This window comes from Pampinifervens navoyensis (genome assembly GCF_046159715.1).
Lineage (GTDB): Bacteria > Aquificota > Aquificia > Aquificales > Aquificaceae > Pampinifervens.
Window position 1 is genome coordinate 1 of sequence record NZ_JBJXCT010000012.1, and the last position, 44551, is coordinate 44551.

Annotated in this window: 49 protein-coding genes and 2 tRNA genes; 26 read left to right on the forward strand and 25 right to left on the reverse strand. The window is 46.5% G+C overall.

Annotated features, from left to right (window positions below; genetic code table 11):
* Positions 1 to 108: 108 nt before the first annotated feature.
* Both ACKRDP_RS08540 and ACKRDP_RS08545 read right to left on the reverse strand, forming a co-directional pair.
* Positions 109 to 516, reverse strand: coding sequence for a hypothetical protein (locus tag ACKRDP_RS08540; RefSeq protein WP_409154341.1), 408 nt, complete (start codon positions 514 to 516; stop codon positions 109 to 111).
* Entirely contained in the window at positions 503 to 3778 is a 3276-nt protein-coding gene (locus ACKRDP_RS08545; protein ID WP_409154342.1) for an SNF2-related protein, read from the reverse strand. Before ACKRDP_RS08545 ends, ACKRDP_RS08540 begins: the two co-directional genes overlap by 14 nt.
* Positions 3779 to 3792: 14 nt before the next feature.
* Between ACKRDP_RS08545 and gltA the strand changes: the two genes are divergently transcribed.
* Genes gltA through ACKRDP_RS08560 form a run of 3 tightly spaced genes read left to right on the forward strand, consistent with a single transcriptional unit; the run spans position 3793 to position 6586 of the window.
* On the forward strand, positions 3793 to 5220 hold the full coding sequence (gene gltA / locus ACKRDP_RS08550) for an NADPH-dependent glutamate synthase (RefSeq protein WP_409154343.1): 1428 nt from the start codon (positions 3793 to 3795) through the stop codon (positions 5218 to 5220).
* Positions 5217 to 5645 carry a DUF4878 domain-containing protein gene (locus ACKRDP_RS08555; RefSeq protein ID WP_409154344.1) on the forward strand — a complete coding sequence of 143 codons (429 nt, stop codon included), beginning with the start codon at positions 5217 to 5219 and terminating at the stop codon, positions 5643 to 5645. The genes gltA and ACKRDP_RS08555 overlap by 4 nt, the downstream gene beginning before the upstream one ends.
* A complete protein-coding gene (locus tag ACKRDP_RS08560) occupies positions 5642 to 6586 on the forward strand; it encodes a glycosyltransferase family 9 protein (protein WP_409154345.1) in 945 nt (314 codons plus the stop codon). Before ACKRDP_RS08555 ends, ACKRDP_RS08560 begins: the two co-directional genes overlap by 4 nt.
* On the opposite strand, the gene ACKRDP_RS08565 is transcribed toward ACKRDP_RS08560, so the two are convergent.
* On the reverse strand, positions 6520 to 7611 hold the full coding sequence (locus ACKRDP_RS08565; RefSeq protein WP_409154346.1) for an FtsW/RodA/SpoVE family cell cycle protein: 1092 nt from the start codon (positions 7609 to 7611) through the stop codon (positions 6520 to 6522). The two genes, ACKRDP_RS08560 and ACKRDP_RS08565, sit on opposite strands and share 67 nt — an antisense overlap.
* Positions 7612 to 7716: 105 nt before the next feature.
* Here ACKRDP_RS08565 and ACKRDP_RS08570 point away from each other — a divergent pair.
* The 5 genes from ACKRDP_RS08570 (at position 7717) to ACKRDP_RS08590 (ending at position 10204) form a co-directional block, all read left to right on the forward strand.
* Positions 7717 to 7792, forward strand: a tRNA-Asn gene (locus ACKRDP_RS08570).
* A gap of 8 nt (positions 7793 to 7800) precedes the next feature.
* Entirely contained in the window at positions 7801 to 8376 is a 576-nt protein-coding gene (gene minC, locus ACKRDP_RS08575) for a septum site-determining protein MinC (RefSeq protein ID WP_409154347.1), read from the forward strand.
* The gene (gene minD / locus ACKRDP_RS08580) at positions 8377 to 9165 is read left to right on the forward strand and encodes a septum site-determining protein MinD (protein ID WP_409154348.1); all 789 of its coding nucleotides are present in this window, start codon (positions 8377 to 8379) and stop codon (positions 9163 to 9165) included.
* Between the two features lie 2 nt (positions 9166 to 9167).
* The gene (gene minE, locus ACKRDP_RS08585; RefSeq protein WP_409154349.1) at positions 9168 to 9410 is read left to right on the forward strand and encodes a cell division topological specificity factor MinE; all 243 of its coding nucleotides are present in this window, start codon (positions 9168 to 9170) and stop codon (positions 9408 to 9410) included.
* Positions 9407 to 10204, forward strand: coding sequence for an HAD-IIA family hydrolase (locus ACKRDP_RS08590; RefSeq protein ID WP_409154350.1), 798 nt, complete (start codon positions 9407 to 9409; stop codon positions 10202 to 10204). The genes minE and ACKRDP_RS08590 overlap by 4 nt, the downstream gene beginning before the upstream one ends.
* Here the strand turns inward: ACKRDP_RS08590 and ACKRDP_RS08595 are convergent.
* Entirely contained in the window at positions 10169 to 11011 is an 843-nt protein-coding gene (locus tag ACKRDP_RS08595) for a SurA N-terminal domain-containing protein (RefSeq protein ID WP_409154351.1), read from the reverse strand. The genes ACKRDP_RS08590 and ACKRDP_RS08595 overlap by 36 nt on opposite strands.
* Positions 10954 to 11775 (reverse strand): peptidyl-prolyl cis-trans isomerase, encoded by an 822-nt coding sequence (locus ACKRDP_RS08600; RefSeq protein WP_409154352.1) that lies wholly within the window; start codon positions 11773 to 11775, stop codon positions 10954 to 10956. Before ACKRDP_RS08600 ends, ACKRDP_RS08595 begins: the two co-directional genes overlap by 58 nt.
* A 17-nt stretch (positions 11776 to 11792) precedes the next feature.
* Here ACKRDP_RS08600 and ACKRDP_RS08605 point away from each other — a divergent pair, with 17 nt between their 5' ends.
* The 8 genes from ACKRDP_RS08605 to ACKRDP_RS08640 all read left to right on the forward strand — a co-directional run bounded on the left by ACKRDP_RS08605 (position 11793) and on the right by ACKRDP_RS08640 (position 19037).
* Complete coding sequence (locus ACKRDP_RS08605) at positions 11793 to 12683, forward strand: bile acid:sodium symporter family protein (RefSeq protein WP_409154353.1); 891 nt, start codon at positions 11793 to 11795, stop codon at positions 12681 to 12683.
* Positions 12680 to 13333, forward strand: a complete 654-nt coding sequence (locus ACKRDP_RS08610; RefSeq protein WP_409154354.1) for a septal ring lytic transglycosylase RlpA family protein — start codon at positions 12680 to 12682, stop codon at positions 13331 to 13333. Before ACKRDP_RS08605 ends, ACKRDP_RS08610 begins: the two co-directional genes overlap by 4 nt.
* A gap of 78 nt (positions 13334 to 13411) precedes the next feature.
* Positions 13412 to 14398, forward strand: coding sequence for an XRE family transcriptional regulator (locus ACKRDP_RS08615; RefSeq protein ID WP_409154355.1), 987 nt, complete (start codon positions 13412 to 13414; stop codon positions 14396 to 14398).
* Positions 14395 to 15153: a molybdate ABC transporter substrate-binding protein gene (gene modA / locus ACKRDP_RS08620; RefSeq protein WP_409154356.1), complete on the forward strand. Its 759-nt coding sequence runs from the start codon at positions 14395 to 14397 to the stop codon at positions 15151 to 15153. The genes ACKRDP_RS08615 and modA overlap by 4 nt, the downstream gene beginning before the upstream one ends.
* Positions 15153 to 15821 carry a molybdate ABC transporter permease subunit gene (gene modB, locus ACKRDP_RS08625; RefSeq protein WP_409154357.1) on the forward strand — a complete coding sequence of 223 codons (669 nt, stop codon included), beginning with the start codon at positions 15153 to 15155 and terminating at the stop codon, positions 15819 to 15821. The genes modA and modB overlap by 1 nt, the downstream gene beginning before the upstream one ends.
* Positions 15818 to 16594, forward strand: a complete 777-nt coding sequence (locus ACKRDP_RS08630; protein ID WP_409154358.1) for an ABC transporter ATP-binding protein — start codon at positions 15818 to 15820, stop codon at positions 16592 to 16594. The genes modB and ACKRDP_RS08630 overlap by 4 nt, the downstream gene beginning before the upstream one ends.
* Before the next feature lie 50 nt (positions 16595 to 16644).
* On the forward strand, positions 16645 to 17313 hold the full coding sequence (gene phoU / locus ACKRDP_RS08635; protein WP_409154388.1) for a phosphate signaling complex protein PhoU: 669 nt from the start codon (positions 16645 to 16647) through the stop codon (positions 17311 to 17313).
* Complete coding sequence (locus ACKRDP_RS08640) at positions 17310 to 19037, forward strand: ATP-binding protein (RefSeq protein WP_409154359.1); 1728 nt, start codon at positions 17310 to 17312, stop codon at positions 19035 to 19037. The genes phoU and ACKRDP_RS08640 overlap by 4 nt, the downstream gene beginning before the upstream one ends.
* Here ACKRDP_RS08640 and ACKRDP_RS08645 read toward each other — a convergent pair.
* The 14 genes from ACKRDP_RS08645 to fdnG all read right to left on the reverse strand — a co-directional run bounded on the left by ACKRDP_RS08645 (position 18995) and on the right by fdnG (position 30612).
* Complete coding sequence (locus ACKRDP_RS08645; RefSeq protein WP_409154389.1) at positions 18995 to 19477, reverse strand: hypothetical protein; 483 nt, start codon at positions 19475 to 19477, stop codon at positions 18995 to 18997. The two genes, ACKRDP_RS08640 and ACKRDP_RS08645, sit on opposite strands and share 43 nt — an antisense overlap.
* A gap of 2 nt (positions 19478 to 19479) precedes the next feature.
* Positions 19480 to 20049: a hypothetical protein gene (locus tag ACKRDP_RS08650; protein WP_409154360.1), complete on the reverse strand. Its 570-nt coding sequence runs from the start codon at positions 20047 to 20049 to the stop codon at positions 19480 to 19482.
* Positions 20050 to 20061: 12 nt separating this feature from the next.
* Positions 20062 to 20493, reverse strand: coding sequence for a hypothetical protein (locus tag ACKRDP_RS08655; protein ID WP_409154361.1), 432 nt, complete (start codon positions 20491 to 20493; stop codon positions 20062 to 20064).
* Position 20494: 1 nt separating this feature from the next.
* Positions 20495 to 20908, reverse strand: coding sequence for a molybdopterin-guanine dinucleotide biosynthesis protein B (locus ACKRDP_RS08660; protein ID WP_409154362.1), 414 nt, complete (start codon positions 20906 to 20908; stop codon positions 20495 to 20497).
* A complete protein-coding gene (locus ACKRDP_RS08665; protein ID WP_409154363.1) occupies positions 20874 to 21515 on the reverse strand; it encodes a lysophospholipid acyltransferase family protein in 642 nt (213 codons plus the stop codon). Before ACKRDP_RS08665 ends, ACKRDP_RS08660 begins: the two co-directional genes overlap by 35 nt.
* Positions 21512 to 22300, reverse strand: a complete 789-nt coding sequence (locus tag ACKRDP_RS08670; protein WP_409154364.1) for a universal stress protein — start codon at positions 22298 to 22300, stop codon at positions 21512 to 21514. Before ACKRDP_RS08670 ends, ACKRDP_RS08665 begins: the two co-directional genes overlap by 4 nt.
* Entirely contained in the window at positions 22300 to 24219 is a 1920-nt protein-coding gene (gene thrS, locus ACKRDP_RS08675) for a threonine--tRNA ligase (protein ID WP_409154365.1), read from the reverse strand. The genes ACKRDP_RS08670 and thrS overlap by 1 nt, the downstream gene beginning before the upstream one ends.
* Positions 24220 to 24238: 19 nt before the next feature.
* A complete protein-coding gene (locus tag ACKRDP_RS08680) occupies positions 24239 to 24571 on the reverse strand; it encodes a nicotinate phosphoribosyltransferase (RefSeq protein WP_409154366.1) in 333 nt (110 codons plus the stop codon).
* Positions 24572 to 24586: 15 nt separating this feature from the next.
* Positions 24587 to 24682, reverse strand: a tRNA-Sec gene (locus tag ACKRDP_RS08685).
* On the reverse strand, positions 24682 to 25203 hold the full coding sequence (locus ACKRDP_RS08690) for a biotin/lipoyl attachment domain-containing protein (RefSeq protein ID WP_409154367.1): 522 nt from the start codon (positions 25201 to 25203) through the stop codon (positions 24682 to 24684). The genes ACKRDP_RS08685 and ACKRDP_RS08690 overlap by 1 nt, the downstream gene beginning before the upstream one ends.
* Entirely contained in the window at positions 25200 to 25967 is a 768-nt protein-coding gene (locus tag ACKRDP_RS08695; protein WP_409154368.1) for a formate dehydrogenase accessory protein FdhE, read from the reverse strand. The genes ACKRDP_RS08690 and ACKRDP_RS08695 overlap by 4 nt, the downstream gene beginning before the upstream one ends.
* Before the next feature lie 68 nt (positions 25968 to 26035).
* A complete protein-coding gene (locus ACKRDP_RS08700) occupies positions 26036 to 26671 on the reverse strand; it encodes a formate dehydrogenase subunit gamma (RefSeq protein WP_409154369.1) in 636 nt (211 codons plus the stop codon).
* Between the two features lie 2 nt (positions 26672 to 26673).
* Entirely contained in the window at positions 26674 to 27564 is an 891-nt protein-coding gene (gene fdxH / locus ACKRDP_RS08705; RefSeq protein WP_409154370.1) for a formate dehydrogenase subunit beta, read from the reverse strand.
* Positions 27565 to 27576: 12 nt separating this feature from the next.
* Positions 27577 to 30612, reverse strand: coding sequence for a formate dehydrogenase-N subunit alpha (gene fdnG / locus ACKRDP_RS08710; protein ID WP_409154371.1), 3036 nt, complete (start codon positions 30610 to 30612; stop codon positions 27577 to 27579).
* Between the two features lie 172 nt (positions 30613 to 30784).
* Here fdnG and ACKRDP_RS08715 point away from each other — a divergent pair, with 172 nt between their 5' ends.
* The 8 genes from ACKRDP_RS08715 to ACKRDP_RS08750 are packed head-to-tail and all read left to right on the forward strand — an operon-like array spanning position 30785 to position 37324.
* Positions 30785 to 31882, forward strand: a complete 1098-nt coding sequence (locus tag ACKRDP_RS08715; protein ID WP_409154372.1) for a DEAD/DEAH box helicase — start codon at positions 30785 to 30787, stop codon at positions 31880 to 31882.
* Position 31883: 1 nt separating this feature from the next.
* Positions 31884 to 32405: a KdsC family phosphatase gene (locus tag ACKRDP_RS08720; RefSeq protein WP_409154373.1), complete on the forward strand. Its 522-nt coding sequence runs from the start codon at positions 31884 to 31886 to the stop codon at positions 32403 to 32405.
* Positions 32398 to 32889: an LptA/OstA family protein gene (locus ACKRDP_RS08725; protein ID WP_409154374.1), complete on the forward strand. Its 492-nt coding sequence runs from the start codon at positions 32398 to 32400 to the stop codon at positions 32887 to 32889. The genes ACKRDP_RS08720 and ACKRDP_RS08725 overlap by 8 nt, the downstream gene beginning before the upstream one ends.
* On the forward strand, positions 32886 to 33344 hold the full coding sequence (gene lptA, locus ACKRDP_RS08730; RefSeq protein WP_409154375.1) for a lipopolysaccharide transport periplasmic protein LptA: 459 nt from the start codon (positions 32886 to 32888) through the stop codon (positions 33342 to 33344). Before ACKRDP_RS08725 ends, lptA begins: the two co-directional genes overlap by 4 nt.
* The gene (locus ACKRDP_RS08735) at positions 33313 to 33591 is read left to right on the forward strand and encodes an HU family DNA-binding protein (RefSeq protein ID WP_409154376.1); all 279 of its coding nucleotides are present in this window, start codon (positions 33313 to 33315) and stop codon (positions 33589 to 33591) included. The genes lptA and ACKRDP_RS08735 overlap by 32 nt, the downstream gene beginning before the upstream one ends.
* Positions 33578 to 34618, forward strand: coding sequence for a geranylgeranyl reductase family protein (locus tag ACKRDP_RS08740; RefSeq protein ID WP_409154377.1), 1041 nt, complete (start codon positions 33578 to 33580; stop codon positions 34616 to 34618). The genes ACKRDP_RS08735 and ACKRDP_RS08740 overlap by 14 nt, the downstream gene beginning before the upstream one ends.
* Before the next feature lie 16 nt (positions 34619 to 34634).
* Entirely contained in the window at positions 34635 to 35483 is an 849-nt protein-coding gene (locus tag ACKRDP_RS08745; protein ID WP_409154378.1) for a family 1 encapsulin nanocompartment shell protein, read from the forward strand.
* On the forward strand, positions 35480 to 37324 hold the full coding sequence (locus tag ACKRDP_RS08750) for a vWA domain-containing protein (protein ID WP_409154379.1): 1845 nt from the start codon (positions 35480 to 35482) through the stop codon (positions 37322 to 37324). Before ACKRDP_RS08745 ends, ACKRDP_RS08750 begins: the two co-directional genes overlap by 4 nt.
* On the opposite strand, the gene ACKRDP_RS08755 is transcribed toward ACKRDP_RS08750, so the two are convergent.
* Entirely contained in the window at positions 37275 to 37634 is a 360-nt protein-coding gene (locus tag ACKRDP_RS08755) for a hypothetical protein (protein ID WP_409154380.1), read from the reverse strand. The two genes, ACKRDP_RS08750 and ACKRDP_RS08755, sit on opposite strands and share 50 nt — an antisense overlap.
* Positions 37635 to 37684: 50 nt before the next feature.
* Between ACKRDP_RS08755 and ACKRDP_RS08760 the strand changes: the two genes are divergently transcribed.
* Both ACKRDP_RS08760 and bioB read left to right on the forward strand, forming a co-directional pair.
* On the forward strand, positions 37685 to 37897 hold the full coding sequence (locus tag ACKRDP_RS08760) for a pantothenate kinase (RefSeq protein ID WP_409154381.1): 213 nt from the start codon (positions 37685 to 37687) through the stop codon (positions 37895 to 37897).
* Positions 37898 to 37926: 29 nt separating this feature from the next.
* A complete protein-coding gene (bioB, locus tag ACKRDP_RS08765) occupies positions 37927 to 38943 on the forward strand; it encodes a biotin synthase BioB (RefSeq protein WP_409154382.1) in 1017 nt (338 codons plus the stop codon).
* Between the two features lie 534 nt (positions 38944 to 39477).
* Here bioB and ACKRDP_RS08770 read toward each other — a convergent pair.
* From ACKRDP_RS08770 to ACKRDP_RS08790, 5 genes are read right to left on the reverse strand one after another with little or no spacing between them, the layout of a single operon-like run.
* The gene (locus ACKRDP_RS08770; protein ID WP_409154383.1) at positions 39478 to 41004 is read right to left on the reverse strand and encodes a YifB family Mg chelatase-like AAA ATPase; all 1527 of its coding nucleotides are present in this window, start codon (positions 41002 to 41004) and stop codon (positions 39478 to 39480) included.
* A 44-nt stretch (positions 41005 to 41048) separates the two neighbouring features.
* On the reverse strand, positions 41049 to 41666 hold the full coding sequence (locus tag ACKRDP_RS08775; protein ID WP_409154384.1) for a PDDEXK family nuclease: 618 nt from the start codon (positions 41664 to 41666) through the stop codon (positions 41049 to 41051).
* 28 nt (positions 41667 to 41694) lie between these two features.
* On the reverse strand, positions 41695 to 42774 hold the full coding sequence (mqnC, locus tag ACKRDP_RS08780; RefSeq protein WP_409154385.1) for a cyclic dehypoxanthinyl futalosine synthase: 1080 nt from the start codon (positions 42772 to 42774) through the stop codon (positions 41695 to 41697).
* A gap of 15 nt (positions 42775 to 42789) precedes the next feature.
* Positions 42790 to 44007, reverse strand: coding sequence for a 2,3-bisphosphoglycerate-independent phosphoglycerate mutase (locus ACKRDP_RS08785; RefSeq protein ID WP_409154386.1), 1218 nt, complete (start codon positions 44005 to 44007; stop codon positions 42790 to 42792).
* Between the two features lie 19 nt (positions 44008 to 44026).
* Complete coding sequence (locus ACKRDP_RS08790) at positions 44027 to 44491, reverse strand: hypothetical protein (protein ID WP_409154387.1); 465 nt, start codon at positions 44489 to 44491, stop codon at positions 44027 to 44029.
* Between the last annotated feature and the right edge of the window lie 60 nt (positions 44492 to 44551).

Here is a 44551-nt window from a genome sequence, read left to right on the forward strand (position 1 = left end):
AAGGACGAAGTATGTTACAATTTTCTCTTCTATCATCTTAATCCTCCCTATGGGTTTTCCATGGGGAGCTTTTTTTTTACCATAATTTCTTATAACTTGCAACTCGGGTTAGGTATACCTCTTAAAGGTGCTGAAAGACCGTTTTATCCCCTCGTAAAGGGCATAAACCAGCGAAAGCCTGAAGTTTCTGTTCTCATCGTAGAAGGCAAAAAGACCCACATCAAGGTCCTTCTCTATGAGCAGTCTCCTGGCAAGCTCAAACTGCCTCTTTCTTCCGCTTTTGTGGGATAGCTCACCCTTTACCTCTATGCAAAGGGCTCCGAATTTTTTCTCGTCCTCAAGCCTTCCTTCTGCAAGGAACAGGATTCTCCCAAAGGATTGCTTCTCCTCTTCTGTGGGCTTCAGCTCTTCCCATATGGCGTGCAGGTCGCCCTTCTTTTCCTCAAGAAAGTAAAGAAATGCCTCTTCAGAAAAGGAATTTATCAGCTCCTCTATTCTTTCCTCAATCTCCCGCATGTTGTATGTTTTCTATGGCTATTATAACCTCTTCCGTGGGGTCTTTCCTCTCCTTTATCTTTTTCAGGAAGTCTTTCCCGAGAAGTGCCTTTAGCTCCTCTATCCTCCGCTTCAGGTCTTCAGTCTTCAACCCGTTCCAGCTCTTTATCAGAGAGAGTGTATACTCAGAAAGGGTGCAGTAGGTGCTTATGTCTTCTATCAGGTCTCTAAGAAAGTCATGATGTTCCACAAACTCTTCCCTTCCGATAAGGCTCTTTAAGAGGTTTCTTGCCTGCTCCTCCAGCCTTCCCCTGCATCCACCAGTTCTCCTTTTTCTCATCGCCCTTGAGTAGTGCTCCCAGAAGCTGGAGCTCAGGGGTAGAGACTTCTTCTGCGGGTTATCCTCCCTCACCAGTTCAAGAACCTCCTCAAAACCCACAGAAGCAGGCTCAGGGTTTTCATAATTCACATAACTGACAAATATGTCCTCCCCTCTTTTGATGAACACGATAAGGGAGTTCTCTTCTCCAGCTTTTGCCACCTTTATCCTCTGGGGCATTTTTTCTATTTCTTTTCTTATGTTCGGGCATGCCTTTTCTATTCTCCTCCATTCCTCCCTCAGCCTTGTTATGAGGCTCTCTCCTTCCGTAAGCCTCTCCACATCCTCGTAACTGGCGTTAATACGCCTGTAGAGCCTTGAGGGCTGGGGCTCTTCCTCTGGCGAGAGAAGTTTTGAATCCTCACCAAGAACTCTGTGAATCATAAAGAGCTTTTGCTGGGCTATCTCCCTTGACTTGACAATGTCTGCACCCCTCTCCGTTGGGAAAAAGTTTATTATGTATATTTCTTCATAGACCTTCTTCCCTATCCTGTTTATCCTTCCCACTCTCTGTATTACCCTTACAGGGTTCCACGGTATGTCGTAGTTTATAACAGCTCCTGCCCTGTTCAGGTTAAAGCCTTCTGAAAGCCTGTCGGTGGCAACAAGTATCTTATACTGGTCATCCCAGCTTTCAGCGCTGGCATCAAAGTTCCTGTATATGGTCCGTATTTTCCCCTCAAGGTTTTCATAGCCCTTCAGAACCATACCGGGAAAGAACTTCTCCAGAGCATCGCCCAGATACCTCGCGGTGTCCAGGTATTCGGTAAATATGACAACCTTTCTGTCCTTGAGAAGCTCCTCAAGACCCAGCACAAGCCTTTTGAGCTTTGGGTCATCATCTCCAAGCTCAAGCATGTCAAACTCTTCCATAAGGCTCTCAAAGAGTTCCTTATCTCTCTGAATGTCTTTGAGAAAGTCCTGATTCAGCTCCCCAATCCTGTATATTTTCCTGTAATCCCCGTAGTCCTCTGCAAGCCCTTCCAGCTCCTCCTCACCTTTAAGGAGCTTTTTAAGAAGGCTTCTGTCCAGAACAAACACATGTCTATCTTTTACAAACTCAAGGATTTTTTCATGGGTCTCCCGAAAGTTATCAAGGCTGTCTCTGAAAGCTCTGAAACTGCTTTCAAAACGCTTGACGAGCAACCTTCTCATGAAGTCATACAGGTTTCTCTGGTATAGCCTCTCAAACTCCTCTGGCTTTTCCTTCAGATAGTGGGCGGGATAGTAAAGAGCTCCCGTAAAGGAGCCTCCCTCCTCAAAGCTCTGGAAGGTATTTATAACCTTATCGTAGAATTCCATCTGGCTGTTTGTGAGCTCATAAAACCATTCTATGGGGTCCATCACCCTGGGCATGTCTATCTTTTCCTCGTAGTGTTTGAGGTCAAGCCTGTTTCTTCTTATGACCACAGGCTCAAGGATGCCTCTTATTTCCTTTGCTATGCGTCTGAGCCTGTCTTTGACCCTTTCTGGATTAACATCATCTCCTCCAAACTCCTGCTCGTATAGCCTTTTAGCCCTGACCCTTTTATCTTCCTGAACAGAGCTGTAGTATCTGAGGATGTAGGAGCAGTTTTCAAAGCTCTTCTGATAGGCTTCAAACTTCCCTTTGAGGTCTTTCTCCAGCAAAATGGAGGAATTACCTGGTGGTGTAAAGAGTTTGAGAAGGGCGTATATGTCAGAGGGTCTATTGTTAAAGGGTGTGGCGGTAAGCAGCAGAACTTTCCTGCCTCTACATATTGCCTGAAGATTTTGATGGCTACTTGTTCTTTCGTTCCTGAAGCGGTGGGCCTCGTCCACTATGACAACCTGAACCTCATCCTCATGCTTCCTTACATACTCCAGAGCACCATCAAGGTTGCCGGTCGAGAAAACTTCAAATTCATCCCTCAGGCTGAAGTTTCTCAAGTATTTCGTCCAGCCATAGTTCCCGTTGATGTCTCCAACCAGATGGGGAGGACATATGACAATACCTCTCCCTCCAAGCTTTCTTGCAACTGCGCAGGCAACCACTGTCTTCCCAAGCCCCACCACATCTGCAAGTATTACACCCCCGTGCATCTGACAGGTTTTTACCGCCTGAGAGACAGCTTCCAACTGATAGGAGTAGGGAATGAATCCGCTGGCTTTTATGAGCTCGGCAACTGTTCCATCCTCCTTGCCAGAATAAGAGTTCAGATAAAGGTTGACAAGGTATGCCCACGCCTGAAAGGGTGTCATACTCCTGAAGAAGGTCCTTTCCCTGAAGGTCCTTACAATAACATCCGGGTTCAGGGAGACGGCATTTCTCCACAGCTCGTCAAAGAAGGCCTCTGCCTCCTCAATCCCCCAGTCCTTGAGCTCCACATTAAACTCATGCTGTTCCTCAAGGCCTGCTCTGGTAAGGTTGCTACTGCCAGTTATAAAAAGGGCTGGTAATACATCGTCTTCCCGTTTGAAGATGTAAAGCTTAGAGTGGTTGGGCTTTCGTGTCTTTCTGATAACCAGCTTATTTTCCTCAAGTAATCTTAAAAAGAACTTTACCTGTTCCCATACCTCCGGTCTGTCAAGCTCTTCAGCCACAAAAGCCCTGGCAAGAGACTCACAAAAATCCTCCTCCATATCCTTTCTACTGCTGTGCTCCTGTGCATACTCATAAAGCCCATAGAGACCCTGGTCAACGCCAAGCCCCACAAGCACTTTTATGCTGTTTTCTTTGAGATTACCCTCCCTATCAAGCCTTTCAAGGGCTTTGAAGATAACATCAAGCCCAGAAAAATAAAAAAAGCCCACAAGGAATTTCATCTCTCTTACTTTTGGCATTATCTGCTCAAGCCTTTCCCTCAGGCTCCTCTGCCCGTAGTTGGTAATAAAGGGCATGGAGATTATTATATTTGCTACGATAAAATTTAAAAACCTCTGCATATAATTATTTACTGATGGCAAAGCGTATAAGATACGAGGACAGAAACCCAGAGCCCCTCATGCCCCCTTCGGAGAGGGTGAAGACCTTCAGAGAATACGCCTTTGGCTACTCTGTAAGCCTTGCCCTCGATGAAGCCCAGAGGTGTCTCTTCTGCAAGGATGCAGACCAGAGATGTATAAAGGGATGTCCCATAAATGTGGACATCCCGGGTTTCATAAAGAAGATAACGGAAGGGGACCTTGTGGGTGCCTACAAAAAAATAATAGAAACGGACCCCTTTCCTTCCATATGTGGAAGGATATGCCCACAGGAGAGACAGTGTGAGGGCTCATGCATCCTCTACTACGATACAGTAAGGGACAGGAAGAACAAGGGACTCCCCGTAAGTATAGGGGTCTTGGAGAAGTTTGTGGGAGATTTTATCAGGATTTCTGGGCTGGAGGTTGATGGCGAAAGGGTAAAATCTACCGGCTACAGGGTGGCGATAGTGGGTGCAGGACCGGCAGGGCTTGCCTGTGCTTACGACCTTGCCAGATGGGGACACGAGGTCCATGTTTTTGAAGCCCTTCCAAAGCCCGGCGGTGTTATGAGCTACGGCATACCTCATGCCAGGCTTCCCAGAGATATCATAGAATGGGATATAAAAAGGCTCCAGAGGCTCGGAGTTCAATTCTTCTTCGGTCATGTGGTGGGAAGAACTGTAAAGCTCTCTGAGCTTTTAGAGAGATATCATGCGGTCTTTCTTGGCGTAGGTGCCGGCAGAGGTTCTCTTGGCATAAGAGGAGACCATCTAAAAGGCGTATACTCCGCCATAGAAGTGCTCACAAGGGTTGGCTTAGTGAGATCTGACCTCTTCCCTCAGAGCGGAACGCCCGTTAACCTTGGAAGAAGGACTGCCATAATCGGTGGTGGCTTTACTGCGGTGGACTGTGCCATAACAGCCCTCAGGCTGGGTGTTGAAACCCATGTGGTTTACAGAAGAACAAGGGAAACCTCCTCTGCCCGTCAGGAAGAGTGGGACCACATATCAGAGGAGGGGGCCATAATTCACTGGCTTACCCAGCCTGTGGAAATACTTGGAGATGAGAGTGGGCATGTGATAGGGTTAAAATGTATAAAAATGACCCTTGGTGAGCCAGATGAAAGCGGAAGACCCAGACCGGTGCCAGTGGAAGGCTCAGAGCATGTTATAGAATGCGACTCGGTCATATTTGCCATAGGCCAGAAGGCAAACTCCGTAGCTTACGAGGATATGCCAGGCCTTGAACTCACTAAATGGGGGACTGTAAAGGTAGATGAAGGTTTCAGGACCTCCATAAGGGGCCTCTTTGCCGGCGGAGATGCGGTAAACGGCGGAGACACGGTAGTCAGGGCCCTTGCTGAAGGAAGAAAGGCTGCACATTCAATCCATAAATTTCTCATAGAGGAGGTTAGGTTATGAAAAAGGTTGCCTTAGCAGTGGGAGCTGTGCTCCTGGCCTTTTTTGTTTTTAGAGCCTGTGGGGAAAACCCTGAGAAATCGGCAAGAAACACAGTTAAGGATTTTATCGAGAACATCAGGGATGGGGAAGGAAGGGAAGCAGTGATGCTTCTGTATCCACCCTTCAGGGATGCACTTGTGCAGGATGTGAAGCTCCCTCTTCAATTAACAGAAATGAAACCTTCAGAGGTGCTTGCCTGTCTTCTTTCCTCCATGGGTGAGAACATAAAGAAGGTAAAGGTGCTTGACACAAGCAGAATAGATGACAAGCATGCAGAGGTTATAGTTAAGGTCACAGACAAGGAAGGAGTGGAAAAGATTTTCACCTTTATAGTGATAAAGGACGAAAAGAGGTGGAGGATAGCCAGCATATCGGGCATTAAATGAAGTTTCTCATATGGCAGACAGCCTATCTGGGGGATGTGGTGCTCGCCACTCCCCTTATAAGAACCCTAAGAAAAAATTTCCCATCTTCTCGTATTGCCTTTGTGGGCAGGAGCTTTATAAAGGAGCTTCTGAAGGGTTTTGATTTGGAGCTCATAGCCTTTGACAAGGGCGTATGGGAAAGCTTTGAAATAGTTGAAAAGATAAGAGAATACCAGATAGCCATAAGTCCACATATATCTGCAAGAAGTGCCCTTATACTTTTCATGGCGGGCGTGCCGGTAAGGATTGGCTTTGACAGGTCAGAGTTCAGCTGGCTTTATACGCACACAGTAAAACACAGGTGGGAGCTCCACGAGGTGGACAGAAACCTTGAGCTTTTAAAGCCACTGGGCATAAAGGACTACGACAAAAAGCCATGGCTGTTTGTATCCGAAGAGGAGAAAAAGCAGGCTAAAGAGAAGTTTGGACTTCCAGAGAATTTTGTGGTGCTTTCTCCCTTCTCCAACTTCAGGCTCAAGGAATGGAACATGGAGGGGTGGGTGGAGCTCGCAGGGAGGTTGAGCATAAGACCCGTAGTGGTGGGGACAGAAAGAGACAGAGAAAGGGCTGAGGTTTTCTGGGCAACAGGGGCTAAAAACCTGGTTGGCAGAACATCACTGAGAGAACTGATGGCAGTAATAAGCCTTTCAAGGGCTGTCATTTCCTGCGACTCATCCCCGGTCCATATAGCCAACGCCCTTGGGGTGCCTGCAATAAGCGTATACACGGCAACTTCACCGGATTACGGCTTCTATCCTCTAAAGGGTGAATACGTAAAACCACAGCTCTATTGTTCACCCTGCTCACCAAACCCAAAGGTATGCAAGACTGGAACTCATGCATGCCTGAGTATGGTCAGGGTGGAGGAAGTTCTTGAGGCATTAGAGAGGGTTCTTTCCTGATGGTTTATCACTGACTGGGCTATACCCAGGAAAAGTAAGGAAGCGAGCAGGTTGGAAGAACCATAGCTGACAAAGGGCAGAGCTATTCCCTTGGGAGGTATCAGGTTAGAGACCATGGCAAGGTTCCAGAGGAAAGAGTAAGCAAAGTTTATAGCAGTTCCAAAGAGAATAAGCTTTTCCATCTGCCCCTTAGCCATAAAGGCATGCCATAACAATCTACCCACCAGTATGGCATACAGGATGATAGCCAATAAAACACCGAGAAAACCCATCTCCTCCCCTACGATAGCAATCACGTAGTCCGTGTCCGAGGCCGGTAGAGGTCCCAGTTTCTGAAGTCCCTGACCTATACCTACGCCCATAAACCCACCCCTTGCAAGAGCGTAAAGAGACTGTATTATCTGGTATCCACTGTCCTCAGCATCCAGAAAGGGGTCCTTCCAGGCAGAAAGCCTCTCCGCCACATAACCCTTTGAGGTGAGTATGTAGTAGACCATAAGGGAAAATATAGGAATCACTATAAGGTAGACCCTTTTTGGAACACCGCCCACGTAGACCATAAGGGCTGTAATCAGTAGTATAAAGACCGCACCGCCCTTGTCAGGCTGTGCAAGTAGTAAAAGAGCCATGAGAAGAGGAAAAATTAGAGCCCAGAAAAGATGTTTCCACTGTCTCAGATTCCCCTTACGCACTATGTAATAAGAGAGGAAAAGGACAAGGGCAATCTTGGCAAACTCAAGGGGCTGGAGGCTGCCACCGAGGAGCCATCTGTCCACAGGTCTGCCAGTTAAAAGCTTTTTTATAAGAACAAGCAGAAGACTCAAAAGGGCAAGGAGAACGAGAAAATAGGGAATGCCACCGCTCATATATCTTCTGTAATCAAGCCTTGTAAGAAGGCTTGCCAGCAAAAAGCCAGAAATAAAAACTAGAATCTGAAGGAGTGGTTTTTTGTATATGCTCAGATTCTGGTAGGAGTCCATCAGGTATGGGACCGTGTTTACGCTGATTATGACAGCCTCACCCATAAAAAAAAGAGCAAAGATGCTGAATATTATCCATGCATCCCAGTTTTTCAACACTGCAGATAAAAGTATAGCAAAGGGTCAGACAGGGTGTATAATATATATGAATCCGGGGTAGCTCAACAGGCAGAGCAGGCGGCTGTTAACCGTCAGGTTGGGGGTTCGAGTCCCTCCCCCGGAGCCAGTAAAAGCATGGTAGAGATAAGAGGAATTACTCTTCCAGTGGTGCTGATAGAAATAAAGGAAAAGGGGGATGTGGATACCCTTATAGAAGAGATAAAACAGAAGGTTTCTTCCAGACTGTTTGAAGGCAGCTATGTGCTTATAGATGGTAAGGGCTTCCTTAAAAGAGGAGATATTGAAAAAATAGAAAAGGCTCTTACGGACAGAAACATAAAGAGCGTAAAGAAACTGAGCTCGGCTGGACTGGAGGAAGGCAAGAGAGACAGGCTCCTTGTGGTTCAGAAACACCTTCGTTCAGGTCAGAGAGTGGAACATAACGGGGACATACTGGTCCTTGGGGATGTAAACAAGGATGCACAGGTGATAGCAACCGGAAATATAATAGTTATGGGCAGACTCAGGGGGATTGCCATAGCTGGAGCACTGGGAGATGAAAGGGCTGTGGTTGTCGCTCTTGAAATGGAGCCACAGCAGGTAAGAATAGGGAAAAAGGTTGCCATTATGGATGAGGAAGAAAGAAAGTCCCCTGGCTATCCAGAGGTTGCAAAAATTGAAGAGGGTAATATAATACTTGAGAGGGTCTGAATGAGCAAGGTTTTTGTGGTAACATCAGGAAAGGGGGGCGTAGGCAAAACCACAATAACAGCCAACCTTAGCGTTGCCTTAGCAAACTTTGGGAGAAAGGTTCTTGCGGTGGATGCGGACATAGGGCTCAGAAACCTTGACATGATACTGGGGCTTGAGAACAGGATTGTTTACGATGTGCTTGATGTGCTTGAAGGAAGAGTGGAGTTTCACAAGGCTCTGGTAAAGGATAAAAGGGGGCTGAGCCTCTGGCTCCTTCCCGCCAACCAGACAAAGAACAAGGATGCCATAGACAGGGGAAGGTGGGTAGAGCTTATAAACAGGGTTAAAGAATCAGGCGAGTATGATTACATATTCATAGATTCTCCCGCTGGTATAGAACAGGGTTTTCAGATAGCTGCGCTGCCTGCAGACACAGCCCTGGTGGTGGTAAACCCTGAAGTCTCTTCCATAAGGGATGCAGATAGGATTATAGGCTTGCTGGAAAACATGGGCAAGAAGGAATACTACCTTGTGATAAACAGGATGAAGTGGGATAGCGTGAAAAGAGGTGAGATGCTCTCAGTGGAAGACATAGTGGACATACTGAAAGCCCAGCCCATAGGCATAGTGCCGGAGGAGCCAAAGCTGGTGGACTTTACCAACAGAGGAGAGCCCATAGTTCTCTCAAAGGACTACAATGCATCAAAGGCAATCTTAGACATGGCAAGAAGGCTTGAAGGTGAGGATATACCTATGGTCCGCTACGGTGAGAAAAAGGGCCTTCTTGAGAAGCTTCTGGGTAGATAGCTATGATATGGGACCTTCTTTTTAACAGAGGCAAGAGTAAAGATGAGGCAAAAAGAAGGCTGACTCTTGTGCTTTCATACGAGAGAAAGGGTCTTCCACCAAACTTTGTTGACAGGCTAAGAGATGACCTCATATCCGTATTTTCCAAATATCCTCAGTTTGAGGTTAAAAAGATAGAGGTGGACATAAAAAGGGATAAGGACAATTTTGATGAGCTCTGGATTAGCATACCCTTCAAGCAATGAAAGGTCCTGTTTTCCTTCTGGACCTTGATGGAGTTCTTGTAAAAGACAAGGCACTGAACCCCTTCGGCGACACGGTTGTCTTTCTTGAAGAACTCAGAAGGCTAAAGATACCCTTTAGAGTGGTTTCCAACAACTCCACAAGGCCTCCACAAAAACTCATAAGTGCCTTAAGTGAGAAAGGCATTGCGCTTATGGAGGATGAACTCATTACTCCTCTGTCTCTTCTGGGAAGCTATCTAAGGAGACAGGGTGTAAGAAAGGTTCTGTTTATAGGCATGCCTGCTGTTGAAGAATACCTGAAAGAACTTGGCTTTGAGGTGGTTCAGGACCATATGGCAGATGCAGTTGTAATAGGTCAGGACAGGAGCTTGGACTTCAAAAAGCTCAAGATGGCAACCTCTGCCGTATTCCTGCACAGTGCCATATTAGTCCCCATAAACATGAGCAGAATAGTAAAAGATGACGATGGGCTTTACTTTCCGGGTGCAGGCTCCATCGCCCTTGCCATAGCTCATGCATGTAATTACGATAAAGACCTGCCAAACCTTGGAAAACCTTCAGAAGAGTTTATCAGGTATGCCCTTATGGGGCTGGATGGTGAGGATATCTATCTGGTGAGCGACGATGTATACACGGACCTGCTGGGTGCCAGAGACCTTGGCTTGAAAACCGTCTTTATGACCACAGGCAAGTATAAGAGAGAAGAACTCCTGAAAGCGGACTTTAAACCAGACCTTGTCTTTGACAGTCTTACACGGCTACTGGACTACCTTTATAAAGCTGTTCTTTCTTAACCTTTCAAGAAGCTCCTGCCTTCTTGCTTCAATTTTTCTGGCAAGGAGTTCTTGCCTTTGCTCCTCTACGCTTTTGCCTTCCGTCACCTCTTCTTGAGAAATTACCTTTGCAATGTATATGTGGTCCTTGTCTTCGGCAAAGACAAGCTGTCCAGGGCTGGACCTCCAGACTTCTCTGTCAAGGGCTTCAACCAGTTCGCCTCTGCCAACCCTGAGCCTCTCCACCTTCAGACCCATTTCCCGTGCCAGGACTTCAGGCCCTTTTGTGGGTTCAAAGATAGCTTTGAGTTTTCCTTCGTCCTTTCTGTCCACCACAAGAAGCTCCACCTCTCTTACCAACTTTACATTTCCACTTTTCAGCCTTTCCAGCTCAAGCTCCACATCAGAGACCTTTACCTCTCTCTCAAGAAAGGCCCTCAGCCCCTGTGTAGCCAGAAGTTCCCTCTCTAAAAACCTCCTCAGGTCCTGAAGGGTAAGCCCCTCCCTTGCAAGCTCTTGAGCTATACCGTCAATGGTCATCCTGTTTGCCCTGGCAATGCTCTGAAGTGCCTCCTCTATGAGCTCAGGGGGAACCTGCAGACCTCTCCCCATGAGAAACTGATACAGAAGCATATTTTCTATGAGCTTATCCAGAATTTGCTTCCTGTCTGAGGTTGCGTAGTATAACATGCCCATCTTTATATCGCTTTCAAGGACTGGTTCTGAGTTAACAGAGGCCACAACTCTGTCCACAAGTGTTGCAGAGAAGCTCAGAGTTGACCAAAGTAGAATTCCACAGAATATCTTTTTGAAGCCTCCTGAAACCATCTCTGAAAAACCTCCTGCCTTTTTTCCCTGAGAAGCTTTTCCCTTACTATGGGCCTTGCTTCTTCAAGGGGCATTATACCACTTCCCCTCCTGTCTGCCACCCTGAAGATAACATAAAGGCCACCCACCTCTATGGGTCTTGTGGTCTTGCCCACCTCGTAAGGATAAAGCTGGCGCCTGACTACCTCCGGTAGAGTCTGTATGGAATACCACATGGGCTGACCAGCCCTTACACCACTTTCCCTGACCGTAAGTCCTCGTGAGAGGCTGTAGTATACCTCGTTGGCCGTGTCAAGGCTGTCTGAGGTATACCTATCCAGGAGCACCTGTGCCGGAAGCTTGAAGTCTCTCAGGTTAAGGTAATAGTAAGCGGTTATCTGACCTTCCTTGACCTCAAGGTCTCCTGCTATCCTGCTTATTATCCTCTGACTCAGCATCTCTGTGGTTATAAGGTCCTTTGCCACATCGCTAAGGCGCTTGCTACCTATATGCTTTTCCACATATTCTTCAAACTCTCTGGGCGTCACGGATATGCCCATCCTTCTGGCTTCCATATGTATTATCTTGCTCCTGACATACTCCACTATAAATTCCTGAAGGTCTCTGGAGGTGGCTCTGGCGATTGGAAGGTGCAGTATCTCTCTCCAGTAGGCGTTAAAAGCCTGACGAACCTCGTTTAAGGTTATCTGTTCTTTGTCTATGCGTGCCACAACCCTTGCTGACGCAAGGTTCAGAAGCACAAGGATGATAAGGATTAGCTTCATGGGTATATTATAGCAATATGCAGGCAATTATCACCATAGGGATACTGCTCACCTTCAGTCTCCTGGGCCTTTATGTAAAAGAGCCTTTTTCCAGGCTCATGCCCGCTGTTCCTTATCTTCTTGCACTCATTATGCTAAGCATGGGTATAACTCTGAGAAGTGCGGACTTTTTTGAGGTTTTCAGGAGACCTGCAAGAATAATCTATGCGGGGCTTTTACAGTTCACCATCATGCCCTTTCTTGGCTATAGCCTTGCCCTCCTGCTCCGGGTTGATGAAAGACTTCTTTATGGTTCGGTTCTTGTGGGCTCCGCTCCCGGCGGAACTGCCTCCAATGTGATAACATACCTTTCAAGGGGAGACCTTGCCTATTCGGTAAGCATGACCACCTTTTCCACTCTCATATCACCCGTGATGACTCCGCTTCTTACCTATTTTCTTGTGGGAAAAAGGGTTGATGTGCCCCTGTATTCCATGACCAGGGACTTACTGCTCATAATCCTTCTGCCGGTGATCGCAGGGATAGTAATGAGAAGGCTCTTTCCGCGTGTATTATATCTTGAGAGGATTTTGCCATACATTGCAGTTTTCTTCATAGGGCTTATAATCGCAACTGTTCTTGCTCTAAATGCAGACAGGCTCAGAGGTTCAGCTTTATCTGTATTTGTCCTCGTGATGCTTCACAACCTGCTTGGTTTTCTCCTCGGATACACCTTTGCAAGGCTCACTGGTCTTGACAGAATAAGATCAAAGACCCTTTCCATAGAGGTAGGCATGCAGAATTCCGGGCTTGCTACAGTGCTGGCTCTCAGGTATTTTCCTCCAGAGTCTGCCCTGCCGGGAGCACTTTTCAGTCTTATGCAGAATGTAAACGGTCTACTGCTGTCTATAATCTACAGAAGGCTATGAGAAGGCTTGTGTTTCTTGCATCCCTTTTTGTCTCTTCCTGTTCCATTACGGTGCGGGAGAAACTGCCAGAGACTCGGGGTCAGCTCAGGGTCAACTGTCCTGAAGTTATTCAGACTAAGGGCTTTTACTGCAAGGGAGACAGAGCATACAGCAATCTCCTTCAGAGCGGGAGCAGAGTGAAAGTGATAAGCCTCCTTACGGGAAAGAGCATAACCATAGCGGTTTTCAGAGGGGAGGAGGAAAGGGGTATATGCGTGCCGGCAAGGTTTGAAAGTCTACTTGGCGGTGAGCCATTTCCTGCAAGGATTGAGGTAGAAAGGTGTGGCATAGATGACAGGAGAATCTGCCCTGCCTACATAAGGGGTCTTGCCAGCTACTACGCAGACCCTTACCATGGAAGACAGACACCTTACGGAAGAGCCTACGACATGCACGGCTATTATGCAGCAAGCCCAGACCTGCCTCTTGGCAGTCTCCTCATGGTCAGAAACCTGAAGAACGGAAGAGAGGTCAGGGTGAAGGTAATTGACAGAGGGCCTCTGAAGGCGGGAAGGGTGCTTGACCTCTCTTACTCTGCTGCAAGAGACCTGGATATGATAAAAGACGGTGTGGTGGAAGTTCAGGCTCAGGTGTTAAGATGTGGGGAGTGAAAGGAGAATCACTTGCCCCTGCAGCAGCTCAAGGAGAGGCTTGACAATTTTTCATCCATATAAGACAATATATTATCAATGAACAGAGTAAGAGAAAAGCGACAACTGCTTGGGTTTTCTCAGGAAGAGCTTGCAAGACTGGCAGGCATTCCAAGAACCACCATAAGCGCCATTGAGTCGGGCAGAGCCGTCCCCTCAGTAGATTACGCCATAAGGCTTTCTAAGGTGCTTGGATGCAGCGTGGAAGAACTTTTCTCTCAGGAGGAGTTTATTCCTTTTCCGGGCTTTGAAAGGGGGCTCTTCGTAAGCTACAGGGTAGGGCACAGAAAGATTCTTTTTCCTGTAAGCCTCGCAGAAAGTAAGGAAAGTCCTGAAGGCTTTTTAAAAAAAGAGGGTATTGAATGGTTTGAAAAGAAGCACAGGCATACCTACACCTTTGCAGGCTGTGACCCATCCTTCAAGCTCCTTTCAGAAGCACTGAGAGAGGAAGGGATAAGGCTTCTGGTTGTAAACCTCCCAAGCATGAAGGCTCTTGAACTTTTAAAGGCGGGCTTTGTTCACATGGCAGGAATGCATATGGGAAGCTTTGAAGAAAATGTGAAGGTTGCAAGGGATTTTCTTGGTGAAGGATACAGAATTTTAAGACTTTTCTCCTGGGAAGAGGGGATAATGGCAAGAAAAGTTATCTCTCTCAGAGAGCTTGGAAGGAAATTATGGCTGGCAAGAGAAGAGGGAAGCGGTGCAAGAAAGGTCTTTGATGAGTTAAGGATAGACATGAACATAGAGAACTTTAGAGTGGTCACGGGAGGTCATGAGAACATAGCCTTCAGTCTGAAAGAAGGCTTTGGGGACGCCGGAATAGGCACAAGAGCCTCTGCCTTTGATTATGGACTTGATTTCATGGGAGTCAAGTGGGAGGACTATTGCCTCTGCTACAGGGAGGAGCTAGAGGAGGAGCAAGAGTTTTTAAGATTGCTTGACTTTCTAAGAGGGAAAAGATACAGCAGACTCCTCTCTTACCTGCCGGGATATAAGAAAAAACCTATGGAGGAGGTAGCCACATGAAAACATTGCTCCTTCTTCTACTGGGACTACTGAGCCTTGCACATGCAGAGCTTATAAGGGTATTTGCCGCCGCAGACCTGCGGTATGCCCTCAAGGAGATTGCAGGCCTTTATCAAAAGAGGTATCCAGAAGATAAAATAGAGCTCGTCTTTGGCTCTTCAGGCAAGGGCTATGCACAGGTCAGAGCTGGAGCACCCTTTCACATATACTTTTCTGCAAATATGAAGTATGTGGAGGAGCTATACAAAGAGGGGCATATAATAACAGAGCCAAAACTCTACGCAGTTGGAAGGATAGTAGTCTGGACCAGGAAAGACTCGCCTTTTGACCCCTCAAAGTTTCCGGATGTGCTTCTTGACCCAAGGGCCAGAAGAATAGCCATAGCCAACTGGGAACATGCTCCCTATGGCAGGGCAGCAAAGGAGGCCCTTGAAAGCTATGGAGTCTTTGAAAGGGTAAGAAATAAGCTTGTCCTGGGTGAGAATATATCTCAGACTGCCAGCTTTGTTTACTCTGGCGCTGCAGACATAGGCATAATAGCCCTTTCACTGGCTCTTGCCCCTCAGATGGAGGCAAGAGGAAAATACTGGCTCATACCAGAAGACAAGCACGAAAGGCTGGCTCAGGGATATGGAATAACAAAAGAGGGTGGCAAGCTGAAAAACAGCAAGAGGTTTTACGATTTCATAGGCTCACCAGAAGCAAGAAAAATATTCGTTAAATACGGCTTTGTCCTTCCGGGAGAGGCAAGGTGATGGTAGACATAAACCCCATCCCCATATGGCTCACCCTCAAGCTCTCCTTCTGGACAACCCTGATACTGCTCGTAATTGGTATCCCCCTTTCTTATTATCTAGCCTACACAAAAAGCAGGCTTGGACTTCTTATTGAAGCCCTTACCACACTACCCCTTGTGCTTCCACCTACGGTGCTGGGCTTTTATCTCCTTTTGCTCCTGAGCAAGCACGGCATCATAGGCTCTCTGTGGTATAAACTCCTTGACCGTCAGCTGGTTTTTCATTTTGAAGGTATAGTTATAGCATCTGTTATATACAGCCTGCCCATGATGGTGCATCCCCTTACATCCGGCTTCAGGAGCGTTCCACTCAACATAATAGAAGCAAGCTGGACGCTGGGAAAATCAAAGTTACAGACCCTATTCAGAGTCATCCTTCCAAACATGAAAGCGTCCGTGCTTACGGGCACAGTCCTGAGCTTTGCCCACACTATAGGCGAGTTTGGAGTGGTCCTCATGGTGGGAGGCAATATTGAGGGGGATACCCGTGTGGTCTCCATAGCCATATACGATGCGGTGGAAGCCATAGACTACGCAACCGCCCATGTATACGCAGGCATCCTTTTTGTGGCCTCCTTCATAAGCCTTGCCCTGCTGTATGCGGTAAACAGGAGGTGGAGCCTGTGATAAGGGTAAGGGTCAAGAAACTGCTTCACGGTTTTGATGGCGATTTCTGGCTTGATGTGGAGCTTGAGGTCAGGGGAACAGAGTTTCTGGTAATCCTCGGTCAGTCTGGCAGCGGGAAGACCACTCTTCTCAGATGCATAGCCGGACTTGAAAAACCAGAAGAGGGCTACATAGAGGTGGATGGGCAGGTCTGGTTTGATTCAAAAAGGGGAATAAACCTGCCACCTCAAAGGAGAGATGTGGGCTTTGTCTTTCAGGACTATGCCCTCTTTCCCAACATGACAGTGCTGGAAAATGTCATGTATGGTATGAAAGAGAAAAACAGAGATTATGCCCTTGAACTTCTGAGGATGGCTGGGCTTGAGGGGCTCAGGGACAAGAAACCAGACAGGCTTTCTGGGGGACAGAAACAGAGGGTTGCCCTTCTCAGGGCTCTGGCGAAGGAGCCACGGGTCCTCCTTCTTGATGAGCCCCTCTCCGCCCTCGACCCAGAGCTCAGGCAGGAGCTTCAGAAGGAGCTTAAGGACTTTCAGAGAAAATCCTCCATCCCAGCCCTCATGGTAAGCCATGACAGAGAGGAAGCATTAAGGCTTGCAGACAGAGTTATAAAAGTTCAGAGGGGCAGAGTAATAGAAGAAGGAGAACCGCAGAGAATTCTCCCAGATAGATATGCAACTCTCATAAGTAAAGTGCAGGAAGAAGACGGAACAATTCTCACCTTGCGAATCGGAGATAAACTGGCAAGCGTAAAGGTTCCTTTAGCCTCTCCTTAACTGAATCTTAACAGTCTTTGGGTAAAATACTATATTTAAGGAGGGTAATGATGAAGCTTTTTCAGGAACTTGAAGAGACAAAAAACCTTGTTCTTATGATGGCTGGTCTTGTAAAGGAGGCTGTGGATAAGGCTATAGAGTCTCTCAACAAGCAAGATTTAGAGCTGGCAGAAGAAATCATAAAGGGCGATGACCAGATTGACCAGATGGAGGTGGAGATAGAAAGAAGATGTATAAGGATGATAGCCCTCTATCAGCCAGAGGCGGTTGACCTGAGGCTTATAATGGGTATATACAAGATTGTTTCCGACCTAGAGAGAATTGCAGACGAGGCAGAGAACATAGCAGAGCGGTCAATTCTTCTTGCACAGGAGCCTCCACTGAAACCTTACATAAACCTGAACCTTATGGCTGCAAATGTAAAGAGCATGATAGAGGATGCGGTGCTTTCCTTTTTCCAGAGGGATACGGCTCTTGCCAAAAAGGTAATAGAGAGGGACGATATGATGGATGAGCTATACCATCAGGTTCAGAGGGAGCTCATAACCTACATGCTGGAAGACCACAGAAACATAAAGAGGTCTCTGCACCTTTCCTTCATAGCAAGACACTTTGAAAGGATGGCAGACCATGCAGAAAACATAGCGGAGATGACTATATACTGGTCTGAAGGAGAGGTGGTAAAGCATCAGCACATAAAGGAGAAGGAGATGCATTGAGGCTATACCTCGCCTTTATCCTTTCCTTCCTTACCTTCACACTCATAAACGTAGCTTTTCTTGATAACCTGAGGGAGATATGGGGTATAAGCTACCCCCTGGTGCTCCTAGTCATAAACCTTGACCTCCTTGTCCTGTTTGCAGTCTTTGTAATATTTTTCAGGAAGTTTATAAAAACCTACCTTACAGGCAGGAAAGGACCCCTGAGGCGCAAGCTTTCCACAAGCCTCCTTCTTTACATAATAACACCCCTCATTTTTCTCAACGTAGCAACCGCCATAATCCTCCTTCAGTCTACAAAATCCTTCATAAGTGGACAGCTCAAGGAAGTGGCAAGGAAGTCTGAAAGGCTCAATTTCATGATTGAGGAAGAGGAAAAAAGAAGGGTTGAAGGCTACAGAGAAGTTTTCAGATTGCTGAAAGAAAATGGTATGAAGCCAGAAGCATTTAAATCCTTCGAAGATGTGGTTGAAGTTGAAAAGGACCCGAAATGTAGAGAGACTATAAGTGAAAAGGCATACACATTATGCTTTGATGGCTACAGACTTCTTATTGCCAGAGAAGCCGGAATAAACTCTCTTATGAGAGACATAGCCCAGACCGCCACAGAACTCAGAAACATGGTAAAGGCAAGAGACATAATAGGGGGAGTGTATGTTTACTTTATAGTTCTTGCGGGTTTTGTCTCTTTTCTTTCTGCAGTATGGTTTGGTAATCTTGTGGCAAGGCATGTGAGCCTTCCCCTTGAAAAGCTGTCTCAGAGGGCGGGGGAAATAGCAAGAGGTAACTTTGAGGTCAAAGTGGATGTGCCCCAGACAGGCGATGAGGTTCAGGAGCTTGCAAAAAGCTTTGTCAGTATGAAGGAAGAGCTAAAAGGTCTATACGACAGGCTCAGCAAGGAAAGGGAAGTTCTCCTTACCCTGTTCAATGCCCTGCCTGTGGGCATAGCCTTCCTCTCAAGGGAAGGCGAGCAGTTTTACAACAGAACCTATGAAGAGCTTTCTAAGAAGGCAAACATAAGGCAGAGCGTGATAGAGCTTGAGATTGGTAAAGTAATAGTATACGAAGACCTTGAGGCGGTCATTCTTGCCGAGCGTTTCAAAACATGGCAGATGGCAGTGAAAAGGATAGCCCACGAGATAAAAAACCCCCTCACACCCATAAGTCTCAACCTTGAGAGACTTCTAAGGTCTCTGCAAAGAGGACAGTGTGATATGGAACGAATCGCCCAGATGGCAGAGCTGATGCTTGAGGAAATACAGAGAATTAAGGAAACCATTGACCAGTTTAGGAGCCTTTCCACAGACACAGAACCTCAGTTTGGAGAGGTTGACATGGGTGCAACCCTCCGTCAGATGGCAGGGCTCTATGAAGGATTAGAGATAGAGGTTATGGGAGAATTGAAGCTTGTGGGAGATGAGCGACTGCTCAGGGACATGTTTTTTAACCTCTTCAACAACAGCCTGGAATGGGGGGCAAAGAGAGTACTGGTTGGGCTGGGGAAAGACACCATAACTTACAGGGATGATGGGGTGGGCATAGAGGAGGGTAAAGAAGAGTTAATCTTTATGCCCTACCATTCAGAGAATCCCAAGGGTATGGGTCTCGGGCTTGCCATAGTAAGGCACATAGCAGAGCTTCATGGCTGGCGGGTGAGGGCTGTTCCTGATAAAAAGGGTTTCTATGCGGTCTTTGAACTCAGTTCAAGAAATGGAAGTATCTGAAGAACTCTTATAAGATGATTTTCCCATATAATTTCCAGCTCCTCCATAACTGCCTTCTCCTGCTCTTCCGGGGATAGCTTTTTGAAACTTTCAGACTTTACACCTCTCTCGTGCAGAAGAAGCGGAACAAAAACCTTCCCTATGGAATAAAAGGCAAAGGCAAGCTCCCTGTCTGAAAGATGGGGAAAACCGTTAAAGGTTTTGTAGGTCTTTATACCTGCCCAATTGGTCCAGTATCTGACCTCTGGGTCCTCAAGCCTCTTTTCATAGCCTCCCACATACATGGATATCAGGGCTTTGAAAAGCCTTTCATCCCTATCTGGGTAGAGGCCTGCTATCTCCTCAGCCAGTTGTTCCAAATCCCTTGAGCTTATTTCTCCATAATCTTTCAGAAACTGTTCTTTCCACCCCTCATACCTTATGAACTTCTGATGGGGCACCCTCAACCCGTTTCCTCCGACCTCTCATACTCAGGGCATTCAAGGGTTGAAAGGTCAACCTGAGGAGTCACTTCCCTTGTGTCTGTATGATAGCCACACACAAAGCATTCAATGGATACGGCATATCCCACATGCATGTGACCTATATCCCAGCCACAGAGAGGACACTCTCCTTCTCCAGCCCTGAGAAGCTCCATCAGCCTGTTCCCGTTTCTGAGACCTGCCTGCACAGCCTTTACCCTGTCTATTGACCTCTGCACCTCATCGCTGTTCCATTCGGAGCCACAATCAAGACATCTGTATTCAGCATAGCTTCCTTCCTTTATGAGCCTTATAACCTTTGTAGAACCGCACCGGTCATCTATGCATATTTCCCCAATGAGCTTTCTTCCCAGCCTGTCCAGCATGTTTTTGAAATCCTCCTGAGTGAGTCTCATGGGCACATCGTAAGCCCTGTAGCCACAACACTGACATTCTGCCTCCACCCTTGGATAGGGCTCGTCATATTCACAGACCTTGAGGGCTATCCTTTTGCAGTATGGACACAGCTCAAGATGGGTTATGCAGACCATAACAGCCTCCTTCTATAACATGTTATACCTTTTCAAAAGTTCAGCCAGCTCTCTGTCCTTCTGAGTAGGTGTTTTCAAAGCCTCCAAGAACTTCCTGTCCATTTCTTCACCCTTTTCAAATCTTTTTTCAATCTCCTTGCTCTTGTCCTCAAAGGGCTTTATCATACTTCTCCTATCCCATATGGCAAAGCCTATGGTGGCTGCTGTAATTCTTACAAAGGCACCAGCCATGATACCCATGTAGGTAAGTAACATGTCTATCTTTTTGTCCACCTGCTCAAATCTTTTGTCAATCTGATTAAAAGCAACCTCTACCTTTGTTTCAAGTTTTTCCATACGAATGTAAATGCTCCTGAGCATTTCCCTGTCTTCAAGGGTAAAGGGAACCTCCCTGGCATGTGCTATAGAGAGCAGAAGTGTGATAAGAATGAACAGAACAAACATATCACTCCTCCAGTATATAATCTATCACCTTCTGCAGGTTTTCAAGCCCCATGACCCTAAATCCCTCAAGCTCAAGCCCTCCTAGAACAACCCTCTTTATGCCCTCCAGACCCTTCCATCCCTCCAGAATTACAAGGTCAAAATCTGAGAAGTATTTTTCCACCACCTCAAGAGGGTTATCATATACCTTCTCCCAGAGGGTAAGCTTTTCTGGAGAAAGGAGCCCAACCTTCTCTGTGAGCCTGAAGATTCTGTGGGTGTCGCTGCCTTCCTTATCTGTGATGCCATGTCCCTTAGGGTCGTGCTTGAGATAACCAACTCTTAAACCCATTGCCTGCAACCGGGGGATGAGAGCTTCTATGAGTGTGGTTTTTCCGGCGTTATGGTGTCCTACTATGCTCACTATCTTTGGCACGGGCAAGCTCCTTTATGCTTTCCATTATATCCTCTGCCACTCTCCTGTAACCCCTGAGACTGTCCTCTTCGTGGTATACTCTGCCTTTTCCTATGAAGACTCTAATGGGATGTCCAGGTTTTGGAAACTTTGCTCCCCTTGGAAAAACCATATCCGTGCCTTCAATGTAAACAGGAAGGACCTGTTTCTGGCTTTTGACAGCCAGAAGACCAATACCCAGTTTAGGCTTCAGAAATTCACCAGGCTTTGCCCTCGTTCCCTCTGGAAATATGCACACCTTACAGCCGGAGTGCATGAGCTCAAGGGCTAGCTCAAGCACTTCAATGTCTCCAGAGCCTCGTCTGACAGGCAAAGCACCCATGTGAGGAAGTAGCTTTCCAAGGACCGGCACTCTGAAGAGCTCTTCCTTTGCAAGGAATCTGAGAGGCTCCGGGAATACGCTGTTAAGCACTGGTGGGTCAAGGTGGCTTCTGTGGTTGCTGGCCACTATGCAGGCCTCTGATGGTATATTTTCAAATCCGAAGACTTCTATGCGGAAAAGACTCCTGAAGGCTCTTTTAACTGGTGGGCACAGTGGGGCAAGGAATACCCTTGCAAGACTACTCACAGGACAACCACGGGACATTTTAGACTCCTTATTAGATGTAGGGAAACACTGCCTATTCTCTCTCTCATACCTCTTCCTCTTCTTCCCACAACTACCAGGTCATAGTCGCTGGAGTTTATGAACCTTACCATATCCCTGTAGGGGTCCCCCTCAAGAAGTATTAAGTTCATCTCCTTTTCACCGAACATATCGGTAAACATGTGCCTTGCCTCTTCTCTTTTGTCCTCAAGGCTCTTCATGTAATCCCCACTGTCCAGCTTATTCTTTAATCTGACAATGTTGATGGAATAAAGGAGGTCAAAGTCAAAGGGGAAGAGCTCCTTTAGCTCAAAGACAAACTCCACCTGCCTTAGGGACCTTTCTGAAAAGTCTACAGGGAGGCAAACCTTTTTTATGTCTGCCCTTGCACCTTCCCTGTAGACCCAGAGCTTCAGGCTGTCGGTGCCGGATATTATCCATTCTGGTATTGACCTTCTAAAAAGCTGTCTTCTGTATTTTACAAACAGGAGGTCGTAGCTATCCTGAAGGTGTTCCAGTGTGTTATCAGCAGCGCCGGGAAGGGTGTGAAGTTCGTAATCCTGAAAAAGCTCGCCCACAAACTTCCTCAAGGCATTCTCTCTTTCCTCTGAGGGCTTTGAAAAGAAGTTCATAAGGTCCCCAAAAAGGTTCTCCTCTTCCACCAGTAGAAAGTGAGGCTTTATTTTGGCTTTTGATAGAATTGACCTCACATACAAAAGGTAGTCATAATCTTCTTGCCATATATGAACTGCAACCCTTCCAAACATTACTCCCTATTTTTAACCTTTTGAAGAAGCATATGGAGGAAACTCTCTGGAGGCATGGAGCCGAGATTTCCCTCTCTTTTACCTCGCACCGAGATGCTTCTGCTTTCCAGCTCTTTGTCTCCAAGAACCACCACATAGGGCACTTTCTGAAGCTCCGCATCCCTTATGCGTGCGTTAAGCCTCTCATCCCTGAGGTCTGTTTCAACTCTTATACCATGCTCTTTCAGGAGATTTTCCACCTCTCTTGCATAGTCTCCATGCTTTTCAGGGGATATGGGTATTACCCTTACCTGCACTGGTGAGAGCCAGAGGGGCAGCAGTCCTGCATAGTGTTCAAGAAGAACTCCCACGAACCTCTCTATGGAGCCAAAGATGGCTCTGTGAACCATGTAGGGCCGGTGCCTTCTGTTGTCGGGTCCTACGTATTCCATGTCAAAGCGTTCCGGGAGGTTAAAGTCAAACTGTATGGTGGAACACTGCCAGAGCCTGCCTATAGCATCCCTTATTTTTACATCAATCTTTGGTCCGTAAAAGGCTCCGCCGCCCTCGTCCACCTCGTAGGGAAGCCCCACCTTTTCTACAGCCTTTCTGAGAGCTCCTTCTGCCAGCTCCCACTGCTCTGGGGAGCCTATGGCATCGGAAGGCTTTGTGGATATGTATACCTTGAAGTCTTCAAAGCCAAAGTCCCTGAGCATTCCCACTGCAAAGTCAAGGGTCTCGTGAATCACATCCTCCACCTGCTCAGGAGTGCATATAATGTGGGCGTCATCCTGAGTAAAACCTCTGACCCTCATGAGTCCGTGGAGCACCCCTGACATCTCATACCTGTATACGGTGCCCAGCTCTGCCAGTTTGAGAGGCAGTTCTCTGTAGCTCCTGACCTTGCTCTTGTATACGGCTATGTGGAAGGGGCAGTTCATGGGCTTTACAAAATACTCCTCGTGCTCTATGTCCATGGGGGAAAACATGTTTGGTCTGTAGTAATCAAGGTGTCCGCTTGTCTGCCAGAGCCTTGCGTTTCCCACATGGGGTGTGTATACGAGCTGATATCCTCTCTTTATGTGCTCTTCTTTCCAGTAGTCCTCAAGGGTCTTCCTCAGTATTGCACCCTTTGGAAGCCATATGACAAGCCCGGCACCCACCTCATCCTCTATAAGAAAAAGCTCAAGCTCTTTGCCAAGCCTTCTGTGGTCTCTTCTTCTGGCTTCTTCGTAGAACCTCAGCCTTTCCTCAAGCTCCTTTTTGTCCCAGAAGGCTATGCCGTATATCCTCTGGAGCATGGGTCTGGAGGAATCCCCCATCCAGTAGGCTCCTGCCACATGGGTGAGCTTGAACTCCCCCACCATGCCCGTTGAGGGCACATGTGGTCCTCTACAGAGGTCTGTAAAGCCATCCTGACCGTAGACAGATATGGTTTCCTGCGGGTCTATCCTGTCTATTATCTCCAGTTTGTATTTTTCCTTCATTTCTGAGAAGAGCCTTATGGATTCTTCCCTCTGGAGCTCCTTTCTGAAAAGGGGATAGTTTTTTGCGATTATCTCCCTCATCTTCTCCTCAATCTTTGGGAGGTCCTCTGAGCTCAGGGTGTGCCCTTCTATTTCCACATCGTAGTAAAATCCCTCTTCCGTTGTGGGTCCAACGCCTAAATGAACCCTGTCGTAGCCATAAAGCTCCTTGAGAGCCTGAGCCATTATGTGCGAAAGGGTATGCCTCATTATATGGAGGCTCTCAGGGTCTTCTTTAAAGATGGGTGTTATCTCCATACTCTCCCTTATGGGAGTCAGAAGGTCTACAAGCCTTGAGCCAGATTTTCCACCCACAGCATTTTCAATGCCAAGGGTCTTAAAAACATCACCCAGGGGCGTTCCCTTATCTATAAAAAGCTCTTTGCCGTTAACCCTTACTGAAACCTTCTCCATAGGGTTAATTATATATTCTTCAGAGCCCGAGGGCAGACCTTACTATACTCAGTCTATCTTTGAGTTTATCCTGCTCCTTCTCTTCAGAGAAGAAACTCAAAACTTCCCCTTCATCAAGGTAGACCTTCCCCCTCTCCCTAATCTTCTCAGCCACAAAGTCCACCACTGCAAGGAGCTTCTTGCACCTTCTGGTAGCCTTTACCCTTATGTCTTTCACGCTGTCTGGAGTGCCTCTTATAAAGAAGGTGACAGAGTGACAGCCCGAGGTGCACTTCCCGAGTGTCTGGTAACCTTCGGGTGGCTCTTCTACTAGATTTTTAAGCCCCTGTGATACGTAGTCTGCAACCCTCATGGTTAAAATTATAACCGGGAGAGTGAGGGAATCGAACCCTCCAGGGACCCCTCGCAGGACCCCTCACGGGATTTGAAGTCCCGGGACCGCACCAGCGCATCAAACTCTCCCTACTTTTTGGGCAGACATTCTATCTTTTCCCTGACTATTATACGCTTCACAGGCTCCACTATGTCACTTGCCGTCTTCAATCTTTTCAGCTCCTCGAGACGCTCAGCCCTTATCCTCACAATCCAGCTTTCGTATGGCCTGCTCACTATAAGGGATGGCTCTTTCTCAAGGCTCTTGTTGGCCTCCACTATCCTACCGCTTATGGGGCTGGGAAAGGTGGATACCCTCTTCCCGGATTCAACCACTGCAAGGTTTCCGTCCAGCTCAACCACTGTGCCTGCAGGCTTTATCCTTATGGCATAGAGGGGGTAAACCAGAGAAGAAAGCAACTGCATAAAGCCAACAGAGTAGATTCCTGAGCCCTCATCCTTTACCCATTGGAAAAGCATCCTTTCCTCATCTATCCTGTAAAGCCTGTCGGTCTTTATAGTGCAACCGAGAACTTCAATATCCATAGCCCTTGTCCTGCCTATAAGGGGTATAGAAAAAAAGAAGCTGAGGAGAATTCTCCTGCTAATCATAAACCAAATAAGTTTCTTTCAAACCTCACAAAACCCCTCTCCCTTGCCCAGAGGTCCAGGGCAAGCGTGGCTATATCGTCCACATTTGGAACAGCAAAGCCGTCAATACGCATGTCTATAAGCTTCATATAGTGACCACACTCATGGCAGCACTGGAGCTGAACCGCTCTGTTTTCCTCGCTGTAGTAATAGTCCATACTGTTGTCATCTTCATTGCCACAGTTTACGCACCTGTTTCTGTTGTAAAGCCAGTCGGTCCCGCAGAGAACACATATGAGAAACCTGCCCCCCTCCACCTCTTCCCTGTCTGCTATGTAGGATAAATGCGGTCTGAAACCGCACACAGGGCACTTTGTCTTTAGCCAGTTTTCCCTGTCAATATCCATACTTTCTGCAATGCGTTCATAGAAGGGGTTCAGAAAGGAAAGGAATAAGAACCTGTCAATATCTTCTGCCTTCTTTTCCTTGAGGAATTTATCTATCATGTTGCCAACCCTGTCCCTTTCCATCTGCTTCATATCTACTGCTCTCTCAGAAATCTGGGGTGTTCCATACTTTATGCACATGTCCAGTAGTCTGTAAAACCACTTCATGCCCCTGCGCCAGTTGGGTTCTTTCCCATCAAGAGACTCATAGACCTCCCTCTGATACTCAAGAATGTGCTGGTAAAAGTCAAGAAGCTCTGAAGCCTCAGAGTATCTGGATTTTAAAAACTTCAGTCTTTCAAGGGCGTATTCTTTCTCTCTCTGCTTGAAGATGTTCATTTTATGACTCCACATAAAAATAAAGGAGGCAAAAGCCTCCTAATCCTGCCAGAAAAAGCCCTTTCATGCTATAGCCTCCCCATGATTTGCCTGAACCATTTTGGGTGGTGCGACGCAGCCCAGAGGGCAGATACCTTACCGGTTATCATGCTGGATAGTGAGCCAGGGACACCCACCGTGCCCATATAAACATGCACTATGAAGCCAGCGCCGACAAGTATGAAGGCAACTGTGTGTAGAAGGATAGATAGCCTTACCAGACTTATGGAAAAACTCTCTGGGAACCACATGATAATGCCTGTTATCAGAAACACAGCACCACCTATAAAAACCATCCAGCCAAAAATCTTCTGTCCTGCGTTGTATTTTCCAACCTCTGGCAATTTTTCCTCTTCCCCTTTTACATAATGTTTGACATTTGAGAGCCACTTTATGTCGTCGCTATCAAGAACGAAGTCTTTTGCCCATTTTAAAAACATGAGAAAAACACCTATGGCGAAGACCACACCTGCCCACTTGTGAAGCCATGCGGAGAACTCCCTTCCTCCAAGGAAGGGAAGGAGCCATGAAAACTTGGGAGAATACATACCAAGGCCGGAGAGGAAGAGGTAGAGGAAGGGTATGGCGGTAAGCCAGTGTATAAACCTGTCAAAGGCAGAGAACCTTTCCACCTCAATCTCTTCAAGCTTCTTCACATCTTCCATGGCTATTCCTCCTTTTTATGTTTTTTGCCCACCTTTATGGGTCCAAAGAGTATGAGCTGCAGGAAGGCACCCAGAAGTGTTCCCCATAGGATTACTGAGCCTATGAGCTTTACTGGACCTTTCCAGAGGCTCACCAGGGGTGATATGCTTGCCTCCTTTGGAAGACCATACATTTCAGGCTTATCACCGTGGGGCAGAAGATAGATGTATCCAGTCCCGCCCACACCCGGTGGGTCGTAGATGGAGGCTTTTTCAAAGCCTCTCTTCTTAAGCCCCTCAAGGAGTTTATTTGCCCTGATGAGCATCTCTTCTTTTGTTCCAAAGTGGAGGGCATTGGTAGGACATGTCTTTACACACATAGGCTCAAGGCCTGCTGAGACTCTGTCAACGCAGAAGTTACACTTCCAGGGCTTGTTGTTGGCATCATACCTGGGCACATCAAAGGGGCATCCGGAAAGGCAGAACTTACAGCCTATACACTTGGAGTGGTCAAAGTCCACTATACCGTTTGAATACTGGATTATAGCACCCGGAGATGGGCAGGCTTTTAGACAGCCAGGGTCTGCACAGTGCATGCACTGATACTTGGTAATTGCCCACACAAGACCGTTGGGAGTCTCCTCTTCCTGAAATCTCATAAACATGAACAGATTTGGGGCAAGCCCTGGACCAGACTGATAGCCAGTGAAGAGCTTCTCATCCGTATGGATTGGTGGCTTCAGGTCGTGCCACTGGGAGCACGCAGCCTCGCATCCCTTACAGCCTATGCAGCTTGATATGTCCACAAGTATGGCAAGCTGGTCTGCCTTCTTTATGCTCTGGTCTGGAGCTCTGGAGGCGGAGACCCGCCTCAGCCCCATTCCTACAGTCCCATCAGTCGTTACAGTAGCCATGTTTTCACCTCCTTATGCTTTCACCTTTTCAACTTTGCAGAGGAAACCCTTAAACTCAGGCGTCTGGGAGTTGGGGTCCCAGACAAAAGGTGTTATCATGTTGGCAAGGGCACCTTTTACAACGCCCTCGTTACCCCAGTGTATGGGTATGCCCACCGTATAAACCTTTTTGCCGTTTATAAGGAGTGGCTTTATCCTCTTTGTGGGCAGGGCGTAGCCCTCTGCTGAGCCCCTCGCAGTGCTGACCCTTACCCTGTCCCCTTCCTTTATTCCAAGCTCCTTTGCGAGCTCCTCTGGTATCTCAACAAACATATTTGGCAACAGGGCTGATGTGCCGTATATGTGCTTTGTCCAGTAATGGAAGTGCTCCACGACCCTGTAAGTAGTTGCCACATAGGGGAACTGGTCAGGCTTTCCAAGAAGGTCAAGGTCTGACTTGTATATCTTCACGACGGGGTTGTAGGGTGTCTTCGGATGAAGTATGTTTTCAACGGGTGATTCAAAGGGCTCGTAATGTTCGGGGAAGGGCCCATCAACAAGAGGTGCGCAGAAGAGCCTTCCCCTTCCTTCTGGTAGCATTATGAAGGGTCCATATTCTGGAGGCAGGTCTGGCTTTATATCCGGCACATCGTATCCTACCCACCTTCCTTCAGCCTCGTTCCACCATAGATACTTCTTCTTGGCACTCCATGGCTTGCCTGAAGGGTCTGCAGAAGCTCTGTTGTAGAGTATCCTTCTGTTTGCCGGCCATGCGAAGCCGTAGCCGGGATATACACCAAGCCCCGAGGGGTCAGACAGGTCTGTAGACTTTGCCCTGTTTCCTGTCTGAGGGAATATACCAGAATACAGCCACATGCCACAGGCTGTGGTGCCATCATCCTTAAGGACTGCAAAGCCAGGAAGTCTCTCGCCCTTCTTTACAACCACATTGCCCTTATCGTCTGTAATGTCCTCAAGGGCATATCCGTTCATCTCCCTGAGCACCTCTTCCGCAGTGGGATAGTAGGGGTTCTGGAAGTTCCAGGTGAGGTTAAGAATTGGGTCTGGGAACTTACCCCCTTCCTTCTGGTAGAGGTTTTTCAGCCTCATCCAGAGCTGACCGGCAATCCACAGCTCATCCTTTGCATCCCCGGGTGGTTCTGCCGCCTTGTATTTCCACTTTATAACCCTTCCACTGTTGGTAAAGGAACCCTCCTTCTCTGCAAAGAGGGCAGATGGCAGAAGAAAAACTTCTGTCTGAACCTTGGAGGGGTCGTCCACATACTTCCAGAAGCTTGCCATTTCTGTTTCAAAAACCTCAACAACCACCATCCACTTCAGCTTTGCAAGACCTTCCGCTATCTTCCTGACATTGGGGTTGCTGGCAAGTATGTTCATACCAACGGAGACAAAGCCCTCCATCTTGCCCCTGTACATCCTGTCAAGTATTTCATCCATTGATATAACCTTTTCCAGTTTTGGCAGGTAGTGGTAAGCAAACTCGTTCTCTGGTGTTGCCGCATTTCCGAACCATGCTTTCAGAAGGCTCACATAGAACTTTCCGTAGTTAGACCAGTAATTCATAGAAGTATCCACAGCTTTAGGAGTGCTTGCCTCAATATGGTCCTTGAGGGTCTGCTGGTCTGCCCTTGGAGGCCTGAGATAACCCGGCAGAAACCTTCCCTCTCCGGCAAGGTCTGTCATACCCTGAACGTTGGCGTGTCCCCTAAGGGCATTTATGGCACCCCCTGGAACGCCTATGTTCCCAAGAAGGAGCTGGAGTATTGCCATGGAACCTATCAGCTGAGTTCCCGTGGAGTGGTGTGTCCATCCAAGGGCATAGAGATGCGTCATAGCTTTGTCAGGAGCGGATGTTTCTGCCACAAGCTTTGCCACTTCAAGGAACTTGTCCTTGGGAATACCCGTCAATTTTTCTACAACCTCGGGCGTATACCTTGAGTAGAACTCCTTCATAAGCTGGAAGACGCATCTGGGATGCTCAAGGGTCATATCCTTCTTTGCCATTCCCTTCTCATCAAGCTCATAAGCCCAGAGAGACTGGTCATACTTTCTTTTCTCAGGGTCGTAGCCAGAGAAGAGTCCTGTCTGTGGGTCAAAGCCGTAGGTATCTTTGATAATGTAGGCGGCGTTTGTAAAGTGTTTTACATACTCTTCGTTGTATTTTTTGTTCTGAAGCACGTAGTTTATAAGACCACCCATAAAGGCTATGTCAGAACCCGGTCTAATCTGCAGGAATATGTCGGATACTGCCGCAGTTCTGTTGAACCTGGGGTCAACGCATATAATCTTCGTTCCTTTTTCTTGACGGGCTTTTATGGCCCACTTGAAGCCACATGGATGGTTTTCTGCAGGGTTTCCTCCCATAACCAGAATAAGGTCTGCGTTCTTAATGTCATTCCATCCATTGGTCATCGCACCTCTTCCGAACCTTGGGGCCAAACTGGCCACCGTTGGTGCGTGTCATATTCGCGCCTGGGTTTCCCTTGCCACAAGTCCAAGGGCCACGCCCATCTTTACCCAGAGGTAGCCTTCTTCGTTGGCTATGGTGCTGCCCTCAACCCATGCTATGCTCTCACATCTGTTCACGAGCCTACCCTGTTCGTCCCTCTCTATAAAGGTTCTGTCCCTTGTATCCTTTATCAACTTTGCTATTCTATCAAGAGCCTCATCCCAGCTTATCTCCTTCCATTCCTTTGCACCGGCCGGCCTATAGAGGGGTTTTTTGAGCCTCTGGGGAGAGTTTATGAAGTCTTTGAGGGTTGCACCTTTGGGGCATAGAGTTCCTCTATTGACGGGATCATCAGGGTTGCCCTCCACATGTATGACTCTGGGCTTTACGTTCATTGCACCATCTGTTAGTGTGTAGACTATAACTCCACAGGAAACAGAACAGTAGGGGCATATGCTCTTTACAGCCTTTGCGCTGGAAATCTTTAGGTCGCTCACCCTTGCCATTGCAGGCTTGAGGTCAAAGCCAAGGCCACCAGCAAGGGTAGCACCCGTTGATACACCTGCAATTTTAAGAAAACTTCGCCTCGTAAGCTCCATCTTTTACACCTCCTTTTAGACGTATGCTTATAAGATAAGGGAAGGGTGAATGACTATCCATACAAATTTTCAAAGAATATCTTCTAACATTTCAAAATTAGAATTTTCTTATGCTGGTAATTTTACGAGGGTTGCATATAATTAAAAAATAGATAGAAAAAGGAGGAAAAAAATGGACTTTGACTTTTCACAGCTAAGTATGCTTACGCGTAAGGCACTCAAGGACATGGGTTTTGAAAAACCCACACCCATTCAGAAAGAGGCCATACCGCTTGCCCTGAAAGGCTATGACATAATGGGTCAGGCAGCAACAGGAACAGGAAAGACCGCCGCCTTTGGCATACCTATAATCGAGGGAAGCAGGAAGGAAGAGGGAACCACAGCCCTGATAATGGCACCAACCAGGGAACTCGCCCTTCAGGTAAAGGAACAGCTGTATCAGCTTTCCAAGTATAAGGGGCTAAAGGTCTTCAGTTTTTACGGTGGAACACCAGTGCAGAAGGACCTTGAACTTCTATGGAAGATAACCCCCAACATAGTGGTGGGAACTCCGGGCAGAATTAAGGACCTTACCATGAGAGGTCTTTTTAACTTTGATACGCTCAAATACTTTGTGCTTGACGAGGCAGATAGGATGCTTGATATGGGCTTTATAGAAGATATTGAGTGGATAATAGCCCAGATACCCAAAGAGAGACAGACTTTCCTGTTTTCCGCAACTATACCGAGGGAAGTGGAAGAGCTTGCAAAGAGGCATCTCAGAAAGGACTACAAGTTCGTAAAGGTAATAACGGAGGAGCTAAAGCCAAGGATAGAGGAAAGGCTTATAAAACTTAGTTCCTCAGGACAGAAGCTTTCGGAGCTTGAGAAGATACTCAGAGAACACATCCTTGAAAAGGTTATAGTCTTTGTTAAAACCAAAAAGGATGCAAAAGAAATAACAGAAGAGCTCAAAAGAAAGGGCTTTAATGTGGTCTCCCTTCATGGAGACATGACACAGAGACAGAGGGAGAATTCTCTCAGGCTTTTCAGAGAGGGTAAGGTGAAGATAGTTGTGGCAACTGATGTTGCCTCAAGAGGACTTGACATAAAGGGCGTAAGCCTCGTGATAAACTACCACATACCAGAAGACCCGGAGGTCTACATACACAGAATAGGAAGGACTGGAAGAATAGGTGCTTATGGAAAAGCATACAGCCTTATTACGCCCGAGGACAGCAAGGCCCTGTGGAGAATAAAGAAGCTAAAAGAAAGCTACGCTCAGGCATAGAATGGACCTGAAGGAGAGAGCCTCAAAAATAAGGCTTTTTCTCCTTGATGTGGATGGCGTCCTGACGGACGGAAGGTTATACTACACATCAAGGGGTGAAGAGATAAAGGTCTTCAATGTAAGAGACGGGCTTGGTATAAAGCTGGCTCAGAAGGCAGGCATAAGAATGGGTGTAATATCCGGCAGGAAAAGCAGGGCGCTTATCAACAGAATGAGGGAGCTGGAAATAGAAGAAGTGCATCTGGGCTTTAATCAGAAACTGCCAGTTCTTGAGAACATTATGGAAAGGCTTTCACTGAGTTCTGAAAATGTTGCCTTTCTCGGAGATGATTATGTGGACCTCCCACTTTTAAAAAGGGTGGGATTTCCCATGGTTGTTCCAGATGCACCGGAAGATATAAAAAAGCATGCACTCTATGTGACCCTTTCAAAGGGTGGGCATGGTGCTGTAAGGGAAGCCATAGAGTTTCTTCTCAAGCTCAGGGGACAGTGGGAAGAGGTCATTAGCATTTACTATGCTTAGAAGTCTACTGCTGAGTTTATTAATCATTGTTCTGGCATACACTCTCAAGTTGTATGTGGATAGCTTTAAGCTTGCTGGAGGAAGGGAGGAGATAGTAAATCTTCTTGAGGGTGTAACTATAAAAGCCTACAGCAGGACCGGGATTGAGTGGACCATAAGGGGTGAGGCTCTGGAGGTTGTGGGCAAAGATGTTAAACTTTCCCATTCAGAACTTTTTTCAGAAGAAGCGGACATAAAGTCCAGTAAGGCTTACATAGACAGGTCCACTGGAGAGGGCAAGCTGATGGGAGGTGTAGAACTCAAATCAAAAGACCTGAATGCAAAGACACAAACAGCATACATAAATCTGAAAGAGGGCAGAATATGGGGAGAGGAAGAGATAGAAGTTGTGCAGGGAAGGAATATCATAAGAGGTAAAGGGTTTGAGATAACCCTAAAACCGCTGAGGGTTATAATTAATAATGCAAAGGTGAACATGGAATGAAAAAGCTTGTCATCCTTTTGAGCCTTTTGCCTTTCTTCCTTTCAGCACAGCCAATAGTGGGTGAGGCTGACAGCCTTACCTATGAGAAGGATAAGGTCATATACTCTGGAAATGTAAGACTCACCAGGGGTAACGCACTCCTAACCGCAAACAGGGTAATAATTTACCTTGACGAGAACAGAAGGGCAAAACTCATAGAAGCAGAGGGCAACGCAAGATACACAGAAGGAAACAGAAAAGGCTCTGCAGAGAGGATGGTTTACGACCTGAGGGATGAGGTGATAACCCTTAAGGGAAAGGCAAAGGTAGAAGAAGGGCAGAATTTTGTAGAGGCGGAGGAGATAGTCTATTACAGAAAGGAGGACAGAGCTGTGGCAACAAGTAAAAATTCACGGGTAAGAACCTTCTATGTGGAGGAAAAGGATGAAAAGAACAGACCTGATAGAAAGCCTTAAAAGAGAGTTTTGTCTGAGTAAAGAAGAGGCAAAACTCTTCGTTGACAGCTTTTTTGATGAAATAGTTGAGCTTGTTCTTGAGAAGGGAAGGCTTGAACTGAGGGGTTTTGGTATTTTTAAGATAAAAAGACTGAGTGGAAGGTTTATAAAAAACCCAAAAACTGGCATTGAAATGTATGTGGAAGAAAGACACAGCATAGGTTTCAAACCATCAAGCCTCTTTAACAAAAGGCATGATAAAGGTTGATGTTTTAATCGTTGGAGGTGGGCCTGCGGGCTCCGCGTGTGCCTACAGGCTTGCACAGAAGGGTAAAAGGGTTCTTGTTGTTGACATAAAAAGAAGCATAGGAAAGCCTGTGCAGTGTGCTGAATTTGTTCCCATACAGCTCTATCACCAGTTTAAAGAGTTCTTTCCACAGGAAGCCATCGCTCAGAAAGTCAAAAACATGGTTCACTTTACTCCATGGGGTGATGTGGTAAGCATGTGGTCTGAGGGATTTGTCCTCAACAGGGAAGTCTTTGACAATCACATAGCCCAGCTTGCACAGAGTAAAGGTGCAGTCTACATGCTCAGAACCCAGTTTCTTGGCTTTGAAGATGGTCATGCATGGCTTGAAAACATAGACAGCAGGGAAAGGTTTCAGGTAAAAGCAGACTTTGTGGTGGGTGCGGACGGTCCCAGGTCAAAGGTGGCCAGGCTTACTGGTAAGAGGACAGAAAGCTTTCTGACAACTGCACAGGCAACGATGCCATTGAAGGAGCCGGTTGAAGACCTTCTCATATACTTCAGAGAATACATACCCGGGGGTTATGGATGGGTGTTTCCAAAGGGAAAACTTGCCAACGTAGGAGTGGGTGTTGACCCAGACTATGGTGTGAATGTAATGGAAAGTCTGAGAAAGTTTGTGGAGGAAGTTGCAGGAAATGGTATAGTGGAGAAGAATGTGTTAAAGAGAACAGGGGGATGGATACCCGCAGATGGTCTACTTCCGCCGGTCAGAAGTAGGGTTCTGCTCGTGGGCGATGCCGGAGGTTTCTGTCATCCTATAACAGGGGGAGGAATAGCCAACGCAGTGGTGTCTGGGGATATGGCTGGCAGAGCCCTTTTTGAGGGCAATCCAGAAAATTTTGAAGAGGAGGCAAGGGAGGTCTTTGAACACAGCCTGTGGAGGGCTGCAGAGAAAAGAAAAAGACACATGAAAAGCTGGGATAACCTCAGGGAGACTATTCCCAGAACATGGATAGCCTTTGAAGAATACTGGCGTATAATTTAAATCAGGAGGTGTAAGCATGGACTTTTTGGGAAAAGACCAGTCACCCCTCAGCTTTGAAGAGTGGGACCAGCTTGAAAGTGCTGTGCTGGATGTGGCAAGGAAAACCCTGGTATGCAGAAGGTTTTTGCCAGTGGTGGGTCCCATAGGTGTGGGCCATCAGGTAATATCCTACGATGTTTACCTCGGGGTTGAACCTGGTGTATGCGAGGTCAGACCCGGTGAAGAAAGCGAAGTTTGTGAACCTGTAAGAACGGGCAGAAGAAAGCACATAACTCTTCCCACCATATTCAAGCCCTTTTCCATAACATGGAGAGACCTTGAATACTTCAGACAGTTCAACCTGCCCCTTGACACTTCTCAGGCATCTGCAGCAGCCTTTGCAACAGCTGTGGCAGAGGACACTCTCATAATCCATGGGAACCAGAAGCTGGAGATAGACGGCTTTCTCACAGTTGAAGGAAGGCAGAGCATGTCCATGAGCGACTGGGATGCCCTTGGAAACGCCTTCAACGATGTATCTCTGGGAGTTTCAAAGCTTTCAGAGAAGGGCTTTTATGGACCCTACTACCTTCTCCTCAATCCAAGAGACTACTTTAAGTTAAACAGAGTTTACCACAACACAGGGCTGCTTGAGCTTGAACAGATAAAGAAACTTGTGGCGGACGTCTATCATACACCCATAATGCCGGAGGGTAAAGCCCTGCTTATATCGGCAGGACCGCAGAATATGGACCTGGTTGTGGGACTGGACTTTAGCCTTGCCTACGTGGAATCCACAAACATGGTTCATCACTTCAGAGTGATGGAAATAGTGGCACCACGCATAAAGAGACCAGGAGCCATAATGGTCATAGGAGAAAAGTGAAGGAACGCTGGAAGGTAATAGAAAGGCTTCTTTCTGAAGAATACCATATAGAGGTTCAGGCAAGCTACGAGGGATGGGGTGCTGGCTATGACCCTAAATTTCTCCCGCTCACAGAGATGTGGGCAAAGGGGGAAATGGAGGATGTGCCAGAGCCTGTAAAAAGACCCTCGGGTATAGTTTTTTACCTTCAGGAGCTTTCTGGCAGGACAGAGGAAGATGTGATAAACACCATAAGGCATGAGATAGAGTATCTTTTCAGCACAGACCTTTATTTCTGGAGGCTTGGTCAGAGAGAGTTCTACAAGTTCGGCTTTACGCCCACCTCCTTTCTTGTCCTTTATGCAGTGCTGGAATCTATAAAAACGGACGAAAGGTTGATAAAAAGTCATCTAGACAGTGAATATACATTGAAAAAACGCTATCAGACAATACTCAAGGATGTAAAAACCTACTACCCTCATCACCTATTTGCCCTGTCTGTATTGAAAAACTGGCTGGGAGAGGAAGCATATCAGAAAGAAATTCAAAAATTCCTTCAGGAATACCTGAGTTTAAAAAGCAGGGACGCGTATGATGCAATAATGGAAGACCTCTTCGGAAAGTATATGTCATACATAGAAAAGGCACAGGAGATAAACTACATAGACCTCCTGCTGGAGGAGGCAAGGGGAAAGGTAAGAAAGGACGCCCACAGAGGCAGGATAATGACGGACCTGCTCAAAAAACTCCCGGAACATTTGCAGGAACTTATAATGCAATACAGAGAAAAGAATGCTGTTGATATACCGGAAGTAGATAGAAAAGAGATACTGAAAAGCCTGAAAAATGTCCCAGACTGGATGAAGGACTATCTGAAACAGATGTCCTACATAGACATGATAGAGAGGGATGTGGAGTTCATAAGACACTTTTTGCCAAAGACACTTGAAGTAGATATAGAACACAGGGGCTTTCTGAGCTTTGTTATAAAAGGTTGGGAAGAGCAATCCTCCTCTTCCTCCCAATCTGGCTTTGGAAGAAGTCAAAAAGAAAAAACAGAGGAGGACAGGCTCTACGAAAAGGCCTATGGTCTTAACAGAGAAGAGTTCAGAGTATACAGGAGAATGCTCTCTGAAATCCTACCACATGTGGAAGCTCTGAAAAGAAAACTAATCAGGCTCATGCCGCAGGAGGAAGAGGGCTGGGCTGGAAAGCACTTCTATGGCAGAAAAATTGACAACAAAAGCCTGAATATTGAGGCGCCCCTTGGAAGAGGCAAAATGTATATGAGAAGACATCATCCAGTAAGAAAGGAGCTTGCCTTTAAACTCCTCATAGATATATCCTCCTCAATGAAGAGGGAGGAAAAAATAGATAATGCTCTGAAGGCTCTCATGCTCTTTTCTGAGGTTATAAAAAGCCTGAAGATGCCCTTTTCCATAGATGTCTTTTCTGATAGGGTATTCAGGCTAAAGGAGTTCTCTGAAGACTACAGGAGCGTAAAGTGGAAGATTGTTGAACTCTTTAATTTGCTTGGTGGCGGGACGAACCTTGAGAAGGCCCTTCTGTATTCTTATGATGATATACAGACCTTTTCAATGAAAAACAGAATGAAAGGCTGTATTATTGTCTTCTCTGACGGAGAACCCACAAGGGGATTGAAGGGTCAGGAATTGAAAAACTTCATAGCGCACATAAAGACAAGGCTTCCCCTTATAGGTATAGGAGTTGGACAGGAAAGGAATTACACAGACTACTATTTTGAAGGAACTGGAATAAGGATAAAAAACCTGAAGGACCTTCCAGCTGCTTTTACAAGGATAATAGAAAATCAGGCAAGGAGGCTTCTGGCTTTTCAATGAAAAACCTCAGACCTTCCTCTGGCTTTTCCACTGCAAAAACATACTGTGTGGTCTTTGTATGCCTCATAGCCTCCTGCAGAAATTCAAGCCCCTGATATGTCTGTCCAAGGGATATGTTGAGAAGTCCGAGAAGCAGGTATTTTTCCTGACAGTCTTCTGCAAGCATGAGCCACTTGGTAGCCTCAAGATACTTGAACTCAGTAACATACCTCAGCCCCCTGTAGAGTGAGCCAGATGACAGCACAAGGTCCTCCTTATTTACTCTGTTTCCCTGTTTATCATAAACCGCCACTCTGAACCTGACCCTCATCACCAAAACCCATCATCCCATATAAGGATAGGGAGTATAAGTTAAAACCTATGAAGTTTTACAGCAAGGAAGATTTGTCATACAAGAACATAATAGTATCAGAAGAGGGCAGGCCTCCTGAGGGTATAGAGGTTACAGAGGATTTAATAAAAGTTTACTCCTCAAAAAAGGTTTTTGAAATTCCTGTAGCATCCATGAGAGGCAAGGCTATACTTGACCGCCTAAATTATCAGGGCGAACTTACACAGGAGATATATATTTAATAAACTCAAAAGTCTGTAAGGAGGCCTGCATGGATAGGGTGGAAAGTTTTCTTTTTGAAGTAGCAGAGAAAGCAGCTGCATATGAACCCATAGATAGGGGAACTGCCCTAAAACTTCTCAACATTCCCGATGAATACATAGCGTTGATGGTTTACCTGGCGCAGAAAGTGAAAAATAAGTTTCACAGCCCAGACAGGATAGAATTCTGTTCTATAATAAACGCCAAGAGCGGCGCCTGTTCAGAAGATTGTAAATTCTGCGCCCAGTCAAAGTTCTACAGAACCCCTATAAACATATACAACCTTGTCCCAAAAGAAGAAATACTGGAAGGTGCATACAGAGGAGTGGAGTTTGGTGCAAACAGATACTGCGTGGTTCTTAGCGGAAGGTCGGCAACAAAAGAAGAAGTAGAAAAGATATGTGAGGGTGTGAGAGAAATAAAGAAGGAGGGACTTCCCATAAAGGTGTGCGTTTCTGCAGGAACTCTGGATGAAGAATCCCTCAAAAGACTGAAAGAAGCCGGAGTAAAACGCGTAAACCATAACCTTGAAGCATCTGAAGGGTTCTTCCCACGCATAGTGACTACACACACATGGAAGGAGCGTTATGAAACCATAAAAAGGATAAAGTCCCTTGGTCTTTCCACATGCTGTGGTGGCATATTTGGCATGGGGGAGAGTGATGAGGATAGAGTTGACCTTGCACTCACCTACAGGGAGCTGGAGGTGGACTCCATACCTCTGAACTTCCTAATGCCCATAGAGGGAACACCACTCCAGAACGCTCCCGGGGTAACGCCCATAGAAGCTCTGAAAATAATAGCCATGTTCAGGTTTACTAACCCAAAGGCTGAGCTCAGGCTTTGTGGAGGAAGGGAGCAAAACCTGAGAGACTTTCATGGCATGGCGGTTTTGATGACAAACGCCATGATGGTTGGTGGTTATCTAACCAGAGCAGGAAGAGACATTAAAAAGGACTATCAGCTTCTGAAAGACCTGAGATATGAAAGGCTTATAAGCACAGAAGAAATTTCACAGGGGGTGTGAAAATTTCACACCCTATATTTTTCTTCTTTATTTATTTTTTTATTAATAGTAATAATAATAGACCCCCTCAAATTTCACACCCCTTTCTGAAATCCTTGAAAATCAAGCACTTCCGAAAAGGGAATTTCACACCCCCTTTCAAATCCTTGATTTTCCTTGATTTTCTATGTTAACGAAATCGTTGAGTATCAATGCTTCTAAGAGAATTTCACAATTTCACACCCCCTTGACCTAAGTGTGGGCTTTTCCGTCATTTTATTAATTTTCCGCGCTTTAAAAAAGTCTGTAAAAAGGTATACTTAGGAACAGGGCGTGAAATTCCGTCTATGGGTGTGAAATTCTCCCCTATATGGTGTGTAAAACCTGTGAAATTCCTTTTTGGAAAGCATGGAAAAACCCAAACTTAGGAATATGATATTTATCAGATGTGAAATTCTGCCCCTGGGTGTGAAATTCCCTGTGAAATTCGGGTTTTTAAAATTATGGAAAAACCCATATTTACAAACAGGGTGTGAAATTCTTTTATGATTTAAATCATATTATCGGTGACCTTTCCTTCATCCTGAACTGAAGGGCTTCTGCAAGGTGATGGCTGGCGATTTTCTCTTCTCCTTCGAGGTCTGCTATGGTTCTTGCCACCTTGAGTGTTTTCATATAGCCTCTGCCGGTGAGATTGAGCCTTTCCACTGCACCTTTTAGAAGGGATTGGGCTTCCTGAGTCATTATGCAGTGTTTTTTCACCTCTTGGTTTGTCATGCGTGAGTTGTATTTTGTTTTACTGTCTTTAAACCTCTCTCTCTGTATTTCAATGGCTTTTATGACCCTTTCCCTTATCTGTGCAGAACTTTCTTCAGAGCTCATTTTAAGTAAATCTTCTCTCTCTACTGGGTTTATCCATACTTTGAGGTCTATCCTATCTATTATGGGACCTGATATTCTTGACTGGTAAGCCTTTAACTGCACTGGCGAGCACACACAGGCCTTATATGGGTTTCCATAGTTTCCACATGGGCATGGGTTCATGGCCACTACCAGCAAAAACTCAGCCGGGAATGTTATTCTGCCGCCCACTCTTGACACAGTTACTCTTCCATCTTCAAGAGGTTGCCTGAGAGCTTCTATTGCCTTTCTGCTGAATTCTGGAAACTCATCAAGAAAAAGAACTCCCCTGTGGGCAAGAGAAATCTCTCCAGGCTGTGGCACTGTGCCACCACCAACAAGGGCTGAGTCGGATGCGTTTGTCAGGGGGTTTCTGAAGGGTCTCTTTGTGATAAGAGGTTTATCCTCATCAAGAAGACCGGCCACGCTGTATATGTGGGTTATCTCTACAGCTTCTTCAAAGGTCAGAGGCGGCATTATGGTTATTAGTCTCTTTGCCAGCATACTCTTTCCAGCTCCTGGGGGACCAACAAGAGCGACTGGGTGAAAACCCGCCGCGGCGATTTCCATGGCTCTCTTTGCCTGGTGCTGTCCGTATACTTCGCTAAAGTCTACCTCAAAGACTTCTCCAGAATTGAAGAGCTCTTCCACATCCACCTTTACAGGCTCTGCATCCATATTGCCCGTAAGAAAATCTACAACCTCTTTCAGGCTTCCAAATCCATATGCTTCTACCCCTTCCACAAGACCCGCTTCCCTCGCATTACCGGAGGGAACTATAAAGCGTCTGTAGCCAAGATTCCTGAGAGATAGCACTATGGGTAGGGCCCCCTTAACGGGATTTATCTTCCCATCAAGAGAGAGCTCACCGAAAATCACCCAGTCTTCAGGGAAATCTATGCCAGTGGAAAGTTTTAATATACCAAGAGCTATGGGCAGGTCATAAAGAGTTCCCTGTTTTTTAAGATGCGATGGAGAGAGATTTACCGTTATCCTTTTTACGGGAAGTTGAAATCCGGTGTTTTTGAGTGCGGACCTGACCCTGTCTCTTGCCTCATTTATCGCTTTGTCAGCAAGACCAACTATGGAAAACTGAGGCAGTCCATTTGATATGTCTACCTCCACGTCCACCTCATAGCCGTCTATTCCCAGAACTCCTCCACTTTTTATCCTGCAAAACATACGACTTTTATTATAATCTGGCTTTCTGGCAAAGTTTTTAGGATTTAACCTTCTATCTCCTCCTCAAGTAAATTTTGCAGGTTTATTTTTATATCCTCTATTATCTCAACCTCTTCATCCCAGCCTGTAATGAACCATTTTTTGCCCTCTTCTGCTATCATTACCTTTTTATCAAAGGTGGTATACCATATGACCTTTTTTACACCTGCGTCCAGCAGTTCCTGAGTTTTTTCCCTGCAGTAGTTCATGAAGTCTCCATACTTTGTCAGGTCAGCCTTTGTGTCTATTTCTATAACTACCTCTGGGGCAACTGCGGTGTATCTGTGGTCTATGCCTTCTCTGAGGAGCTTTTCCTTTTCAAAGATGGCTATGTCAAGATTACGCCAGCTTCCTTTTGTGGTTTTAAAGCCAGCTTCATTGGTTGCTATAATATACCTATTCCTGTCGAGTTTTTGCACTAAATACGAATAGATCAGGTAAAGGATGAACCACTGAATCTTACTGCTTCCCATAACCTCCTCCGGAGTTTTTTCCCCAGACAGAACTTTCTGATAATCGCGGTAGTATATGGGCTTGCCCCTTTTCATTTCGTATATCAAGACCTCTGGGACTCTTCGCTTCTCCGATTTCTTGATTACTCTTTTTCCACCTTTTACTGCCATACTATACCCCTAAAAATCTTTACTGACTTTAAGAATCAAAGACCCTCATTATCCTGTAATATGTATCTCGCTGGGCCGGAGTAAATCCTGCAGACCTTATGGCATAGACCATGTCTTCCACCTTTGGAATGTTTACTCTGTAGGATGTGGAAGATATGACGTTCTCCTCTATCATCACACTTCCAAGGTCGTTGGCACCAAAGTGAAGTCCCAGAGTTCCTATCTGCATGGTCTGGGTCACGTGAGAGCTCTGGATGTTCTTAAAGTTATCCAGATAAAGCCTTGATATGGAAAGCACCTTAAGGTAGTAGGTGGATGGTGCCTCTTCCACCATATCCAGCTGGGTTTTGCCCTTTTTAAAGGTCCATGGTATGAAGGCTGTAAAACCTCCCGTCTGGTCCTGCAGTCTTCTTACCCTCTCCAAGTGCTCCACAATGTGCTCCGGCTTTTCCACATGTCCGAACATCATGGTGGCAGTGGAGGTCATTCCAAGTTCGTGAGCAGTCCTGTGGACAGTTTCCCACTCTTCAACAGTGCATTTTCCTGGGCTCAGAAAGCTTCTTACCTCCTGAGACAGTATCTCTGCACCACCTCCAGGCAGAGAATCAAGCCCTGCAGCCTTTAGCCTTCTGAGCACTTCCCTTATACTGAGCTTCTCTATCCTTGCCAGATATACTATCTCTGGAGCGGAGAAGGAGTGCACCTGCACCTGCGGAAACCTTTCCTTTATGGAGCTTATCAGGTCCTCATAGTAGCTAAGCGGAAGGTCTGGGTTTAGACCGCCCTGCATTAGAAGGGTTGTCCCGCCCCATTCTATGAGCTCCTGCACTTTTCTAAGCACTTCTTCCTTGGGGAGCACATAGCCTTCTGGAGAGCCCACCTTCCTCTGGAAGGCGCAGAACTTGCACCCAGCAACGCACACGTTGGTGTAGTTGACGTTCCTGTCTATAACAAAGGTGACTATGTTTTCAGGATGGAGCCTTTTTCTAACCTCACTGGCAAGGAAGCCAAGGGTTGAAAGCTCTTCTTCAAAAAGACTGAGAGCTTCTTCCTGTGTAAGTCTTTCTCCTTCAAGGATTCTATCATAAACTTCTGCATGCGTTCTCATGTTTAAGAATTTATCTCATGCTCCAAACTTAGCAAGCCTGAGGGAGTGAGCCAGCATAAGGTTTATGAGTTTTTCTGCGGGTAAGATGCCAAGCTCACCCTTTAAACATTCCCTTTCGGTAAACCTCTCAGAAGTGCCCCCAAGCACATAGGGTGAGTGTAGAAGCACAGGAACAGGGTGCCAAGAGTGACCTTTCAGCACAGAGGGAGTAGAATGGTCTCCAGTTATAAAGAGCACATCTGGCTTAAGCTCAAGTATATCCGGGACATGCCTGTCAAACTCCTCAAGAACCTTAATCTTTCCCTCGTAGTTTCCATCCTCTCCGTAAGAGTCCGTCTTCTTTATGTGAAGAAAGAAAAAGTCATAGTCTTCCCATACATCTTTTACTGCCATGATTTCGTCCCTTATAGACTGTCCTTCAAAGTCAACAAGCTCCATACCCACAAGGCTTGCAAGACCCTTATACATGGGATAGACTGCAACGGCACAGGCTTTTAAGCCAAACCTCTCCTCAAAGCTCTCCATCTTTGGCTTCTGAGAAAAGCCACGCAGGAGCATGTAGTTTGCCTTCGGCTCATCTGCAAGAACACTTTCAATTCTCCTTAAAAGCTCCCTCACAACCTTTGCGACCCTTTCGGATGCCTCCGTCTGTCCATAAGGCTCTATGGGTTCAAGTCCCTCCTTCTGTGGGTCAGTATCCTTTATGCTATCGCTACCCTCAGGAAGAGGCTCTGGAAATCTAAGGAGCAGTGCAACTCTGTGCTCCATGCCCGGTGCAAAAAATACCTCTACTCCATCCACTTCCCTTATCTCTTTAGAGAGCCTGTCAGTTATCCTTCTGTTCTCCTCTGTGGGAATCCTTCCAGCCCTTCTGTCTTTTACCAGAAGCCTGCCTTCTATCCTTTCCACCGTGGCGTAGTTGCCCCTTATGGCAATGTCCGTGTCCTTTACCTCAAGACCAAGACCAAGTGCTTCCAGTATACCCCTCCCAATCTGGTATTTCAGGGGGTTGTATCCGAATATGCCAAGATGTCCAGGACCGCTTCCTGGAGTTATGCCATGGTCAACAGGGACATGCATGCCAAGGGCTGACCTCTTTGCAAGGGCATCCAGATTGGGTGTTCTGGCGAGCTCAAGCTCTGTTTTCCCCTCCTTTACGGGAAGACCACCAAGGCCATCAAGCACAACCATGAGTATCTTTGTGTTGTTTCTGTTAATCAGCTCCGCAAGCATAAACAAAAATTTTAACAGCTTAGGGTCCAATCTGTCTCAGGAAGGGTGGTATTTCTTCACTCTTCAGCCATCCACATTCTTCAAGACCTCTTTCCACAATCTCTTCAGACTTTCCTGTTCTCTGCATCAGCAGTTTAACAAAGTCTGACCTTTTCCCCTTGAACTCTTCTATTTCCTCGTAGCTTACCTCTGGGAAGCGGGAAACTATCCTGTCTTTTACTATGTTCCATGCGGCAAGGTTGGAGTAGAGGTTAAACTCCTTTCCTCTCACTGTCTCCTTTACTGCAAGAGATTTTAGAAATTCAAACCTTTCAGGCTTTATGGTCAGTATAGCCTCAGCCATTAGGGGGTCAACGGTGTAGAACACTCCAAAGAGCTTACCCAGTATCCTTTTCTGCGTTCTTATAATCTGGTCAAGAATATCCTGAACCTCGGGTTCTACCTTCTCATATATGAGTTCAAAGTAGTTTAACGCAAGTTGCAAGTTATAGCATCCCTGCACTCCAGAGCCTATGGAGATTGTAAGAAATTACCGCCATGTAGA

Bases quoted from the DNA above. Each gene is read 5' to 3' on its own strand.
- modB (WP_409154357.1), top strand. From the start codon at position 15,153: ATGGTAGACATAAACCCCATCCCCATATGGCTCACCCTCAAGCTCTCC.
- ACKRDP_RS08560 (WP_409154345.1), top strand. From the start codon at position 5,642: ATGAAGTTTCTCATATGGCAGACAGCCTATCTGGGGGATGTGGTGCTC.
- minC (WP_409154347.1), top strand. From the start codon at position 7,801: ATGGTAGAGATAAGAGGAATTACTCTTCCAGTGGTGCTGATAGAAATA.
- ACKRDP_RS08650 (WP_409154360.1), bottom strand. From the start codon at position 20,049: ATGGTCTGCATAACCCATCTTGAGCTGTGTCCATACTGCAAAAGGATA.
- ACKRDP_RS08590 (WP_409154350.1), top strand. From the start codon at position 9,407: ATGAAAGGTCCTGTTTTCCTTCTGGACCTTGATGGAGTTCTTGTAAAA.
- bioB (WP_409154382.1), top strand. From the start codon at position 37,927: ATGGATAGGGTGGAAAGTTTTCTTTTTGAAGTAGCAGAGAAAGCAGCT.
- ACKRDP_RS08670 (WP_409154364.1), bottom strand. From the start codon at position 22,300: ATGTTTGGAAGGGTTGCAGTTCATATATGGCAAGAAGATTATGACTAC.
- gltA (WP_409154343.1), top strand. From the start codon at position 3,793: ATGGCAAAGCGTATAAGATACGAGGACAGAAACCCAGAGCCCCTCATG.
- ACKRDP_RS08735 (WP_409154376.1), top strand. From the start codon at position 33,313: ATGAAAAGAACAGACCTGATAGAAAGCCTTAAAAGAGAGTTTTGTCTG.
- ACKRDP_RS08755 (WP_409154380.1), bottom strand. From the start codon at position 37,634: ATGAGGGTCAGGTTCAGAGTGGCGGTTTATGATAAACAGGGAAACAGA.
- ACKRDP_RS08545 (WP_409154342.1), bottom strand. From the start codon at position 3,778: ATGCAGAGGTTTTTAAATTTTATCGTAGCAAATATAATAATCTCCATG.
- ACKRDP_RS08565 (WP_409154346.1), bottom strand. From the start codon at position 7,611: ATGGGTGAGGCTGTCATAATCAGCGTAAACACGGTCCCATACCTGATG.
- ACKRDP_RS08760 (WP_409154381.1), top strand. From the start codon at position 37,685: ATGAAGTTTTACAGCAAGGAAGATTTGTCATACAAGAACATAATAGTA.
- ACKRDP_RS08555 (WP_409154344.1), top strand. From the start codon at position 5,217: ATGAAAAAGGTTGCCTTAGCAGTGGGAGCTGTGCTCCTGGCCTTTTTT.
- ACKRDP_RS08540 (WP_409154341.1), bottom strand. From the start codon at position 516: ATGCGGGAGATTGAGGAAAGAATAGAGGAGCTGATAAATTCCTTTTCT.
- phoU (WP_409154388.1), top strand. From the start codon at position 16,645: ATGAAGCTTTTTCAGGAACTTGAAGAGACAAAAAACCTTGTTCTTATG.
- mqnC (WP_409154385.1), bottom strand. From the start codon at position 42,774: ATGAGAACGCATGCAGAAGTTTATGATAGAATCCTTGAAGGAGAAAGA.
- modA (WP_409154356.1), top strand. From the start codon at position 14,395: ATGAAAACATTGCTCCTTCTTCTACTGGGACTACTGAGCCTTGCACAT.
- ACKRDP_RS08615 (WP_409154355.1), top strand. From the start codon at position 13,412: ATGAACAGAGTAAGAGAAAAGCGACAACTGCTTGGGTTTTCTCAGGAA.
- ACKRDP_RS08695 (WP_409154368.1), bottom strand. From the start codon at position 25,967: ATGAACATCTTCAAGCAGAGAGAGAAAGAATACGCCCTTGAAAGACTG.
- ACKRDP_RS08775 (WP_409154384.1), bottom strand. From the start codon at position 41,666: ATGGCAGTAAAAGGTGGAAAAAGAGTAATCAAGAAATCGGAGAAGCGA.
- ACKRDP_RS08740 (WP_409154377.1), top strand. From the start codon at position 33,578: ATGATAAAGGTTGATGTTTTAATCGTTGGAGGTGGGCCTGCGGGCTCC.
- ACKRDP_RS08600 (WP_409154352.1), bottom strand. From the start codon at position 11,775: ATGAAGCTAATCCTTATCATCCTTGTGCTTCTGAACCTTGCGTCAGCA.
- ACKRDP_RS08715 (WP_409154372.1), top strand. From the start codon at position 30,785: ATGGACTTTGACTTTTCACAGCTAAGTATGCTTACGCGTAAGGCACTC.
- minE (WP_409154349.1), top strand. From the start codon at position 9,168: ATGATATGGGACCTTCTTTTTAACAGAGGCAAGAGTAAAGATGAGGCA.
- ACKRDP_RS08610 (WP_409154354.1), top strand. From the start codon at position 12,680: ATGAGAAGGCTTGTGTTTCTTGCATCCCTTTTTGTCTCTTCCTGTTCC.
- fdxH (WP_409154370.1), bottom strand. From the start codon at position 27,564: ATGGCTACTGTAACGACTGATGGGACTGTAGGAATGGGGCTGAGGCGG.
- ACKRDP_RS08655 (WP_409154361.1), bottom strand. From the start codon at position 20,493: ATGTTTGTTCTGTTCATTCTTATCACACTTCTGCTCTCTATAGCACAT.
- thrS (WP_409154365.1), bottom strand. From the start codon at position 24,219: ATGGAGAAGGTTTCAGTAAGGGTTAACGGCAAAGAGCTTTTTATAGAT.
- ACKRDP_RS08770 (WP_409154383.1), bottom strand. From the start codon at position 41,004: ATGTTTTGCAGGATAAAAAGTGGAGGAGTTCTGGGAATAGACGGCTAT.
- ACKRDP_RS08725 (WP_409154374.1), top strand. From the start codon at position 32,398: ATGCTTAGAAGTCTACTGCTGAGTTTATTAATCATTGTTCTGGCATAC.
- ACKRDP_RS08690 (WP_409154367.1), bottom strand. From the start codon at position 25,203: ATGATTAGCAGGAGAATTCTCCTCAGCTTCTTTTTTTCTATACCCCTT.
- ACKRDP_RS08680 (WP_409154366.1), bottom strand. From the start codon at position 24,571: ATGAGGGTTGCAGACTACGTATCACAGGGGCTTAAAAATCTAGTAGAA.
- minD (WP_409154348.1), top strand. From the start codon at position 8,377: ATGAGCAAGGTTTTTGTGGTAACATCAGGAAAGGGGGGCGTAGGCAAA.
- ACKRDP_RS08605 (WP_409154353.1), top strand. From the start codon at position 11,793: ATGCAGGCAATTATCACCATAGGGATACTGCTCACCTTCAGTCTCCTG.
- ACKRDP_RS08700 (WP_409154369.1), bottom strand. From the start codon at position 26,671: ATGGAAGATGTGAAGAAGCTTGAAGAGATTGAGGTGGAAAGGTTCTCT.
- lptA (WP_409154375.1), top strand. From the start codon at position 32,886: ATGAAAAAGCTTGTCATCCTTTTGAGCCTTTTGCCTTTCTTCCTTTCA.
- ACKRDP_RS08720 (WP_409154373.1), top strand. From the start codon at position 31,884: ATGGACCTGAAGGAGAGAGCCTCAAAAATAAGGCTTTTTCTCCTTGAT.
- ACKRDP_RS08595 (WP_409154351.1), bottom strand. From the start codon at position 11,011: ATGGTTTCAGGAGGCTTCAAAAAGATATTCTGTGGAATTCTACTTTGG.
- ACKRDP_RS08785 (WP_409154386.1), bottom strand. From the start codon at position 44,007: ATGCTTGCGGAGCTGATTAACAGAAACAACACAAAGATACTCATGGTT.
- ACKRDP_RS08745 (WP_409154378.1), top strand. From the start codon at position 34,635: ATGGACTTTTTGGGAAAAGACCAGTCACCCCTCAGCTTTGAAGAGTGG.